The organism is Methylocella tundrae (genome assembly GCF_901905185.1).
Taxonomy (GTDB): Bacteria; Pseudomonadota; Alphaproteobacteria; order Rhizobiales; family Beijerinckiaceae; genus Methylocapsa; species Methylocapsa tundrae.
On record NZ_CABFMQ020000086.1, the window covers coordinates 1 to 49,558 of the forward strand.

Below are 49,558 nucleotides of genomic sequence, written 5' to 3' on the forward strand. Positions count from 1 at the left end.
CTCGAATGCTGCTGATTCGGGACCGGAAGGATCCGCAACAAGAAGGGCAATCACCAGCGCATTCCGCTGTTCGCCGCTGCTGGCTATGACGCATGGGAAATTATCGACGAGCAGCGCAATCGGCGCAAGCCGTCTGGATACCCGTTCCTACCCGGTCGAGCTGGCGCGAAAAAATACTTGAAGGGGCGTAAGTCGCGGATTTGGGCGCGCGTCACAGCGGCGAGCTTCATGCTCGACCGCGGCGCGGCCAATAGCGTCCTCCGGCAATTCAGGATAGCCAGACAGACTACACAGATAGGCTTTACAGTTTAACTGTCTATCTGATATGTAGTCCGACATGGAACTCGCGCCGGACAATCACCAAGCCATACGCGCCTCAGCCCTGGCGCAGGACCTCCGCGCCTTGCTGGGCAAGCTGAAACGCCGCTTGCGCGAGCAGGCGCATGTCGGCGACCTGACGCCATCCCAGGTGTCCGTGCTGCTACGCCTCGAAAAGGACGGCCCCGCGACGGCTTCGAGCCTTGCGCGGGCCGACGGAATGCGGCCGCAATCGATGGCCGCAGTCATCGCCGTTCTGGATGCTGCAGGCCTGGTGAGCGGCGCGCCGGACCCGACGGACAGACGGCAGACCCTCCTCTCGCTGACGGACGCCTGCCGGCGATGGGTTAAGGAGGGACGCGCGGCGCGACAGGATTGGCTGACCCGCACCATCCAGGCGCGGCTTTCGCCGCCGGAACAAGACGAACTCGCGGCTTCTGTCGAGCTGCTCAAGCGGCTCGTCGACGACTGAGGGCGTTTTGTGGGGCTCACGCCAGATCGAACCCGTCGTGACTTTCAAGAGGAGATTCCATGGCGCTCACCACGCTCGATCCAAAAACAGCCCTGATCATCGTCGACCTGCAGAAGGGCGTCATCGGCCTTCCCGCCATCCATCCCATTGGCGACGTCATCGCGCGGGCTCGCGCGCTGGCCGACGCCTTCCGCGAGCGCGGCCTGCCGGTCGTGCTCGTCAACGTCGCTGGCGGCGCGCCAGGCCGGACGGAACAGCCGCGTCAAACGGGATCCCGTCCGGAAGGGTGGACCGACTTCATCCCGGAGCTGAATCAACAACCCAGCGACATCGTGGTGACCAAGTGGACCTGGGGCGCCTTCGCGAGCACCGATCTCGAGGCCCAGTTGAAAGCACGGGGCGTCACCCAGGTGGTGATCGCGGGCGTGGCCACCGGAACCGGCGTCGAGGCGACGGCGCGACAAGCCTATGAGCAAGGATTCAACGTCACCCTCGCCACCGACGCCATGACCGACAGGCATCCCGAGACTCACGATTACAGCATCAAGAATGTCTTCCCAAGGCTTGGCGAAACCGGGACGAGCCGAGAGATCATCGATCTCCTGCCGCCAAGGAGCGCCTGAGATGCCGTGGCTTGCTCTCCTCTCCTATTTCCTTGGCGGCGTCTTCCTCGCGAACGCCATACCCCACTTGGTCAGCGGCATGATGGGCAGGCCGTTTCAGAGCCCCTTCGCCAAGCCGCCGGGGGAGGGTCTTTCCTCATCGACCGTCAACGTCCTCTGGGGCTTTTTCAACATCGTCATCGGCTATCTGCTCGTCTGTCGCGTCGGCGATTTTGGGTTGCGGAACACGGGCGACGTCGCCGCATTCGGCGCTGGCGCGCTCCTGATCGCGCTTTTTTCCGCCCGGCACTTTGGCCGCTTCCATGGCGGCAACCTGCCGGAGCATCCATGAAGGCTCCTGTTTGGGGCGTCTTCCGATCGCTGCGAGGTTTCAACTATCAAGTCTGGGCGGTCGGCGCGTTCGTCTCCAACGTCGGCACCTGGGTGCAGCGGACGGCCCAGGACTGGCTGGTGTTCACCCAGCTCACCCATCACGACGCTTCGGCCGTCGGGCTGGTCATGGCGCTGCAGTTCGGTCCACAGTTCCTCCTGTTGCCATGGACGGGCTTCGCCGCCGACCATTTCAATCAGCGTAAGCTCCTGATCGCCACGCAGGCGACGATGGGCGCTCTCGCTCTGATGCTGGGGCTTCTCACCGTCACAGGCGTCGTCCAGCTCTGGCATGTCTACATCTTCGCCTTTTTGTTCGGCAGCGCGGCGGCGTTCGATGCGCCGGTGCGTCAGACCTTCGTCGCGGAGTTGGTCGGCGATGAAGACCTGCATAATGCTGTGGCGCTCAACTCGACCTCGTTCAACGCCGCGCGGATGATCGGCCCGGCGCTCGCCGGCGTGATCATCGCCGCGATCGGCACGGGCTGGGCTTTCCTGATCAATGGCGCCTCTTTCGTTGCGGTGCTGATCTCCCTCGCGTTCCTGCGCCTCGCCGAACTTCGTCCGAACGCCAGGGCCCACCGCGCCAAGGGAAGTTTCACCGAGGGATTCCGCTACGTGTGGGGCCGCCCGGACCTCAAGGCAGTTTTAGTCATGCTGTTCCTGATCGGAACGTTCGGCCTGAACTTTCCGATCTTCATCTCGACCATGGCCGTCAGCGTTTTCCATGCCGACGCCCGCGGATATGGCCTGTTGTCGTCGATCATGGCCATCGGCACGGTGGCCGGCGCGCTATTGGGCGCCAACCGCAGCAAGCCGCGGTTCGGCTTGCTGCCGGCCGGCGCCGGCGTCTTCGGGCTCGGCTGCACGCTGGCCGCCATTGCGCCGAACTATTGGTTGTTCGCCGGCGCGCTCATCGTCATCGGCGTGGCCGCGCTGACCGTCACCAACACGACGAACAGCCTGATGCAGCTTTCGACAGAGCCCGCCATGCGCGGGCGGGTGATGGCGCTGCGCGTCGGCGTCGCGCTCGGGGGCACCCCGATCGGAGCGCCGATCGTCGGTTGGGTGGCCAACAATTACGGGCCGCGCTGGGCGCTCGGCGTCGGCGCGGCGTCTGGGTTTGCTGCGGCGATCGTGGCCGTTTTCGCCATGGCCCGCCCGAGACCACGGCCTTCGGTTTGATCTTGCCTGCCTCGGATTGTCCTCGCGAACGTCAGCTATCCGATACGTGCAGCTGTTCGAGATCGGCGATCAACCCGGGTCCAGTCGGTTCCCATCCGAGCTGTTTCCGCGTCTGCGCGCTGGACGTGGGCATGTCGAATGCCGCAAACATGCCGAGCCAGCCAAAAAAGGCCTGCGCCTCTTCCGGGGCGATGGATTTGACCGGCAGCTTCAGGCGCCGGCCAATGGCTTCGGCGATGTCGCGCATCGAGACGCCCTCTTCCGCGACCGCGTGATATTTTGCGTTCGGCTCAGCCTTTTCGATCGCCAGCCTGTAGAGACGCGCGACATCGAGAACATAGGCCGCCGGCCAGCGGTTGAGTCCGTCGCCGACATAGGCGCACACTCCCTTTTCGCGGTACACCTCGATCGCGGGGGTGATGAGACCTTGTTTGACCGGGTCGTGGACCTGGGGAAGACGCATGACCGAGGCGCGGACGCCCTTCAGCGATAGAGCCGTCTGTTCCGAAACACGGGGGAATGGAAAATCAGACGGTATCACGTCATCTTCGATCGCAACCTGACCGGGCCCGGCTAATCCCGCCAATCCCCCTGTAACGACGAGGGGCCTGTCGGAGCCAGCCAGAACGGAGCCCAAGGCTTCAATGGCGCGGCGATCGACTTCACAACTCTCTACAAAATTTGACCAGTCATGGATGAAGGCCAGGTGAATGACGGCCTCCGAAGCGGTTGCCCCCTGACGCAAGCTATCAAGGTCTTCAAGCGAGCCGCGAAGGACATCCGCGCCAATGGCGGCCAAGGATTTTGCCCCTTCGTCCGAACGGGCCATGCCAAGGACTTCATGTCCGGCGGCGATCAGTTCCTTGACGACGGGCAAGCCGATGAAACCGGTGGCGCCGGTGACAAACACACGCATGAGCAGGTCTCCAGATTTCGTTGGAGACAGATATCTGCCTGTGGTCTATTCTGGTAAAGTAGTGACCTTATCATAGTAAGATGACTAACAGGATGGACGAGCACGTCACGAACGAGAATCGGCTTGGGTCCTATCTGAAGGACCGCCGCGCCAAGCTCGATCCGGCCGCGTTCGGCTTTCCGCCGGAGCGTCGCCGCACGCCTGGGCTGCGCCGCGAGGAAGTGGCGCAGCGCGCCAACATCAGCCCGACCTGGTACACATGGCTGGAGCAGGGGCGCGGCGGCGCGGCGTCGGCCGACGTGCTCGACCGGATCGCCCGCGCCTTGATGCTGACGGAAGTCGAGCGCGAGCATCTCTTCCTGCTCGGCCTCGGCCGCCCGCCCGAGGCGCGCTACCAGAAGAACGAAGGCGTCACGCCACGACTGCAACGCGTGCTCGACGCGCTGGAGCCGAGCCCCGCCCTCATCCGAACCGCCACATGGGACGTCGTCGCCTGGAACCGGGCGGCGACCGTGATTCTGACCGACTATGGATCGCTGCCGCCGGAGCAGCGCAATGTCCTGCGCTTCATATTCCTCGATCCGCGCGTCCGCGCCGCGCAATATGACTGGGAAAGCGTGGCGCGGTTCGTGGTGGGCGCGTTCAGGGTGGACGCGGCGCGTGCGGGGGCGGCGGCGGAAGTGCAGCCTCTCGTCGACGAGCTCTGCCGGCTCAGTCCCGAGTTCAAAGCGATGTGGCGCGACAATGACGTCCACAGCCATGGCGAGGGAGTCAAGCACATACGGCATCCGGTTCTGGGCCCGATCGCTTTCGAATATTCAGCGTTCGCCGTCGACGGCAGACCGGATCTCGGCATGGTGGTCTATAATCCGGCGACGCCGGCGGACGCAGAGAAGATCAGTTCGTTGATCGGTTCGGCGCCTGCAGGCGAACAATCATGATCCTCGTTGTCGATGCGCCTGAATGCCGGGCCTCGCCACGACCCTCGATCCTGACGCCGCCGGGTTCAGGGCGGGACTCGCAGGGCTTATGGCGGATGCGCTTGCGCTCCCGGTTATCGCCGCGGCGATCTGTGCTGAGACGTCTCACGTCCGGGTCCGGACGCCCGCGATCAATATGTCGACCAGACGCTTGGCCGCCTGCTCGCCATCGGCCCCCAAGCCTATGTTGGCGACTCCGGCGATCGCGCGCAGCAGGTCGAGCGGATCAAGCTCCAGGCGAATGTCGCCGCTCGCGACCGCGCCATCGACCAGCTTCGCGATCGACTGCTTCACCTGTGCCGTGGACGCCGACTACAGATCGGACGTCCCGCCAACAATCGAATTGAGCAGTTCGTACATCCCGTGCTTGGCGGCGATGTAGTCCACGAACAGCAGCAGCCATTCACGTAGCGCCGTCACTGGAGGCTGCGTCTCCGCGAGGCGGCCGGCGGCGGCGACAAGCTGCTCGGTCTCGTTGCGATAGACCGCCGCGACCAGCGCATCGCGGGTGGGGAAATGGCGGTAGAGCGTCCCCGCCCCGACGCCGGCGATCCGGGCGATCTCATCAAGGCTGGCGCCGGATCCCTTTTCGGCGAAAGCGGCCTTCGCCGTTTCGAGCAAGCGAATGCGGTTGCGCTCCGCATCGGCTCGCGGCTTGCGGACGGCAGCGGCTTTGCCCTCATCGCTGGGTGCGAAGCTGAGGCGCGGTGTCCCGTCGGCATCAGCTTCGAGGCCGAGCCGATAGCCGGGGAGCGGTTGGCGGCTGACAATTCCGTGCATTTCGAAGGCGAAGCGCCGCAGAGAAGACAAGCCGCCGGATTTGAGACGCAGATGCGGGAGGTCGAAGCTCCAGCCCTTCTATTGACGGCCGCCTTGCGCGCCAGGCGATAGAGCCAGCGCTCCAATCCGCCCGTCAGATCGAAATAGGCGCGGTCGATGGTGAGCACGAAGGCGTCGTTCATGACGCCGACGTAGAACCTCCGGCAGGATCAATTCGATCCCACGTGGGCGGCCATTGGCGTCGAGCCGCTCCTTCCATTCGTTGATCCAGGAGAAGCGGCGCCGGCGACGCCCGGTCGGCTGGCGGATGGAGGTCGCGATCGTCGTGGCCTGCAGCCGGTCCAATGCGGCCTTCAGGCGATCATCGTCGCGAAGCGAGTCCCCACGCCCGATGAAGGCGAGGATTTCATAGGGCGTCGCCGTCATCAGGCGGGAGGTCATCAGGCCATGGCGCCTCGACGATCTGGGAAGCGGCCCAGATCAGCACGTCGGCGTCCCAGATGGTCGCCATGCCGTGTTCTTGCGTCGCCTCGACTCGGATTGTCACCTCGATCGTCCGGAAATCGATCGGCTGGATGCGTCGCGACTTGGACAGGCTGAAGAACGGCCAGAACAACAGGCCCTGCGCGTCGCGCGGCGCCATGCGGCCAGGCAAGGCGCGAAACAGGTCGAGCTACTGGCGCTCGGCAGGGTCGCGGTGTGCGGACATCGGCACGCGATCGCTCAGCGACGATTGTGAGCGGCGACCGGAGCCGGGCCGGCCGCATCTGCCCGGCCGGCGTTGCGCGCCTCGACATGCTCGGCCCCTGGATCGAGCAGACGGAGGGAGCCAAATTCTGGCTGCGTGATTTTGACAGGCGGGACCGGAACTTTTTTGCTATCGCGCTGATTGTATTAACACTAGAGGCGCGCCTGTCACTCAAGCCAAAGCTCGGCGGTCGTTACGGCGCACGTTTTGCTATGCGGTCTCGAATGGCGGGTCGGCTCATCGTGCGGGCTCGATCGGATCCACGTGAACCCGGGTCAGACGAATGGACAAGATATTTGGCGCTTTTTTTGCTGGTCTGATCAAATTCGGGACGCTCGATGTTGTCGCCGCGAACGGACGCCGCTTCACCGTCGGCGACGGTTCGGGCAAAAAGTTGGCGGTGCGGTTCAACGATCGCAACGCGCAAATCCTCTTCATGATCGATCCTGAATTGCGCTTCGGCGAACTCTTCATGGACGGCCGCGTCGAGGTGATCGAGGGCTCACTCTACGATGTGGTGGCGCTCGCCTCGGAAAATCTGATGCGCGCGGACCCTGGCCCTTCGCCCGGCGGGTTTGGCTGGGTCCGCCTTCTGCAGGAAGCGCGCGCGGCTCTGCGCCGGCTCGCCCGGGCGAACGACGCCCTGCGCGCGAGGCGAAACGTCGCGCATCATTACGATCTCGACGTTCGCGTCTACGAGCTCTTTCTGGACGGCGACATGCAGTATTCCTGCGCCTATTTCGAGAGCGACGGCGAAAGTCTCGAAGATGCGCAGCTTGCAAAAAAACGGCACATCGCGGCAAAGCTCGTCGCCGGCCCCGGCGCGAGCGTCCTCGACATCGGCAGCGGCTTCGGCGGGCTTGCCAATTACCTCGCGCGTTTTTGCGGCGCCAGCGTCACGGGCCTCACACTCTCCAAGGCGCAGTTCGAAGTGAGCCGGCGGCGCGCCGCGGCTCTCGGTCCCCTGGCGGCCGATTTCCGCATGCTGGATTATCGCGAGGTCGAGGGGCGCTTCGACCGCGTCGTTTCGGTCGGCATGTTCGAGCATGTGGGCATTGCCAATTACGACGCGTATTTCCGCAAGATCGCGCAGCTTCTCAATGAGGATGGCGTCGCCCTGGTGCACACGATCGGCCGCGCGCCGGGCCCCGCCGCGACCAATCCATGGATCGGCAAATATATTTTCCCAGGGGGGTATATCCCCTCGCTTTCCGAAATCCTGCCGGCGATCGAGCAAAGCTCTCTCGTCGTCACGGACCTTGAAGTTTTACGGCTCCATTATGCCGAAACACTCAAAGCCTGGCGGGAGCGCTTTCTGGCGCGGCGCGAACAGGCAAAAGCGATCTATGATGAACGCTTCTGCCGCATGTGGGAGCTTTACCTCGCGGGGTCGGAAGCCGCCTTCCGATATGAAGGCCTTGTCGTTTTTCAGGTCCAGCTCGCAAAGAGGCTCGACGCCGTGCCGCTAACGCGCGACTACATCACACGCGCGGAAGCGGATCTGCGCCGCCGCGAAGCTGCGTCCACCTTGTCGGAGGCCGGCGAATAGCGGCGCGCGCCTGGTGCAGGATGCATTCGACGGAATCGCATCCTGCACTTCGGCCTTTGTTTTGTTGCATGACGCGACCCGAGAACTCTGCAACTTTCCGGTGTCACGCCAAGGCGCGCGCCGCCCTTAAGCCTGACGTTCGGCTCAATAGCGGTCGTGATCGTGGTCGTGATCGTGGTCGTGGCCGCGATTATGACCAGCGGCGAACAGATCCGACATCACCGCCGCGTTCGAGTCGCAGGCATGATTCAGACAGGGAAGCCCGAAGCCCGCCTCAAGCGTTTTAAGCAAAGAGAAATGCGTATAGAAGCGCGAGCTCTTGACGCCTGCGGCCCCGTAGTTGGTGTCGACAATCAGGAGAACCTGGTTGGTGTTCGGCGCCGTGCTATAGTCGTTTTCATCCCACACGATCACGATCGCATTGTTGCCCCGCCTCCAGGCGGGCGACTGGTGGATGGCCGTGACGAGTGTTTGTAACGCAACGTCCCCGCGCTGGATCAGAGCCGGGTTCAGGCCGGACTGGAGGCCGACGTCGCTCGGGTCATAATTGCACAACGCGCCGGCGTTGCCTTGGCCATGCTGGTCGTTGCATTGATTGGGCGCGATGAACGAGAAGTTCGGCGAAGCGCCTGCGCCAAGGTCAGCAAACAGACCCCTTGCGCCGTCGAAGCCGGCCATGTTCTGCAGACTGTTGTTTGGATCATATCCCTCTTGAACATTCTTGAAGTAGGCGAAGGGATTGTGCTTCACCGCATAGAGAGCAACCATGTTGCTTGACGTCAGCGGAGGATTGAGCGTCGGCAGAATCTTGCTGAAATCCGTGTTGTTGGTGAAAACGCCGTCGCTCGTGTTGACCTGATCGGCGCCGCTCGCAGGCAGATTCTCCTGATAGCTTTTCCAGGTGAGCCGCCGCGCGACGAGCTGGTCGGCGATCGTCTTGCCGAATGTGTGGCTGGCCGCCGGGAATGAGAGATGTCCGTCGATGTTGATGTCGCCCGGCAGTCCCTGAGTCTCATTTGTCGTGTCGATGACGGGCGTAGCCGCATCGACTCCTTCGCCTGCAATCGGGCAAATTGTCGGCGATGGCGGATTGTCGGTCGCCGTCACGTGCGAGGCGAGGTTGGCCGTGCAAGTCGTGTTGTGCCAGTTTGGCGCATTATCGCTTTGCACGCCGAAGTTCGAGCCGCCGACGACCTCCAGGTAGTTCGTGAAGCTTGGATGACCAACAGCGAAATAATTGGTCGCATAATTCGCAGCGAGCGCCAGCTTGTTGGTGAAGGGCGCATTCGGATTATTCAGAATTTGGCTGTAGCCATGATTTTCCATCATGATCACATACACATGGTCCAGATGCGGAATGCCTGTCGGAGTGACCCCCTCGGCGGCGAACCCGCCGTTGGCAACGCATGACATCAACAGGGCGAGCCCCGCAGCGCGTCTTTTCATAGCCTTTATCCCCCGTGCTCTATTGGAAAGGCCAGCTTCGTACCGAACTTGCACGAACCTTTTGTGGCGCTCACGCCTGATTTTTCCACCGGCGGCCCTATTCGCCGTCCGTTTCAAGCCGATTCAGATTGGCAAAGCGAGACTGACGGCTCTGGTTGGCGCCATTTATTGCGCTGGCGATTCCGCGATGGACTCCCAGCTCTCGGGCAAGATTGCGCAGGGCGTCAAAAGCTCTGGAACATTGCTCTGACGTCAGGCTGGCGCGCGCCGCCGGACAATAAGATCTGCAAGGCGATCCGCGCCTTGCGAGCGTCGAGGCTCTGGGCGGGGATCAACCCGCGGGCGATCAGATCAATCTCTCCGCCCGCATAGCCATAAGAGGCGCGCAACGTCTCGCCGGCGCCCGTGCGGCTTGCGAAGACGACAGGGATACGTTCGGCGAGAAGCCCGAGATCCGCCGCCGCCGCCGCCGCGACATGCCCTGCTCCGGGCAGGCTCAGCACCAGCCCTTCGATCGCGCCGGCGCCAAGAGCTTTGAGGCTCTCGCGCTCGAAGCCCGGCCCAGCTTCGAGGATGGGCACGATCGGCGCGCCGGCGCCAAAGGTCAAAAGCGGCGGGGCTACGGCCGGCGAAAGCGCAAAGCGCACGCGATCTTCAGCGACGTAGCCGATCGGACCGAAAGGCAGCGACGAAAAGGCATGCGTGCGAAAACTATGGGTCTTGCGGATCAGCGGCCCCGCGTGAATCTCATCGTCGATCACAACGAGAACGCCTTTTTTCCGCGCCGACCCGGAAACCGCCACGCGCGCGGCGGCGAGTAAATTGGCGGCGCCATCCGCGCCTGGCTGATCAGGCCGGCGCATCGCCGCCGTCAGGACGATCGGAACATCGACCTGCACGAGAACAGAAAGCGCGAAGGCGGTCTCCTCCAGCGTATCCGTGCCATGCGTGATGAGCACGCCATCGGCCGATGTCGCGGCCTCCGCGGCGGCTTTGGCGATTTCCGCGAGATCCGGCAGCGTGAGGCTGGCGCTGGGCTTGGCTAAAACATCCCGCGCAAAAATGTCGGCGACGTCCTGAAGCTGCGGCAAGGCGGCGACGAGCGCCGCGGCCCCGAGGCGAAGCGCCGCGCCTTCGGGAGCGGCGCCCCCGCTCGCCGCCTGCGCGGTCATGGCGATCGTGCCGCCCGTCGACAAGATGATGAGGCGCGGACGCCGAGAAACATTCAATGAAAGCGCCTCCTTACGGGGCCTTATAATCGAGGCCGCCCGCGCCGGACAGCCGTCATTCATGACAATTCCACCAAGCCCGCCGCGCCGGAGCGAACATCCGCGCGGGTCTCCACGCGCGGATGTTCAGAACGAGAGCGGCCTTATCATCCCGATGGCGTCATGCCTCGCTTCAAAAGTCCGGCTGATTTTTCCTCGCTGCTGAAATTCGCCGGCCGTGTTGCGCCTCATGCTGGCCTTTTTCAAACGCTACAGCTCGTTTCGCCTATATCCACCCGCTCTGCGCCCGACCATGCGCGACATCGAAAATGAAGGCTTTAATCGGCAATTAACTAAAAATCGCCTCAATGTAACTCCAGCAATGCTGCGAAGCTCTGTGTCTGGACCTTCAGAGGACCGGTGAGGCGCTCCCTGCGCGGCTCTTGTGGTTGATCGCGCCTTCTGGCGCGCGGAGGACGTTGGTTGATTCAAAAGGCAAGTGCCATGATTTCATTGCGAGAGTGGGACGAATGACACAGGCGTTCGACAGACCACTTGATTTCATTCCATTGAATCGCGGTCGTTTATCCCGGAAGATTTTTTCCCACACGGTTCCAGGCGCGGCCATCCTCGCTTTGAGCGCCTTGGTAGGCGCCTTGATGCTATACACGCGTCCCGACCCAGCCCCCAACGCGGCTAAAGCGCCCGCGGCGTCGCCAGTGGCGGAGGCCGCCGCGGCGGCGCCCCCGGCAAACGTCGCCTCGGATGCCTATGGCGCGCTGTTCGACCCCGGTTTTTCCTCCGGCTCACCGCCGGTTTTGCTGTCGCAAAGTTTTCCACTTCAATCTGACCTCGGGTCCGTTGCGCCGGCGCAATCCGCCGCGCTCGCAGAGCCGGACGACGTCATGCCGACGCCGCCGCCAGCAGATCTCCAAATCGGCGAGAGCGCGCCTTTGCCGGCGCCGCGTCCCGCCGAACTGGGAGCGCCCGCGAGCCGTGGCCCGATCCGTATTCCAGGCATAGCAGGCCGCCAGTTAGCGCAGCAGAACAGACGGAACGCTTCCCCGAGCGCTTCTTCTGATAATCGCAATTTCTTCGAGAAGCTGTTTGGCATGCCGCAAACGCCCCGGACTGTCCTCGCCTACGCTGCGCCAGAGGATGACGTTGTGAGCGACGCGCCAAAAGTCACCACCGGCGCCTTGCCCCGCTACGATCGCTGGACGGCCATTTACGACGTCGCCGCTCATACCGTCTACATGCCCAATGGAACGAGGCTGGAGGCGCACTCGGGGCTGGGCGACAGGTTGGACAATCCACATTACGTCAACGAGCGCAATCGCGGGGCGACGCCTCCAAATGTCTACGAGCTCGCGCCACGGGAGCAGCTTTTCCACGGGGTGCAGGCGTTGCGCCTGAAACCCGTCGGCGGCGGCGACGTCTATGGACGGACAGGTCTCCTCGCGCACACTTACATGCTCGGCCCGAGGGGCGATTCCAACGGATGCGTGTCCTTCAGGAACTACAATGCATTCTTGCAGGCGTTTCAAAACGGCGAAGTCAGACGTCTCGTCGTCGTCGCTCGTCTAAACTAGGGCATTTTCAGCAAAGCGGACGGAGGTTCTGCATCCGAAAATGCTTTAACCGCTTGAATGAGAGCGGTTTGTCTCGCGTCGAGGAGGGTGAGAGCGCGGCGCGGAAACTTGCGCCGACCATCAACCCGGCTCGCCCCGCCAACTCAATAATGGCGGACGACGACTATCGCGCTGTCGCCGCTGCGACGGCTGGAATGGGCGCAAACCGGCCTTTGGAGCGCGCGAAAAGAAGCCCTTTCGCGCGCTCTCAAGCCGATCACGCTTCGGCGGAAGCAGCGGCGGCCTTTTCGGCGGCGGCGGCCGTCGCGGCGGCGCGTTCCTGCGCCTTCTTCTTCGGCTGCGCCTTGGTCGGATTCGTTCGCGCCTCGCGCGCGATCACGCCGAGACCATCGAGCAGGCGCGCGACGCGGTCTGTCGGCTGGGCGCCCTTGGCGATCCAGGCCTTCGCCTTCTCGGCGTCGAGCACGACGCGATCGGCGGAATCCTTCGCCTTCAGCGGATCAAAAATACCGAGACGCTCAATGAAACGGCCATCGCGCGGCATCCGCGAGTCGGCGACCACGACGCGATAGAAGGGGCGCTTCTTGGCGCCGCCGCGCGATAGACGAATTTTCAGGGACATATGAGGTGTTCTCCAATTTTGCCGATCGCTTCGGCGTCAGACATTCAGGATGAAATTCGCAGGCGTTACTTCTTTTTTCCGAACGGATTGAGCCCGCTCAGGAGACCTCCGCCGAGGCCGGGCAGCTTGCCCGGCTGCGCGCCAAGCCCCCCGCCCGCGCCGCCGCCAAGACCCGGCAGCTTTGGCGCGGCGGAGACGCCCGCCGGCGGCGGGGCCAGCGGCTTTGGCGCGGCGACCGGCTTTGGCGCCGGACCACCGGGCATCGGCCCCAATTGCTTCTGCAAGGCGGCGATCTGTTCGGGGCTCGGCTGCGGCATCCCGCCCATGCCGGCGCCAGGCATGCCGAACATCGAGGCCATTTTGCCGAGCGCGCCGCCGCCGCGCTTGGCGCCGCCAAGCGATTTCATCATATCGGCCATCTGGCGGTGCTGCTTCAAAAGCTTGTTGACGTCTTCGACCTTCACACCGGAGCCTGACGCGATGCGCTTCTTGCGCGAGGCTTTAAGGATATCGGGGTTGCGCCGCTCCTGCCGTGTCATCGACGAGATAATGGCGCGCTGGCGCTTTATGATGCGGTCGTCGAGGTTGGCGGCGGCGAGCTGATCCTTGATTTTGGCCATGCCGGGCAGCATGCCCATGATGCCGCCAAGGCCGCCGATCTTCTCGACCTGCGCCAGCTGCTCGGAGAGGTCCTCGAGATCGAACTTGCCCTTGCGCATGCGATCGGCGATGCGCTGGGCCTTTTCAGCGTCGATCGACTCGGCGGCTTTCTCGACGAGCGAAACGATGTCGCCCATGCCAAGGATGCGATTGGCGATGCGCGAGGGATGGAAGTCCTCCAGCGCGTCCATTTTTTCGCCAGCGCCGAGAAGCTTGATCGGCTTGCCGGTGACGGCGCGCATGGAGAGCGCAGCGCCACCGCGTCCATCGCCATCAACGCGCGTCAGCACGATGCCGGTGATGCCGACGCGACCGTCGAAGCTTTTGGCGAGATTGACCGCATCCTGGCCGGTGAGGCTGTCGGCGACGAGCAGGATCTCATGCGGCTTTGAAGCCGCCTTGATCTCGGCCATCTCCTGCATCAGGGCTTCGTCGATATGGGTGCGCCCGGCGGTGTCGAGCAGGACGACGTCAAAGCCTTGCAGGCGCGCCGCCTGCTCAGCCCTGACCGCGATCTGCACGGGGGTCTGGCCGGCGATGACCGGCAGCGTTTCGACGCCAATCTGGCGGCCGAGGACGGCGAGCTGCTCCTGCGCCGCCGGCCGCTTGACGTCGAGCGAGGCCATCAGCACCTTGCGCTTCATGCGCTCGCTGAGGCGCTTGGCTATCTTCGCCGTCGTCGTCGTCTTGCCGGCGCCCTGCAGGCCGATCACCATGATCGCGACTGGCGGGGCGGCGTCGAGATTGATCGGCTCGGCTTCCGCCCCCAGCGTCTCGATGAGGACGTCATTGACGATCTTGACGACCATCTGGCCGGGCGTCACCGATTTGATGACATTGGCGCCGACCGCGCGCGAACGCACCTTGTCGACGAAGGACCGCACGACGTCGAGCGCCACGTCGGCTTCGAGCAGGGCGCGGCGGACCTCGCGCAAGGCGACGTTGACGTCCTCCTCCGAGAGCGAGCCGCGACGGGTCAGGGCGTCGAATATGCCAGAGAGCTTTTCCGAAAGCCCTTCGAACATGCGTTTTGTCCCATCATGAGCGCCGCGCGAAACCATTTCCCGCGGCGGCCTGTCGATCAACGCCCGAAAATGAGCGATTTTCCGTCTATAATCACAAAACACCCAACGCGCATCGCGCCCGGGGGCGCCAAGCGCTGCCGGACGTTCACCGCTCGGCCCCAAGGCCAAGTCGGCTCGCGCATTCGAACCTTTTTTGAAGGCCGAAACCGCTTCTTTGCGCGTCAGGGCGCCAAAGTCAAGGAAATCAGAAAATAGCGCCGTTCCCGCCATTTGCCGGCGCGGCAGAACATGATAGATCGAAACCCGTAAAATCGAAAAGCATGGCTCTCGCGTCCCGGTAGCTCAGCAGGATAGAGCAACGGTTTCCTAAACCGTAGGTCAGGGGTTCGAATCCCTTCCGGGACGCCAAATGTTTTCAATAGCTTATTCGCCATACGATCGCACTCCACCCCCGCAAACCGTATCGACGCGGCGCGAGTGGTCATCAATGTTCGGCTCCCGCGCCGATAGCTGGCGCGGCGGACGCCATTATTGCCGGGCAATCGGCCTCTACAAAATGAAGGAGAGCCCAATGCGGAAATCAATAGTCGTGACGGCGGCGTTACTCTGCTCTGCGATGCTGACTCCAGGCGACGCATCGGCGCGTGGCGGCGGGCATGGAGGCGGACGCGGCGGCTGGCATGGCGGGGGTGGTCATGCGGGCGGCTGGCATGGCGGCGGTCACAATGGCGGCTGGCATGGGGGCGGCGGGCGCTACTACGGCGGCGGCAGGCGCTACTACGGCGGCGGCGGTTACTACAATGGCGGCAATGCGGCGGGTGCTGCAATTGCTGGCGGTATTTTAGGCCTGGCGACGGGAGCTATGATCGCCGGCTCGGCGGCAAATTCCGCTGCGGCGGCTTCGGCTCGCGTTGGCGATCCGAACTGGGTTTCTTATTGCGCTCGAAAATACAGGTCCTTTGATCCGTCGAGCGGGACCTATCTCGCCTATGACGGCAACCGCTACGTTTGTCAGTAAAAAAGGGGGGCGCGCCATTTGCGCGCGGCCCTCACCCTCACCGGCCCGCGCCTCGATAAGATCAACGGGCTCCGGCGGTCCCCAGCCATACCGGCGCGCACAGCACGACGCGCCATGTCAAGGAATTTCATCATGCCGCGCCGCAGGGCGCGGTATCGGGATGTCGGTTAACACCGCGCACAGCGCCAGCCGCCAGTCGATGCGGCGACCTACAATCTGATCGGACTTAGCATTCAAGACGGCGCCGGCGACCGGGTTGGCGGAATAAAAGATCTGTGCTCGAGTAGGGACGGCTCGTCGGCTATATTTTGTCGGTCGAACTCAACACGATCGGACGCGCGGCTCGCGCCGCTTGTTCTCTCCGTTCGATCGTTATGAAATCTGCTGGTCTAAATTGACGCCGGCTCACGAAGCTTCTCCCGTTCCGCGAGCTCTTCATCGGTCAGGCGCGCGTCGTAAATAGAGCGCGAGTCGATCGTTCGCGAGACGATCGTCGCGGTGATCGCCGCCACCAACAGCGGCGCAATGAACGTGCGATCATGGCCGGTTAGCTCGATCATCAAAACCACCGCCGAGATCGGGCCTTGAGTGGTGGCGGCGATCACCGCGCCCGCGCCGATCAGCGCGCAGAGCCCCGACGGCACGCCGGGAAACAACCATGTTGAGAGATGGCCCAGAACGGCGCCCAGAAGCGCGCCGAGCGTGAGTGAAGGCGTAAACAGGCCGCCGGGCGCGCCGCTGCCCAGACACATGGCGGTTGCAATCGGTTTCAACAACAGCAACGCCAGAAGCAGCGGCGGCGCCACTTCGCCATTGAAGGTAAGTTGCGCAAGGTCCTTGCCGTTGCCCAACAGCTGTGGGAACCAGATCGAAGCCGCTCCAAGCAGCGCCAACACGAAAGATGGGACGACCAGGCGCAACCAGCCCTTCGGCCTGGCGCGATCGGCCAGCGCGATCATCCGCACAAAACCGACCGACACGACCCCCGCGATCGGTCCCGCAATCAGCGCCCAGCAGATAATCGACGAGCCGCTGCGGTAGGCTGGAATGATATAGGTAGGCGCGTCGGGAAGGGCGACCCATGACACCATGGCGGCGACCACCGAGGCCGCCAGCGCCGGCAGCACGAGACGCAGGGCCAGGACGCCGCGGAGCACTTCAATGGCGAATAAAGCGCCGCCCAGGGGAACATCATAGGCGGCCGCCATTCCAGCGCCCGCGCCGCATGCGACGAGGAGCCTGCGCTGCTCATCAGAGAAGCCGCCCCGGTCCGCCAGGACATTTGCGATCGCCGCGCCAGCCTGCTTCGGTGCGCCCTCCCGTCCGAGCGACGCGCCGAGCCCGACAATCGCTTCCGACAGGACGGCGCTGCCCATGGTGCGCAAAACAGGGAGCCGGCCGGCGGAGAACCAGAGCGCCGTGGTGATTTCAATGCCGTTGCCGCCGGTCAATTTCACGAGAACCATCTGACCGACGCCGGTCAGAAGCCCGGCGCCCAGCAGAATCATAACGCGCCGCCAAGGGTCAGTCCTCGTCGCCGCGTCAAGAAGGTCCAGGTTTGGCGGCCACGCCAGATGCTGGACAGCCGATAGCAGCGTTATCAGCGCCGCCGCACTGAGTCCGGCGCCAATGCCGGTCAGGATGACGGCGGTCCAGAAGGTCGCCGCCCCGGGATGCCTCAAGGTGGCGGGTATGCGGCCATCCGTCCCGGCTGGGCTGTGTTCGGGAGGCCCTCCGCTATTTTGCCGCATTGTCTGAAATGTTACCGATGAAGTGACGGCGCTGGACCACGCAGTCCAAGGAAACCGCTTACGCGCTTACCGTCAAGACAGGCCAAGTCGACACTGGAATGTCGCGCCACGGCGTTCCACCCCGGCCAAGATCGGGCCGGGCGCTATTGGGTATCGACAAATGAAATTTGTGATTTGACACCCTTGGCGCTCGCCATAATGCTGCCACATTCGCTCAAGCGAGACCTATTTTTTTGGCCGCCTCAATGGAGAGTGACGCCATGAATCGACGGGCATTTGTGACATCCGGCCTGCTATCGGCCGGGTTTCTCGCCATCGCCGCGGGAGCGGCGCACGCGCTGACAGGGGTCGCGCCACCCGACCATGCGCGGCAGACGGGCGATCAAGACGTCGAGAAGGCGTGGTGGCGGCGCCATTGGGGCTGGCGTCGCCGCTGGAGATGGCGTCGGCGGTGGTGAAGGCTCGAATGTCGCCAGCTCTGAAATCGTCGCCACGACCCAGCGCGGAATGCGTTCAGGCAGAATCGCATTCCGCTCCGCAAGGCTTTGTTTTACCGCCTGATGTCGGCCTAAAAACGCTGGCTCTTCGGCGTCATGCCCTAGCGCCGACCGCCGCCATGGCCTCCCCCGCCGTGGAAGCCGCCGCCATGGCCGCCGCCGTGGAACCCGCCGCCGTGCCAGCCGCCACCGCCGCCGTGCCAGCCGCCACCGCCGCCGTGCCAGCCGCCGCCGCCGCCGTGCCAGCCGCCGCCATGCCAGCCGCCGCCGCGCCAGCCGCCGCCGCGCCAGCCATAGCCGCCGCCGCGCCAGCCATAACCGCCACCGCCCCAGCCGCCGGGAACGCCCCAGCCACGCCAGCCATAGCCGCCGCCCCAGCCATAGCCCGGCCTGAAGGCATAACCGCACCAGTACCAGCCCGGGCCTCTCCAGCCATTGGGGTACCAGCAATAGTTGCGGCCACCCCAAAAATACTGAACATGCTCAAGCGGCAAAGAGCCATCCCTTTGGGCGATAGCGCCAAGGCCGTTGAACGCCGGCGCCGCCACGGCGCTCCCGCTTGCCGCCGCGCCCGCGGCCAGCGCAACAGCGGCCGTCATGCTCATCAATCGACGCATTTGCCTCTCCTTGATGTTCCGTCCCCGACGCAGACCTGCTTGGATCTTCGAAAAACCCGGTCGCCCGGTGCGGGATCATGCGCGGAAACGAAGAAATATGAACCATGTTCAATCAATTTTTGAGCGATTCGTCGTGGCGGCCGATCAAAACCCTCGTTTTTGGAAGCGTGGCGCCTTAAGCGCCGCGCCTATTTCGCCGACGCGAACGCCTCATTTTTGAGGCGGACGGCGCCAAGTCGAGCGGAGCTTAGCCGCGACGACCACCGCCCGATCCGCCTCCACCCGGGCGCCCGCCGCCGTGCCCGCCGCCGGGCCGGACCATCTGGCCGCCACCTGGCCTTCCACCCGGTCTAACGGCATGGCCGCCGCCCGGCCTCACAACTGGCCGGTGGTGGATATGGCGAGGAGGCGCGCGCCAGCCGCGCCAGCCCGCGCCGCCACCCCAGCCAAAGCCGCGCCGCCAAGCGTAGCCGCACCAATACCAGCCGGGTCCTCTCCACCCGCCGGGATACCAGCAATAACGGCGTCCGCCCCAGACAAATTGAGCTTCGTCGAGCGGCAGGACGCTATCGCCGTAAGCGATCGCGCCGAGATTGGCGATCGGAGCCGCCGCCGCCTCGGCCACCCCGCTCGCGGCGACGCTCGCCATCAGCGCGACCGCGGTGACCATCGTCTTCCAAGGCTGCATTTGCTTTCCTTCAAGCTTCATTGTCCAAACAGCCCGCCCCCAGCGCTTTGCGCGCGTCTCTATATGCCGCATTGAAGATGAATGGAAAATGATCGGTTCGGCGGCGAAGCTTAAAAGCCAATGATTTTCCAACGCCCTCGCGTCAGATTTTGCCTTTTCCGGCAATTTTCCGCGCTCTCTTGCCCAGCGTTCGCAGCCGCAGCGCATTGAGCTTGATGAAGCCGGCCGCGTCGCGATGATCATAGGCGACGGCGCCTTCCTCGAAAGTCACAAGGTCCTGATCGTAAAGCGAATAGGGGCTCGAGCGGCCAACCACGGCGGCCGAACCCTTATAGAGTTTCACGCGCACGCGGCCCGCCACGAACTCCTGGCTTTTGTCGATCAGCGCCTGCAGCATCTCGCGCTCCGGCGAAAACCAGAAGCCGTTGTAGATCAATTCGGCGTATTTCGGCATCAGCTCGTCCTTGAGATGCGCCGCGCCGCGATCGAGCGTGATCGACTCGATGCCGCGATGGGCGAAATAAAGGATCGTGCCGCCCGGCGTTTCATACATGCCGCGCGATTTCATGCCGACGAAGCGATTCTCGACGAGATCGAGGCGGCCGATGCCATTGGCGCGGGCGAGTTCGTTCAAGCGGGTCAGAAGGGTCGCCGGCGACATCGGCTGACCATCGATGGCGACCGGGTCGCCTTTTTCAAAGTCGATCTCGATATAGGTCGGCTTGTCGGGCGCGTCTTCCGGATTGATCGTGCGCGAATAGACATAGTCCGGCACTTCCTGCGCCGGATCTTCCAGCACTTTTCCTTCCGAGGAGGCGTGCAGCAGATTGGCGTCGACGGAAAAGGGGGCGTCGCCGCGCTTGTCCTTGGCGATCGGGATCTGGTTCGCTTCGGCAAATGCGATGAGGGCGGTGCGCGACGTCAGATCCCACTCGCGCCAGGGCGCGATCACCTTGATGTCCGGCTCCAGCGCGTAATAGGACAATTCGAAGCGCACCTGATCGTTGCCTTTGCCGGTCGCGCCATGCGCCACCGCGTCGGCTCCGGTCTTTTGCGCGATCTCGATCTGCTTTTTCGCGATCAGAGGCCGCGCGATAGAGGTTCCGAGCAGATAAAGCCCCTCATATTGGGCGTTGGCGCGAAACATCGGAAAAACGTAGTCGCGCACGAATTCTTCGCGCAGATCCTCGATAAAAATGTTTTCCGGTTTTACGCCGAGCAAAATGGCCTTGTCCCGCGCGGGGGAAATCTCCTCGCCCTGGCCGAGATCGGCAGTGAAGGTCACGACTTCGCAGCCGTAGGTTGTCTCCAGCCACTTCAGAATGATCGACGTGTCGAGCCCTCCCGAATAGGCGAGGACGATTTTCTTAACGTCTGATCTTTGCTGCGGCATTTTGGAACTCTCAGGTGGCGCTTGCAAGGCGGGAACGATGCCGCGCGACTATAGTTGCGGAGCCTTTTGGCGCAAGGGCGGGAAGCCGAACGATGGCTCGGACGAGCCGCCCGCACGGGCCGACGGAACCGCGAGACGTATTATGGATGGCCCGTTCGGCGGGCGCCGGCGTGATCTGCGCGAACGCTTCGGCGATGATCAGGCCGTGAAGCCGCGACAGCATTGCTTATGGCCCGGCGCCTAATGCAAGGTTTGACTCGTCAGCGCCATTTCCGGTGAATTTTCACCGTCGGCAAAAAAGGTCCAATACTTAAGCTGCGCCATAATTCGCTGCAGTTCCCGGAGAGCGACCAAATCTAAATATTGGTCAGAATCGTGGCTAATCTGGCCCGCTTCATAAAGATGCTGAAGCTCAGTAAGTTTCGCGACAATCTTTTCACGGAGAGTCCGGCCGGAAGACATAATGAAGCTCCGTACTATCAAAACAAGTGACGCCCAAAAGAATGACTTAATGTCGAATATTGTCATTCATGATTCAGCGCAATATTGCAAGTACAACCTATCGTTGTTCTTATGAAATGATATGAATGAAGAACGAATTAAGCTTGTCACCTGAATGCGAGAGATTTACATGGCCCGTTTGGGTAAAAGGTTCTGCACGCCCCGCGCTCTACCGCGTCGCCGTTGTGACGGGCGAATGCGATCTCGATAGAGCCGTCTTGGAAAACACTAAAGTGATTGCGCATTCCGCTCAGCAGCGGCCGTCGCGGCGTCGCCTTTTCAGGCAGAACCCCCGCGCGCCCTTGCGTATCGGACGGCGGGGGCAGTTCAGCAAAGAACTACCGGAAGCACGATCGTTGGGCCTTGAAGGAGATCGGGGCGGCTTCAAGGGGGTGGCGAAACGGTCCGGTTCCTGCGGGAAAGGCCCGCCCTGTGTCCGGACCGGGGGAGATCCGTCCACGATCAATTTACGATCGCGCGGCCGCGGAAGTTTCAACCAGGCCTATCCGCGCGTCGAAGCGCCCTCGGGCGCTTCGGACGCAGCCTGATCGTTTAGTTCGCGCCCTTGATCCGGCTCAAGCTCAGGGCGCTTCCCATTCGCTATGGTGTTTGACGCGCGTTTTTATCGAAGCCGCAGCCTCCTGGCGGTTTACAAGGGGCGCTCGCGCCGAGACTTTATTGTTCCAGCAAATGGTGATTATATGCAAAAGCTTTGGCGTAACGTGAGCAGCAAAATGTCTCAATCCTTTCCGTTTGCTCGACGCCAGCTTGGCGCGGCGCTCGCTTGTGTCGCGTTGATCGCCCTGCCGCTCGGCGCCCGCGCCGACGACGCCGCCAAGGGCAAGATCATCGCCAAGCGCTGGTGCGCCTCCTGTCATGTGGTCTCGAGCGATCAGACGAAAGGCAATTCGGACGCGCCGAGCTTCTCGTCGATCGCCGACGACAAGCTGACGCCAAAAACCCTCAAGGCTTTTCTGAGCTACCCGCATCCCAAAATGCCGGACATGAATTTGTCGCGCAACGAAATCGGCGACCTCGTCGCCTATATCCGCACGCTCGCTCGCTGAGCGACAGCGCGCGGTTGCGCCTTGGCGGGGGGACGGCCATAAGCCGGTTTACTGTGCGGCCCTGCCCGGCCGCTTGCGAACAAATAGCAACCCGGCCAGGGTCAGGAGAGTAAATCCCGCGCCGGCCAGGAATGTGCCTTCGGGGCCAAATACATCCCATAGCGCGCCGGCGACGAGGCTAGCGACCAGCAACGCCAGCCCTGTGACCAGATTGAACATGCCGAAAGCGGTTCCGCGCAATTCGGGGGCGGCGGTGTCGGCGACCAAAGTCGCGAGCAGGCCCTGCGTAAAGCCCATGTGCAGTCCCCACAAAAACGCGCCGATCCCAACGCCGGCGACGCCGGACGAGAAGGCGAGCGTGACGTCAGCCGCCAGCAGGAAGATAAGGCCGATGGTCAACACTGCATATCGATCGACGCGGTCCGACAGCACTCCGGCGGGATAGGCGGAGGCCGCATAGGCGACGCTCATCACGACCATGACCGCCGGAACGAGCATAAGCGGCAGGCCGGTCGACTGGGCGCGCAGCACCAGGAACGCCTCGCTGAAACGGGCGAAGGTGAAGACGGTCGCAACGGCGACGACCCGCCAATAATCCGTCCCGAGCCGGGCGAGTTCGGCCCTTCTCAGCGGCATGCGGACGCGGCGTAGATTCGCTGGACGATTAGGCTCGCGCACGGCGACGAGGAGCAGGCCAAATGATATAAATGCCGGAATGACGGCGATCCAGAAAACCGCTTTGAAATGATCCGCGGTCAGCCACATCAGAACCATTGCGCCGATGGGGCCCAAAAACCCGCCGATCGTGTCGAGCGACTGGCGCAGGCCAAAACTCGCGCCGCGTAAATGCGCTGGACTGATGTCCGCGACCAGAGCGTCGCGCGGGGCTCCGCGAATGCCTTTGCCCACTCGATCAATGAACCGCGCCGCGATGAGCCACTGCACCGTAGCGGCCAGCGGAAAAATCGGCTTTGTGAAAGCCGCCAGACCATAGCCGACGCCAGCGAGGAGTTTGCGCCGGCCGAGCCAGTCGCTGAGGGCGCCGGAGAATATCTTGGTGATCGACGCCGTCGCTTCGGCGACGCCTTCAATGAAGCCGACGGTCAGGACCGAAGTTCCAAGCACCGTGACCATATAGACGGGCAGCAACGCGTGGATCATCTCGGAGGAGATGTCCATGAACAGGCTGACGAAGCCGAGCGCCCAAATCCCGGCGGGAAGCGCGCGCCATCCTCTCTGCGGCCCTGAAGCGTCAACGGTCATCGTTTGGTTGCCGGTTGTTTGTGCATCTCTAGTCCCGGCCGCTTCCGCCAGCGCGCGGCCCCCGGCGGCGGATCCCGCCGCGATCTCCTTATAGCGGCCCGCGGATGGTTTCCACCAGCGGGTGAGCGATGGCCGGCGGCGACGGCAATCGCACGACAGCGCGCAGACCGCCGAGCGAACTCTCTTCCAGGCGAAGCGTCCGCCGCAGGCTTCAAGCACGTCTCCAGCGATTGCAAGGCCAAGACCGCTCCCCGTCTCCCAGAGGAGACGCTCCCCCTGCGGCGTCTTGTTTTCGCGGCCAGCTTCGAACACCGGATGACGACAACGGCCGGAGCGTCGTTTTCCGCTGAGGAGAACCGGTCCTGGCGCTGGCCGCTGCGCGCCTTCAGTCCGGCGGCTTCGGGACGCCGAGAGCGGAATGCGTTCAAGCGGAATCGCATTCCGCTCTTTAAGCCCTTGTTTTAACGCATGATGTGGGCCCGAAAAGTCTGCAGCTTTTCGGCATCATGCTCTAGCCGCGCGCTGCGACGTTTCCCTTGCCGGCCGCGCCGGATTTGCCGCGCCCCTGCGCTTGAACCTCAGTGTCCCAATTGGCGACGACGTTCTGATAGATGTCCTCCTCCTGCGCATTGTGCAGCCGCACGAGGGAGTCGATCGAGTCGATGATGCGCTGCGCGTCCCGCACGATGTACCGGTCGGATTCGTCCGCATGGAGTCCATCCGCCAGCCGTCCCAAAAGCCTTGCCTGATGGAGGATCTCGCGATGGGCGCGGCTCATCGCGGACAGGCCGTGCTTGTTGGAGAAGACGCTTGCGAGCTGCGGATAGACAGAGCCTTCGTCGTCGCGCTCGTGGGGAACGATGTCGTCGTCGACAATGCGATTGGCCTCGATAATCAGGTTGACAGCCGCCTCGCCCGCGGCGTCGTCAAGGGCGTCCGCGATCTGGCGCAGGCGATCGAGGCGCATTTTGAGGTCTTCGTGGTCCTGCCGCAGAGCCCGCGCGGCGGCGGCCGGCATCGCGGCGCGCTCGGGTCCGCGCCCCTCGCCGAGCGCCCGCAGCGCGTTGAGGATCACTGCGACGTCGATGGCCTCCTGCGTCAACGCCCCGGCGACCGGGGTGAGCCAGCCGATCGCCGCCGCCGCCATGGCCAATCCGGAAAGCCCCATTCCGACGATGATGCTTTGCACGGCGATGGCGCGGGTGCGCCGCGCGATGGAGACCGCGTCGGAAACGCGGTCCAGCCGGTCGATCAGGATGACGACATCCGCCGCCTCCGACGACGCGCTCGCGCCGCGCGCGCCCATGGCGATGCCGACGTCCGCCGCCGCCAGCGCCGGAGCGTCATTGATGCCGTCGCCGACCATCACGGTCGGGTTCAGCCGCTGCTCGGTCGCGACAGCCTCGACCTTGTCGGCCGGCGCCCGATCAGCGAGGACCGCGTCGAGGTCGAGCGCCGCGCCGATCGTCTCCGCGGAGTCCGCGCGGTCGCCCGTCACCATGACGATCCTCGATACGCCGGCGGCGCGCAAGGCCAGGACCGCGCGCGGCGTCTCGGGCCGAAGCTCATCCGCAAGCAGCAAAGCGGCGGCGATGCGCCCGTCCACGGAAACGAACACGCTGAGGGCGGAGCGCCAGGACGCCCGCCGCAGCGCGCGAACCGCCCAAGCCTCGGGGCGGCTTCCGCCAGAGACGAGCTGATGCGAGCCGACGCAAATCTTTCGCCCGTCGACCACGCCCTCGAGTCCCGATCCCATCGTCTCGCGGACCTCGGCCGGGATTTGCAGGGAAAGACCTTTATCCAGAGCGGCGGATACGATGGCGCCCGCCACGATATGATGCGACGCCTGCTCGAGAGAAGCGGCCAGCCGGAGCGCCTCATCGGAATCCGCGCCCGGCGCGGCCTCGATCGAGACCAGCCGCGCGCCGCCGACCGTCAAGGTGCCGGTTTTGTCGAACATCACCGTATGCGCGCGCGCCAGCGCCTCCAGCGGTCCGCCCCCCTTGATGAGAATGCCGCGGCGCGCAGCGCGCGAGGTTCCGGCGATAAAGGCGACGGGCGCGGCGAGGATCAGGGGACACGGCGTCGCCGCGACGAGCACGGCGAGGCCGCGAATGGGATCGTGCGAAAAGCCCCAGGCGGCGCCGGCCAGCGCGAGCGCAACTGGCAGCAGAAGCAAAGCGTAGCGATCCGCCATCCGGATGAAGGGCGCCTTGGCTGTTTGCGCCGCGGTGACGAGACCGATGATCGCGGCGTATGTGCTTTCGCCCGCAGTCGCCGAAGCCTTCATCTCGAAGGTTTCGCCAGCGTTGACCGTGCCGCTGCGCGCTGCTTCGCCGGCACGGCGTGAGACCGGCATCGGCTCGCCGGTAAGGGCCGACTCGTCAAGCGACGCGCCGGAACTGGTGATCAAGCCATCGACGGGGACAATCTCGCCGGCGCGCACGAGGAGCGTGTCGCCGATCGACACCTCGTCGATCGGCGTGTCCTCGAAAGAATCCTCCACCCTGCGATGCGCAATGCGAGGCGCGCGGTCGACCAGCGACTTAAGCTCCCGCTCGGCGCGCCCAACGGCGAAATCCTCGAGCGCCCCTCCGCCCGCATACATGACCGCGACGACCGCCGCGGCCAATGGCTCGCCGAGGGCGAGCGCCGCCGTCATCGACACGAAGGCGACGGCGTCTACGCCCGCTCGACCGGAAATCAGGTCCCGAATGATTGAGACAGCGAGGCTCGCGGCCACGGGAATCGCGCCCGCCGCCCAGATCCAGCGCGCAAGGTCCGCGCGGCCAGAGAAGGCGGCGCCGAGCCCACCGGCGAGCCCCAACAATGCGATCGCTATGAGGGCGCGTCGGGCCAGCCGTTCATTGAACATTTCAGTGGTTCTTTGGAGCTCTCAAGCCTCGACCCGGGCCTGACGACATAGGTTTACGCTGACGGCTGTCGTTGATCTCGCTCAATTGCGCCCGGTTCGCGTTGAATTCTCCGGTCGGCGACCGCCCCGGTCAGAAAACCATGCCGCCTGCTCCTCCCACCTTGGCCGGCTTCGCGCACCGTTCAAGGTCTGTTGGGCTGCCCGGCGCGGGGCGGCCCGGCAGGATGCCCCGCCATTGGCAGGCCTCCGGTATCGCCGACGCCGTCCGTTGCAGCAGGTTCCCGCTGATCCTCGCGACGCCTAACCGGCCAACGCCTCCCGCTCCTTCAGGAGACTGGCCAGCCGGGATTCCTGCTCAGCGATGCGGTCGGCTGTGAATGTCTCGTCCTCCGCTCCGGAAAAGCCCGCGGCCTGTTCGATGAGTTCGCGGAGATTCTCCCGGATCGCGGCGATGCGTTCGTCGAGTTCGACGAGGGTTGCGGCGTCAGACATTGTGCCTCCTATGATGCTCCGCTTAACGCGACCGAAACGCGGAGGACCAGCATACATCGCCGCGCGCAGCGTCAAAAGCTCGTTTCGCGCCGGTCTCATCCGTGCATGGAAGCCCATACCGCACCGCCAGAGCTTCTCCCTTTTATCTAGCGCTGCTCACGCGCGGGGCTCGCGCTGTTACACGAGCTTGCAAAACTCGACCATGCGATCCACGGCGCCGGTCGTGGATAAGCCCGCAGGAGCGGAACAATCGGCTACCAACGCCTGCCCCAATTCCATGTCCGCCCGCCGCGGCCACGAATGAGCCCGACGATCAGCAGCAATAGCAGAGCGCCGACGGTGGCGCTTAGAATCGCAGCAATAATACCGGAGCCGAGATGAATGTTGAGCTGAGGTAGCAGCCAACTGCCGATGAAGGCGCCCACGATTCCAATGATGAGATCGCCGACGATTCCGAACCCCGCGCCGTGCATGATCTGGCCAGCAAGCCATCCAGCGACGAGGCCGACCACCAATATGATCAGGAGACTTTCACCCGACATGTACATCTTCGTGTGCCTCTATATCCATTCGAGAGCTGAACAAAGAATGGGCGCTCGGGATCAAAAGGATCTGGGCCGGCTACAGGCGCCCCATTTAAGCGTATGGCAAATCAGTGACGGCGCCGGCGCGCATAGTCCATCTCGTTCGCCCACACATCTTCATTAACATACTGCACGAGCCGCTGGCGCTGACGGTCATCGAGCGAGTCATACAGCGGCTTGGCCGCCTCCGAGATTTGGCGCAGGTTAGCTGACTGCGCCGCGAGCGCGTCGGCCTCGCTCTGCATCGCGGTGATGTCATCTTGCTTCGGATTGTTACGGGCGTCGCGCTCCGCCCGGGCGGCGACATCGGCGCGCTCATCTGTAGCGGGAGGGACTGCGGCGGTGGGTGTTTCGCTGGAGGAGCGGCCGGCCTTAAGATTAGGCTCGCCTGCTAAGTTCTGCGCGCGCTTGGCGGCAATGTCATGTAGCGCGGATTCAACGGCAGGCCAATTTTTGGCCTGATCAGCCGTCAGCCGAAGGTCAGCTTTAAGATCAGCGATGCGCGCGTCGGCCCGGTCGACGCTTTGATTGATTGAGAGTTCGGGCCGTTCAGTCCGATGATCCCGATAGCTCCGGCCGTAAGCGGTATATGCCGAAGGAACGACAATGGCGGCAGCCATTCCTATAACTGCAAGCCTCGATCCGATTCGCTTCTGCATGATCTTCTCTCCTGTCTGGTTTCCGATGTTGAAACAAATAGAGTTCGCTCATGCGACAACATTCTCGGCCTTGCGGTCCGAGTGTCCGAATGTGGTGATGTTCAGAAATTGCGCCCGAAGGCCAAGCCCGCGGCGAACCGCTATGTCGTTTCGTACCGAGTCGTCAACGCGCGACGGGGTCGACGGTTCATAATTAAATCCCCGCTCTTCCAAAAAAATAAATGCGGTCCTGTGCGCTTCATTTCAAATGAAAAGTTCTATCCAAGATCCCCGCTAGTGTAGCTGCTCGGTCCGCGCCTATAACACTTGCGGATTGCTGCGAATTCGCTGACGAGCACGGCGGCGGCGCGCCGTGATCGATGGAAACCCTTGCCGCGCCGAACTGCCGCCGCCGACAGGACAACGCAAAGGCTGAACGCCTCATGCGAAACGAAAAGCGCCTCGACCTCGCCGCGGCGCGATTTCACCGCCGCCGGCGTGGAGCGCATCGCGGAGAACGACAGCGCTCCCAGGGCGCGGCTGAGGAAAAGTTATTAATTTGCCGGGCAAGCAGCGGCGCTTTTCCTCGGCTCTGGTTCATGACACTATGCTTTATGCAGAAGCGCGCCGCCCGTACCTATACCGTTATCGTTCGGCCATGCTCAATTGATAAAGGCACATATCGTTGGGTCATCTCGTCGTCGGACGGCGAACACGAGGAGTTCTCGCCATGCTCCTATTTTATCAAAGCAGGGGCAAAGACTGCCGGCGATTATAGGGTGCGGGCGCTGACCGCCGCGGACGCCGCCCCGCTCCCTAGCTGAGCCGCTCCTTGAGCTCGTTATCTTCGCGGCTGCCGCCTCGCCCTAAATCTGCGCCGTATAAAAACGGTGAGCAACGAGATTAAAAATCCACCGTAGATCGGCCAGCAGAACCGTCGTCACTGAAGCGGGGTTGCCGTCGATCCGCGTACAACAAGCGCCTGCCTTCGCTCAACGATCAGATGCGGGGATTGAGATCATCGCTGAGAATGGCGGGCGCAGGCGTTAGATTGCGGAAGGGCGAATGATCGCGAGCGAGCAGGCATCGGGCATGGATAGTGAAGAAAAAATGGGACTTGAGGCGCAGAATGCTAACCTCCGCAGCCTCTTGGCGCAGGCCGGCATCGATGCGGCGGAGCACAAAGTCGCCGACCGGCTGCAACGCATCCTTTTGGAAGAACTGCATCACCGGGTGAAGAATACGCTCGCAATCGTTCAGGCGATTACGAACCAAAGCCTGCGATCCGCGGAAAGCCTTGAACAAGGCAGGGAGGCGATCGAAGCGCGGCTTGCGGCCTTGGGACGCGTGCATGACCTGCTCTTGCGAGCCAGTTGGGATAGCGTAAAGCTGGCGGACCTGCTTAAGATGGCGACTGCGCCCTTCGATACCCTCGGCGCCGGTCAGTTCTTTATTCAGAGCACGAACATAGAAGTCGCCTCCGGCGCCGCGCTTCCTCTCGCCATGACCCTCAACGAACTCTGTACGAACGCGGTCAAATACGGCGCCTTGTCAACGCCTGAAGGGCGGGTCGAGATCACAGCGACGGTTGATGAACGCGCCAAGCAATTTCAACTTGCTTGGGAAGAGAAGGGCGGTCCGACCGTTCACGCGCCGACGCGTCGTGGTTTCGGGACGCGTCTGATCGAACGGGGTTTTGTGGGGCAGCTTCAAGGAGAGGCGCGGTTGACGTTTGCGCCAAGTGGGGTCGTCTGCAAACTGGATGTTCCACTCGCGGCCCTTCAGCCCATAATTTCAAACTGAAAACGATGAAGGACCGGCGGCAAGCTTCGGGAAAGCAATGCCGTGAGCCTTGTCCAGAACGAACGGACCAAGCTAACCGCGGCGTGGCTTAACGCCGTCTCAGGCGGCGCCGTGGCGGCCGGCATAGTCCAAAGAACAGATAGGTTCGCAATTCGAGGCTTTCGCGCGGCGGCGCATCGGGGCGGTCCCGGCTTCTTCTGCTGCGAGGCGCGGTCTGAGTTTAGGATTCAACGATCGCGACGCCATGCGAAAGGGTCGGTGGAACCACGCACTGACGGACGCCGTGGCCCGCGGTCACGCTCAAACTGCTGGCGGATTTGACGCGAGTTCCATAGGCGCCAATCGTCCTTCATCCGGCATGAACAACCTCGGGTTCGCAAACGCCGGAGGAGCGAATGAAATGCCGGGCGGCCGAAACGGCGCTACTTTTTTGCCGCGGCGGCAAGGACATTGCTTAAGACGTCGAGCGTTCGTTCGATGTGTTCGGACGCCAGTCGACACGCCAGTTTGGAATCGCGGGCGAGCGCCGCTTTCATAAGACCTTCATGCTCGGCGTGAACGTCGCGCCGCACAGGCCTGCTCGTCAGCGCAATGCGCCTGTAACGTTCAGACTGCTGGAACAGAATGCCGTGGAAATGGTGCAGCCAACGCGAGGGGCAGGCGGCTATCAAGGCGCGATGAAAATTTCGATTGCGATACTCGAAATCATCGCTTTGCGTTTCAGGCGTCGCCCCGAGCCTTTCTTCGACTTTTGAGAGGTGATGATAGGCGGCGACGATATCGGCCTCCCAGGAATCATCGCCTAACTCGATCGCCTGACGTAGGGCTTCGGCTTCGACAAAGACGCGATTGCGCGTCAGATCGGCAAGATCTTCAAGCGAGATCGAGGCGACGCGGAAGCCGCGCTGTTCCTCCGAAATAACCAGCGCTTCGCCGACAAGACGAATCAGCGCCTCCCGCAGCGTGCCGGCTCCGACATTGTAGCGCTCCTTGAGCAACTCGACCATCAGCTTGGTCCCGGGCGCCAGATCGCCACTCAGAATGTCCTGGCGCACGGCGCCATACGCCGCTTCGACCAGACTGCGCGCCGAGACAGCCCCGTTCGCGCGGCCAGATAACGCGTTCATTTCATAGCCCGTCGTCATCTTCAGCACCTGAGAGCAAATGAACAAGCCGCCGCAGCAACAGCTTATTTTACTGGAATTATTCGTAATAATACCAAATTTCGTAATTCATAGCAATAACTGACGCCGCCTCAAATTATCGCATTACGGCCTCGGCGCCGATTTTAGCAGACATTAGGTTTTTACTTATATTGAAGATAATTATCCTGAAGAACAAAAATGGGATCTAACGCAATCGAAAGATTGAACAAAGCTGCGCTTAAGCCTGTTGTCTGAGAGCCCTTTCGAGTAATCCTCCCGACATCGGCGCCCGTCAGCGCCTCAGAAAGTCGATGACCAGCCGATTAAAGCGGTCTGTATGCTCAATCTGCGTCCAGTGTCCGCAGCGGCCGAACATATGCAGCTCGGCATTCGGAACAAGCTCGAACAGACGGCGGCTGGCGGCAGGCGGGATGACGCGATCTTCACGGCCATGTATGATCAATGTCGGCTGGACAAGCGCGGCGATATCCGCCTCGCTGGATGCGAGATCGTCGACCCCACGCTGACGGGGGGCGGGAAACATCGACGAGAAAGACTCCTGAAAGCCGGGACGGATGCTGGCCTGGTAACGCAGCTCCGCCAGTTCGTCGCTGACCAGTTCACGATTGAAGGCGAAAATGTCGAGCAAGCCGCGCATCGCCTCAAGCGACGGCTCATAACCCCAAACGGCGTCAAGACCAGGCGTAATCGGAAAATGCACGCCGACGCTTCCCATCAGCACCAAACGCCCCACCCGCTGCGGATGAGCTATGGCGAAGGCGAGCGCCAAGCCGCCGCCGAACGAATTGCCTACGATATCGACCTGCTCGAGGCCGAGGGAATCCAGGAAGTCGGCAAGGTGTCGAAGCCACAGCTTTTTGCCGTAGGCGACGCTTTTCGGCCGCTCCGTGAAGCCGAAGCCAACCATGTCGGGCGCGATGACCCTGAAATGCTTCGAAAGCGGACCTATGTTAAGCCGCCAATTAGCCCAGGCCGAGACGCCCGGCCCCGAGCCATGAATCATGAGCAGCGGCGCGCCCTGGCCCTGGTCATGATAGTTGGTCGAGATCTCGCCGGCGGCGATCGACTGGGCGATCTCGGGATTGACGGCGATATTCATGTCCATTCTCCTCAAACGTCTTAAGCGGGGATCTAATCCCGATGAAAGACAACATCAAACCCGACGTCCGCCGCGCCGTCGCCGACCCGGAGAATCGCGGCTCCCATTTAGAACTTGGCGGCCACAAACGGTTTGGCCGGCTGATCGACCCACAACGGAAATGCAAGCTGCGTGTAGACGCGCCAGCCGCCAGCGAAATTGCGCGTGTAGACGGAATCAGTGACTATGACCTTGACGCTCGCGGGACCGAAGTCGTAGCCAACCAGGCCACCGAGCGCGACATCCTCTCCGTAAGCGCAATATCCCGCCGGTTTGGAGCCGCAATTGCTATCCGCAGCGATTTGGTTGACGCCATAGGCGACCGCGCCCAATTCCCATTTGTCGAATTTCTTTGCGAGCGTTAGATCCGTATGAAGATAGGCGCCGTCGGTCACGCCGGTATATGTATTCACGGTATTCACGCCAAAGCGAAACGAGGACGTTATATTCCATCCATCGGCAAGATAGCTGAATGAAACGCGAGGCTCGATCGTAACGATGGGCTGGCCCCAATTCGCCAATCCGGTAGCGCCCGAGATTCGTCCGGTTGGAGGAATCACATCAAGGCCAAGGGCGCCGAAAAAACCTGGCGCCAGCTCCCATGACAGGTTGAAGGGGTTCAGGATGATATTGTGCAGGCCGGCCGGGTTGGAAATGATCGCGCCGCCGGGCTCATAGAAGGAGCTCGTAATCATTGGTTGAATGACAGTCATTGACCATGTGGCGCCAAGGATCGTCCAAGGCGTCGACCAGGTCAGGACCGGGACATATTGGCCGAGATCGATTTTGGCGCCGACTTCGCCCAGAGAAGCGCCCGCAGGTCCCGCGGTGCCATGTCCGGTAAAGACGTCGGTGCCATAGTTTCCAAGGTTGGTGAGATAAACGCCGGGCGGCGGGTTCGCCCCCATCGGCAGGCCCAAGGTGATCCCCGGAAAGGTCCCGACCAGATAGCCTGCTTCCCATGCGGCCGCGCGCTCAACAAGGACTCCACACGTGAGCGCGCTGGCGACAACGCCGGCAATAACGCGCATTGCTCTTTTAGACATCCGTTTCCCCCCTGTAGACATCCGTTCCCCCCTGAACGTTTCTTCGAATGTTGATTAGCGAATTCGGCAATGGCTGCTGCAGGCGAAGAGGACCTTCATGGCCAACCACACGACGTCATAACTTCTGGAAAAACCGGGCATTGGTCTTCTCAAGCACGATCGGAGACGGCGCCAAGGCGCTTGATTGGCGACGGCCGGAAAAGGGAGCCGTCCACATCCGCGACGTCGCCCCGAAGAAGCGGCCATGGGCATCAAGGAACAGAAAGCCGTCGCCGGGTTTTAGCCGCTCGTGGACATAATCGGACTCATCCGGCGCGCCGCGCTCGAACTCAGGGAAGAGGGTTGACACTGTTGCAGGAGCGCAAGCGTAAGCCCTCGGCGCTTGCGCATCGTCGAGCGCATTGCGCCTTCCGAAGGCTGCCGGACGCCCATCTCTCCCCTCCCCCGCTGCGACGTGGGACGCGCTTCAGGGCCATCCCATTCTTATGGCCTTTTATCGGCTGGCCCTGTCGGAGGAGTCAATAGAAATATCGAGATTATTGTAAACTATGCAAACTTTCGTATTTATCGGCAATCGGCCATTTATCAGAAATTAAAGAATGCGGGCGGTTTTTGCTCCATTGTCCCGCACTCCTTCGTGTCGTCATCCATCATTGGCCAAGTGCGCGCCCTCGCGCGCCGACCAACACGAGATGGTTCTGGAAAAGGCAATTGGAGAGTCGCGCCATTTTAAAGAAGGGCGCCGGCGCCAAGAAATCCGATTTTATCGTAAATCTCGAAATTATCATTGACAGCTTTCGGACGGCGCTGGATAAAGAACGCGTCGAGCCGTAGAGCATCTGAAGCTCCGACGATTTCGGACTGAATCAATCCAGAATCATGAAACGTTATTGATTCCAATAAGTTAAAGCATGACGCCGGTCCAAAAAATCTGCGGCTTTTCGGCATCGCTCTAAAGAATCCGGGAGGATGAAATGGGCCAATTTGCGCCCGGACCAGCTTCGGGCAGACGCCTGACGGACAGACGGACCGATCTGGACGGAATTTCCGCCCGGCGAGAAGGCGTCAAGCGGATACGCGAGACCAGAAAGGCGATTGAGGCGGCTTACGGCGGCGGCCGTTGAAGACCGGGTGCTTCATCATCACTGTTGAAGGCGCGGGATCGACGTCCTGCCTGGCGAGCGAACGTGTTCTTGTCGCGCTCGAAAAGGGCCAGGGTTCGGGCAGACTTCGGGGCCTTCCCTGCAAACTGCCTGTTGGATGTCGCCGCGGCGGCTGTGGCGTCTGTCGCGCCAGAGTGCTCGAAGGCGAATACCGAAGCGAGCCTATGAGCCGCGCCCACATCTCGGAAGTGGACGAAGCCGACAGGCTCATTTTGTCCTGCTCCGTCTATCCGCTCAGCAATCTTCTGCTGCGCCTCGAAACACAGACTGTCATCAAAGAGAAAAGGCCAAATGGCCGGTACACCAAGGAGGAATGAGCATGGCTCAGACAGGCGTATTGCGACCCGGATTCATTCAGTTGCGCGTGCTCGACATGGCCGCTGCGGTTGAACACTACACCAATCGTATCGGACTGCATCAGGTGACCGAGGGTCCCGACGGCCGCGTCTATCTGAAGTCGGCCGATGAATTTGATCACCACAGTTTCGTCCTGCGCCGCGCCTCCGAAGCCGGCGTCGACCTGATGGCGTTCAAGGTTCTCAATGACAGCGACCTCGATATGTTCGAAAGGCGCATCGTCGAATACGGCTTTCCGGTCGATCATGTCCCCGCCGGCGAGCAGCCCGGCGTCGGCCGACGCATCGGCTGGACGATCGCCTCCGGCCACCGCATCGAACTCTTTTCCCATGCCGACCAATCCGACCCGAAGCCCGCGATCGAAAATCCTGGGGTCTGGCTGGAATGTCCGCACGGCATGCGCGCGCGCCGCTTCGACCACGCCCTGTTTTATGGTCCCCACGTCGACAAGAATCTCGACTTCTTCACCAAAGCGCTCGACTTCCGCTTGGCGGAGCAGGTCGAGACGCCCGACGGCGTGTTCGCCATCTGGCTGAGTTGCGGCATGAAGGCCCACGACATCGCCTTCGTGAAATACCCCGAGCCGAACAAGCTGCATCACGCCGCTTTCGAACTCGAGAACTGGAACGACATCGGCCACGCGGCAGACATCCTCACCCACTACGATATGTCCCTCGACCTCGGTCCGACCCGCCACGGCATCACGCGCGGACAGACGATCTACTTCTTCGATCCGTCCGGCAATCGCAACGAGGTCTTTTGCGGCGGCTATACCTATTATCCGGACCATCCGACCCGCACCTGGGACGAGGCTCACATTGGCAAGGCGATTTTCTACTACGAGCGCGTCTTGAACGAAGCTTTCCTTTCGGTCGTGACCTGACGAGGCGGCAAGACAAACCATGACGATCTCCCATATGATGGCCACCGTCACCTCGGCGGCGGCCAGCCAGGCTGTCGCCGCCGCCGTCGCTCATGCGGCGAAACGCGGGGCCGCCGTGGTGGCGGCCGTAGTCGATGTGAGCGGCGACCTTGTGGCTTGTCTCAGGGCGGACGGCGCCTTTTCCGCGTCCGTTGAGATCGCCCGCGACAAAGCCTGGACCGCCGCCGTCTTCAAGACCTCCACCGATGATCTCGCCGCCGCGCTTTCCCATCGGGAGGTGCTGCGCGAGGGGATCGCATTGCGTCCGGGGGTCGTCCTGTTCGGCGGCGGCCTGCCAATTGTCGAAAATGGCCAAATCGTCGGCGCCATCGGCGTTTCCGGCGGCTCGGAAGACGACGATCGCGCCGCGGCGGCGGCAGGACTTGCAGTCCTCGGCCCGACTCCCGCGTGAAACCTTAGAATTCCGCCGCCAGCGGCCGTGCAAGGAGATTGCCCATGACCATTCACCAGCTTTACGAGCGCCGCCCTCTCAGCCAGTCGAGCGCGCGGCGAGACGCCGCCCATTTCATCGACGGCGCGTTCACCCAGGGGACCACAGGCAAGAGCTGGGAAAACTTCCACCCTGTCGACGGCAGCCTGATCGGCCGCGTGCCCGAGGGCGGCCGCGCCGAGGTTGACGCCGCGGTGACGGCCGCCCATGCCGCCCTGCGCGGGGATTGGGGCCGGATGAGCGTGGTGGAGCGCACCGACCTGCTCGGCGCCGTCGCCGATGAGATCAACCGGCGCTTCGATGAATTCCTTGAAGCTGAATGCCTCGACACCGGCAAGCCGATGAGTTTGGCGTCGCATATCGACATTCCGCGCGGGGCGGCGAACTTCAAGATGTTCACCGACGTCGCCAAGACGGTCGCAACCGAATGCTTCCCCATGACGACGCCCGACGGCGCTGGCGCCCTCAACTATGCGCTGCGGCGTCCTCGGGGCGTGATTGCGGTCATATCGCCGTGGAACCTGCCGCTTCTGTTGATGACCTGGAAGGTCGGCCCGGCGCTGGCGCTCGGCAACGCCGTGGTGGTGAAGCCGTCCGAAGAGACCCCGCTCACGGCGACCCTCCTAGGCGAGGCGATGAACAAGGTCGGCGTGCCAAGGGGAGTCTACAATGTCGTGCACGGGCTCGGCCCGAATTCGGCCGGGGAGCTCCTGACCCAGCACCCTCGCGTCAACGGCGTCACCTTCACCGGCGAGACCCGCACCGGCGAGGCGATCATGCGCCAGGCCGCCCACGGCATCCGGCCGGTATCCTTCGAACTCGGAGGAAAGAATCCCGCGCTGATCTTCGCCGACGCCGATCTCGACAAAGCGGTCGAAGGCACCATGCGCTCGGCTTTCTCGAATTGCGGCCAGGTCTGTCTCGGCACCGAGCGCGTCTATGTCGAGCGGCTCATTTTCGACGAATTCGTCGCGCGCCTGAAGCAGGGCGCAGAATCTCTCCGCCCCGGTCGGCCCGAGGATCCCTCGACCGGGATCGGCCCGCTGGTCAGCAAGGAGCATCAGGCGAAGGTTCTGTCCTATTACGCCAGGGCCATCGAGGAAGGCGCCACGGTGATCACCGGCGGCGGAGTGCCCAAGGTGCCGGCCGATCTCGCCGGCGGCTCATGGATCGAGCCGACCATATGGACTGGCGCTCCAGACAACGCCGCGATCGTCAACGAGGAGATCTTCGGCCCCTGCTGCCACATCCGCCCCTTCGACACTGAGGAGGAGGCGATAGAGCTCGCGAATTCGACGCCCTACGGCCTCGCCGCCGCCGTGTGGACGGAAAATCTGTCGCGCGCCCATCGGGTCGCATCCAGAATGGATGTCGGGATCTGCTGGGTGAACTCCTGGTTCCTGCGTGATCTGCGCACCGCTTTCGGAGGCGCGAAGCAGTCGGGCATCGGCCGCGAGGGCGGCGTCCACTCGCTCGAGTTCTACACCGAGCTCACCAACATCTGCGTCAAACTCTGAAAGGCGAATGGAAGACATGACCACGTCAAATGAGTCGTTCCGCGAAGCCGCCGATCGGCTCCATGCGGCGGCCAGATCGGGCGTTCCCTGCGCTCCGATCCGGGATCTTTTCGCCGCCCACGATCTCGAAACCGCTTATGCGGCCCAGGAAATCAACACGAAGCGCGCGATCGAGACGGGCCGTCGTCTTGTCGGCCGCAAGATCGGGCTGACATCGCTTGCGGTGCAACGCCAGCTCGGCGTCAACCAGCCCGACTATGGCATGCTCTTTTCCGACATGGCGCGGGGCGACGCGGAAGACATCGCTCTCGCGGACGTCCTGCAACCCAAGGTCGAAGGCGAGATCGCCTATGTTCTCGGCCGCGATCTCACGCAGGAACAGCTGACTGTCAGCGATCTCTTCCGGGCGATCGAATATGCGGTTCCGGCCATCGAGATCGTCGGCTCGCGAATCCAGAACTGGGACATCCGCATCACGGACACCATCGCCGACAACGCCTCCTCCGGCCTTTACGTGCTGGGTTCGCGCCCTGTGAAGCTCGACGCCTTCGATCCGCGTCTGTGCGGCATGGTGATGGAGAAGGCCGGCGAACCCGTCTCGGTCGGCGCTGGCGCGGCCTGCATGGGCTCGCCGCTCAACGCCGCTTTGTGGCTCGCCAAGGTCATGGCGCGCGTCGGCTATCCGCTGAAAGCCGGCGACACCATTCTTTCCGGCGCGCTGGGACCCATGGCCGCCGTCGCGCCGGGAGACGTCTTCAACGTACGCATCGAGGGCCTCGGCTCCGTTTGCGCGGCCTTCGCCAAGGAGTGACACATGGCCAAAGTGAAATGCGCGATCATCGGATCGGGCAATATCGGCACGGATCTGATGATCAAGATCATGCGCACCTCCAAAAGCCTCGAGATGGGCGCGATGGTCGGCATAGATCCGAACTCTGACGGGCTGGCGAGAGCTGCTCGTTTGAAGGTTCCCGTCACCCACGAGGGCATAGACGGGTTGCGGAAGATGCCCGAATACAAGGACATTCAAGTCGTCTTCGACGCCACTTCGGCCGGCGCCCATGTCCACAACAACGCGCTTCTCCAGACCGACGGCAAGAAGGTCATCGACCTGACGCCGGCGGCGATTGGCCCCTTCACCATTCCGGCGATCAATGGCGACGCCAATATCGATGAGCCTAATATCAACATGGTCACCTGCGGCGGCCAGGCGACGATCCCTATGGTGCGCGCCGTGCGCCGCGCCACCGACCGCGTCATTTGGGGCGAGATCGTCGCCTCGATCTCGTCGAAATCCGCCGGTCCCGGCACCCGCGCCAACATCGACGAATTCACCGAGACGACCTCGAAAGCGATCGAGATCCTCGGCGGCGCCGAACATGGCAAGGCGATCATCATTCTCAACCCCGCCGAGCCGCCGCTGATCATGCGCGACACCGTGTTCACTCTGTCGCAGGGCGGCAGCAGGGAAGCCATCGAGCAGTCGATCCTCGACATGGTCGCCGCCGTGCAGAAATATGTGCCCGGCTACCGCCTGAAGCAGAAGGTGCAGTTCGAGAATATCGGCGACAACGCGCCGGTGCGCATTCCCGGCGTCGGCCTGTGCTCCGGCCTGAAAACCACGATCATGCTCGAGGTGGAAGGCGCGGCGCATTACCTGCCGGCCTATGCCGGCAATCTCGACATCATGACCTCCGCGGCTCTGGTCTCTGCCGACCATTGGGCGGCCAAGCAATTGCAGAAGGAAGCCGCGTGATGGCCCGCATCAATCCGAACAAGCTTTACGTCCAGGATGTCACGCTGCGCGACGGCATGCATTCAGTGCGTCACCAGTACAGCCTTGACGCGGTGCGCGCCATCGCCCGGGCGCTCGACCGCGCCCATGTCGACGCCATCGAGATCAGCCACGGCGACGGCATCACCGGCTCGACCTTCAACTACGGCTTCGGCGCGCATGACGATGCCGAATGGATCGCAGCGGCCGCCGGCGAATGCGCCTTCTCGCGCATCACCGTGCTGCTGCTGCCGGGCATCGGCACCGTGCATGATCTCAAACATGCCTATGAGGCCGGCGCGCGCAGCGTGCGCGTCGCCACCCATTGCACGGAAGCGGACGTTTCGCGCCAGCATATCGAGGCGGGCCGCAAGCTTGGCATGGATACGGTCGGCTTTTTGATGATGGCGCACATGGCGCCGGTGGAGAAGCTGGTCGAGCAGGCGCTGCTGATGGAAAGCTATGGCGCCGAATGCGTCTATGTGACGGATTCGGCTGGCGCGCTGCTGCCGAACCAGTACGCCGAGCGCGTAAAAGCGGTGCGCGGCGCGCTGAAGCCCGAGACGGAAATCGGCGTGCACACCCACCACAATCTGACGCTTGGCGTCGCCAACGCCGTGGCGGGAATCGAGGCAGGCGCCGTACGTGTCGACGCCTCGCTCGCCGGCATGGGCGCGGGCGCCGGCAACGCGCCGCTCGAAGCTTTGATCGCGGTGCTCGACCGCATGGGAATCGAGACCGGCTGCGACCTGCACATGTTGATGGACGCGGCGGACGATCTCGTGCGGCCCCTGCAGGATCGTCCCGTGCGCGTCGATCGCGAGAGCCTTTCGCTCGGCTACGCCGGCGTCTATTCGAGCTTCCTGCGCCATGCGGAAAACGCCTCGAAGCTCTATGGCGTCGATACGCGCGACATCCTCACCGAGCTCGGCAACCGCCGCATGGTCGGCGGCCAGGAAGACATGATCATCGACGTCGCGCTGGACATTCTCAAGAATCGCGGAGAAAGCCGCATGACCAGCCTCGCGGAACTCGCGACCATTGTCGACGAGGCGGCGTCCACCGCCATCGCCATCCCGCAACTGACCGAAAGCCTGCCCAGCCTCTCGGTCGAAGACGCCTATGCGATCCAGGCGCTGTCTCTCGCCCGGCGACGGGCGCGCGGCGAACGGCGCGCGGGATACAAGATGGGGTTGACGTCCCGCGCGAAAATGCAACAGGTCGGCGTCTCGGAGATTATCTGGGGCCGGCTCACCGACGCCATGCGGCTGATCGAGGGCGGAGACCTCGTCCGGTCTCGTTATGTCCATCCACGCGTCGAGCCGGAGATCGCCTATATCATCGGCAAGCCGCTTGAAGGCGACGTCTCGGCGGCCGAAGCGCTCGCGGCCGTAGAGGCGGTGGCTCCGGCGATGGAGATTATCGACAGCCGTTATCGCGACTTCAAATTCGCTCTGCCGGACGTCGTCGCCGACAATTCGTCTTCTTCCGGCTTCTATGTGGGATCGTGGGCGAAGGCGTCGACGGACGTAGCCAACCTCGGCATTGTGATGGAGGTCGACGGCCGCCCTGTGCAGATCGGCTCATCCGCCGCGATACTCGGCAATCCGATCCGCTCTCTTGTCTCCGCCGCGCGTCTTGTCGCACGCGCCGGCGAGCGATTGGAGCCGGGCGACATCGTCATGGCGGGCGGCGCCACCGCCGCCTATGCGTTGACGCCTGGCCAATATGTGCGCACGACATTCCAGAGTCTCGGCGCCGTCGATTTCTCCGTCGTCGCTTGAGGAATGCTTCATGCCAATCGTCGAGATCACCCTGATCGAAGGACGCACCTACGAGGACAAGTCACGACTGGTCGCGGCAGTGACCGAGGCGATCGTCTCCTCGATCAAGGCGCCGCGCGAGACCGTGCGCATCATCATCCGCGAAGTGCCCGCCCATCATTTCGCCGCCGGCGGCGTCCTCAAGGGAGCGCCGCCGAAACCGTCCTGACGGCGGCCGACCGCCGGAATGTCCGCCGAGGCGTCGGGCGGCTACGTTTCTCGCCGCCTTTGAGATTTACCGGAGGCGGCGGTCAGGTGTAGACGCCGAGAAAGTCGCCGACAATATCGCCTGAATGATAGAAAATTCCGCGCCACAGGTGTTCCTCGTTCCAGGTGATCGTCGGCATGTCCTTTTGGGTGAGGTAGCCAAGCCCTGCGAAGGTCTCGTTGCGATTGCCGGAGGGATCGAAGAAGTAAGTCGTCGCGCCTCGCGTGATTCCGTGACGCTGCGGAGTCACGTCGACCTTAACGCGGCGCTTGGCGAGGATGTCAGCAGTCTTAAGGATGTCGGACCAATCTTCCAGAAAGAAAGAGATGTGATGCAGGCCGCCGCGCGGCCCCGCGCCGAAAGCAATGTCGTGCGGCGTGGTCGTGCAGAACATCCAGGCTGCGGCTTGCACGTCGCCCTCAGGACCCGCCAGCACCTGTTCCGACAGCCCGAAATCAAGAACGTCCCGGAAAAAAGCGACATTCTCGGCGACCTTGTTCATGCCGCGGGCCGGATCGACCTCGCACATGAGCATCACATGATCGAGCCAATGAACGCCGGCCCCCTTCAATCCATCCGGCCAAGGCTCCGGATTAAGCGCGCCCACCGCCTTACCGACGAAGTCCTTCTCGGCATATAGGAAGAACTCATGTTCGCTGGGTAGCAGGAACCGAAGCGCGCGGCCGCAGAACGGCAGAGCGCCCGGCTTCAGCTCCATCACTTTGATCCCGCGGGCCTCGATGCGCGAACGATAGGCGTCAAGCTCGGCATCCTTTTCGACCTTGAAAGCGACGTGCTCAAGGCCCGCCCGGTCGGACGGCGACAGAACAACCGAATATTTATCCCACTCATCCCATCCCTTCAGATAGACCGAGCCGTCGGAATCGCGATGCGTCTCAAGCAGGCCGAGCGTGTTGGTGTAATGATCGATCGCGTCGTCGATCGACAGAACGCGCAGCTTCACATGGCCTAATCTCATGACCGCCATATTCATTTCTCCCTGTCGTCGGGACTTTGGACCCGATCATCGTCTATTGGCGGCAGCAGGCGGAAGCGGCGCATCAGCCGCGCCGGCAGCTTGCCGACCGGCTCGACGGCGAGGTCGGAGCGCGGCCAGGTGCGGCACGCCAGCGTCAATCCCGAAGCTTCTTCCTCGATGCTGACGTGCGCCCGGCTCATGCAACCGACTACATAATCGCCTTGCAGCACGCGAATGCGGCAGACCCCGCAACCACCGCCGTGACAGCCCGAACCGATCCGGTCGTGGTGGATGGGCGCGAGCGCCCGCAACACCGTCTCGTCAGTCCCACAGCGAAACGGCTGGTCGACGTTGAGGACTCGGATGAGGAGCGGGGCCATTTGTCAGATCTTCCTGAAAAGCGGCGAGCGCGCCTTTTCCGCGTCCGCCGGCGTCAGGAACTTTTCGGTAAAGATGTGTTGTTCGAACAGGCGGCCTCGCATCAACGTCGTGATGCAGGCGTCGATCATCGGCGCCGGACCACACAGATAGGCCTGATTGCCATCGAAACGCCCGTTGTATACCCGATGGATCACTTCATGCACGAAGCCGGTTTCGCCCTTCCATCCATCGGTCTCACCTGAAACCGCGGGAATGTAACGGAAATTCCCGTGGCGTTCGGCAAGCTCGCGAAACAGCGCGCTATGGTAAAGGCCGTCCGCGCTCCGCGCTCCGTGGACAAGCGTGATCGGCTGAGTTTCGCCGCGTTCAAGCAGATCCAGAATCATGCTCTGGGGGCTCGAAAGGCCGGAGCCCCCCGCAAGAAACAATCTCGGCAGGGCGACCGAATGGCGCACGTAGAAACGGCCGTAGGGACCGGCGAAGTCAAGCGGCATACCCGGCGCCGCATTTTGGCGTAGCCACGTCGTCGCCTTGCCTCCAGGCACAATACGGATATGCAGCTCTATGCAGTTGGGTTGCGAGGGCGGGCTCGCGATCGAGAAAGAGCGCGGGCCTTCAACTCCGGGCGCCGATACGGCGAGATATTGCCCGGCCTGGAACGCAACTCCCTCTCCCGGCACGTTGAGCCAGAGGCCGAGAACATCCTCGGCCAGCATTTTCGCGCGTTCGATCACGCCCTTGAAATCGCGGATCGGGATCCGGCGCGCGTCGGGATCGTTGTCGATCTCGGCTTCTATGATGGTGTCGGCGTCGAGCGTGGCGGTGCAGGCGAGCGCTTTTCCTTCATCGCGCTCAAAGTCCATGAGCGCGAAGGAAGACGCTTCGTTATGCGTCACCTGACCCTCGAGGACCTCCACTTTGCACGTTCCGCACAGTCCGTGCCCGCAGGCGTGCGGAAGCCAGACGCCCGCGCGCAAGCAGGCGTCGAGCATGGTCTGGCCGTCCTCGACAGCGATTGTCTCCCCGAGCGGTTCGATTGTGAGCTGATAGGTCATGGCGACGATCCGCTCAGAAGTTCGCTTTGGCCAAGCCCTCGAGGCCAGGCGTGCGGAACCGCAACAGCGATTTGTGGCCAACCCCGAGATCGGCCAGCGTCAGCGCCAGATCAGGAGTGAACGGGACGCCGTCGCAGTCCCACTCCACGGCGTTCCAGTTGATCGCGGCGAAGTCAGGATGCTTGCTGTAAAGCATTGGCAGAACCTCGCCGATAACCGCAGAGAACGGCGTCGCGGCGGATAGAGGCGCTGTGATCGGCGACGCAAACATCAGATGCCTTTCCCACAAGAAATGCACGAGTTGAAGCCCGTGGAAATTTTCGACCCGATCACGCGGGGGGAACGCGTAAGGTCCTATCGCTACAGTGGTCATGCGACGTTTCCTCGATTTTTTGTAAGTGTTGTTCAGGGGTTGGCGACGCGCTTGCGTTCAGCCCGCCATTCTTCCCAGAGCTTCTCATCAGGCGATCCGATATAGTCCAGATTATCGGCGCCCTGGTTCATATGATACCAGTCGAGCACCTCGGGCACGGTCGCGCCGCCGCAATTGCCCTGAAAGATCTGGCTCACGGGCAACCAGGCCTGAACATATTTTTCGGGCTCATCTTCAAAGATGTCGTGGCATCCGTCAGAGCAAAAATGGTATCTTTCGCCGTTGTGTGTCGTCGTCCGCGTGGCTATCCGCGTCGGATCGCCCGGTTCGGTGAAAAACGTCGGAATCTGGCAGACCTGGCAGAGTTGCGGCAGCCCATTATTGTAGAAGCGCTCGCCCGCTTTCGCCGCCTTGGCCCAATGTTCGTAGCGCGGCCGGTAAAGCTGATCGAAACTCTGGGGATATTTTTCCGCGAACCAGGCCATCTCGTCTTCGCTCGGCGTCCAGGTGTGAAACGCCGCGGCGTGAGAATATTGGTAGAAAGTGCTCCAGGCCTGATGGCTGTAATGATCCTTCTCAGCCTTCGCGACCTCATGATATTTTGGCAGACGGATGCCGTAGCGGGACAAATCCTGAAACAGCGCGCCCCCGCCCTGCTCGAAATACATTTCCCACGCCTCCTTCCATGACATGATCTTTTTCGGAAGCATGTAGTCCATCATCATCGCGACAATGGAGAGCAGGCGGTATCCGCGCCAGAACCACTTGTCGATCCATTTCTGAACGATCGGCACATTGGCCTCGTCCTGCTGCAGCATGAATTTGATGATCTCCAGCCCAAGCGTCATATGCCGGCTTTCATCAGACTGCGCCGAGAAGCCGAAGGTCACCGTCGCCATGTCGCCGTTATAGGCGGCGCCCGACATGAACGGCACGAACAACAGGCTGGTCAGAACATATTCGAAGCTGAACGAGACCGCGGTGATATACTCGAACGGTCCCGCAGTCATCGCGTCTTCGAAAAACGACTTCGGCACCGAAAGATACCAAACGCGATCGTACATATGCATTGGATCGTGGAGACCATCAAAAAACTTATTGAAATGGCTGATCGTGTGAATCTGCGTCTGCACATGCCGGAGTTCGTCGATCGCCTGAAGCTGGCAGGCCACGCGCGGACCAACTCCCTCGAAATGCCTGCCGAGATGCGCGAAACCGCGATGCGCGGCGTATTCGAGCGGCGACACGGCGGTGATGAAGATTTTCAACGCGTTGATATATCGCGCATCGGAAATATTCATCTGTCCATTGTTCTGCGCGAAACTGTCGATGACGGCGTAGAGCTTGCGCTCCTTCTCGGCCTGATACTTCCAATAGGCGTCCATCGTCAGGCGGAAGGGATCTTCGAATGCGTCCCAGTCGTGGATCTTGATTCCCTCATAGTCGGTGAAGGGAAAGATCTTCTTCTTGTCCTGATAGCTCGGCTGCCAGTCGAGGCCGCGCGTCAGAATGGCGTAGCGTTCCTTGAGATTGAGCTTGCGAGGGCGTTCATTGGGGTTGACGACGTTCATCAGATTTCTCCTAAAAGTGCCGAGTCCTCATTGATTCAGGAATTCCACATGAGCAGCAGTCGGTCGTCGTCCTCGTCGACGTTTCCCGAAATGCTGATCATTGTGAGGTTCAGCTCATGGAGATCGAATTCGCGCCCGAGTTGCTGCTCTATCGTGGACCGATTCATCACCAAGCGGTCGGGACAGTCGATTTTCGTCATCGCCGGATAGCTGCTGACCTTCGCCTTCGGATTGTCCGCAACGATGGCGGCGATGATCCCTCGCCCGTCGTCCGTATTCTGCAAGCTGATCGAGACTTCGCTGCTCATGCCGCCATCTCCGTGGAAAGTCGGACGCCCAACCGATCCGCCCTGTTCTCGAGCGCCGCTTGCACAGAGGACAACGCTTCTTCGGCGGCTGGCCCAAGCACCTTTTGCGCGAGCGGCGCGAGAGCGGCGCGGGAGCGCTCAATCCATTCCTCATGCCATCCGGCGATCAACTGCCGGTTGGCGGCTGACTCGCTGGCGGCGCGTTTCAGCACAGCGTCGACCCATTTGGCGGTCTCATCCTGCCAGTCCACCATGAATTCAACGAGCATCGAGAGGGCGCCGGCGCCGTGTTGCAGGCCAGCAGCGTCGAATTGACCGTAGACCAGCGGATAGAGCAATCCGTCAAGGCTCAGGAACTGGGCGACGAACTGCTCGAACCAATCCTCGATGACGAGCGTGTCTTCGACGAGCCGGCGCATCGGCTGCCATTCGGGCGCCGTAATCCAACGCTCCCTGGCCTCGTCCAACGCGCCGGCGCCCCCCATGGCGAGGCCGATGCGGCTGATGATCTGCGCAATCCCTAGGCGATCCGTCACGGCGAACATTGCGGGCTGGGTGATTGCGACGCCGTAGCCCTTGTCAACCATATTGCAGGCGTTCATGTTCGCGCCCCACTCAACATGACGGAGCGGCAGCAGATAGAAGCGGATCACCTCCCGCCACTCTGGATCATACGAGTAAAGCAGCCCGCGTTTTTCCGCGAAGGCGAAGTTCTTCTCGACCGCCTCCATCATTCTGGCCCGCTGGATGGTGTAAGTGCCGTAATAGAGCTGCCGGGGATCTTTCAGCTGGTACCAATCGGCCATGCTGATTTTCGTCCGGCTCTTGTCGAACAGTTCGTGCGCCGGATCCCAGGTCGGCCGATAGTGGAAGTTCACTTCGGATTGGAGGTCGTACAACGCCTCCTCGTAACGGGACCCCGGCTTGTCGGCGCCAAGCCGGCGAGCCACATTGGAGAAAGTCTGTCGCCGTTGCCGGACGGTACTGGTTCTGATCTCAAGCGCCATTGCGTCGTCCTCCTCTTAATTTTTGCTTGTGGTTGTGCTCGCGGTCTTCGACTGGCCCGCGCTCCGCTCCCGCAGCCGAGCGAACGCCTGTTCGACATCGTCGGCCGCACTTATGTTGGCGCCTTGCGCGCGACAGAACTCATCAAATGCGCTGGGCGGCATGACGAGCTCGATAGTCAGCATTGGATCAGCGATGGTGAACTCAAACTCGATGAATCCACACCTCACGCCAACGACGCGGATGTAGCGACGGGCTAGATCCAGCGTCGCACCATCATCCTCGCGCTCATATTTCGAGATGCTGTCGGCGCGCATTGGCGCGCCGTGTTCGGCAGCAGCCGACCATCGGTGGTCCGCCATTTCAATCCTCCCTGTCGCACAACATTGATGCGAGCGGGGCGATGATGCGGCGGCGAGCCTTCCGGTTCAATCAACAAGGAAAAAAAATGAATATCACTGGCAGTTGTTTTTGATTGTATCGTGAAAACAGCGCCTTAAGGCGCAGAACGGACATCTCGACGGCGATCCGGCAGCCTGATTTGGAGCGCGCGTCTAAGCATTTGATGACGCTGCATCGCAGCAGCTTTCATCATCTGATGAAGAGGCGCGCGTAGGACAATGAACAGCCGCAACTTTGAGCTAAGGATTTGTAATTCTCCAGCGGCGCCCTCATAGTAGCGGGTAGAAAAATAACATGCTGCGGGAGTGAATCGATGAAGGCAATGCCGGGCTTGAGGGCGCTCGCCATCATCGGGGGCGAGCGGTGACGGACAGCTCAACCACGGTCGGCGTCGACATCGGCCATCTATCCGCGCGTCTTCGCTTCAATCCAGAAGAGGGCTGCATCTGGCTCGAGGGCCAGCGCATGCTGATGTTGCACTTGACGGCCTTCGCGAGTCTCCGGCGAGAGCTCATCGACACTTTCGGTATAGAAGTCGCTCGGGGCCTGATCACGCGGATGGGCCATGCGTCGGGAGCGGCCGACGCGGCGCTCGCGCGCCGGACGAAGCCCGACATGGGGATTCGCGAGTCGTTCATGATCGGACCAGGACTCCACGCGCTTGAAGGGATGGTCGCGGTGGAGCCGGTTCTGCTCGATGTTGATCCTGAAACGGGCGTTTATGCGGGAGAATGGATCTGGCGAAATTCGGCCGAGGTCGACGCTCATCTCCATGCCTATGGCATCAGCGCTGAACCGGTCTGTTGGGCGCTGCTTGGCTATGCTTCGGCCTTCACCAGCGCCTATATGGGACTTCCTGTGCTCTATCGGGAGGTGGAATGCCGCGCGACCGGCGCCGCCCATTGCCGTATTATCGGCAAGCCGGCCGATCAATGGGACGATGCGGTTCGCGACGATCTGCACCAGGGCTTTGACCTCGCGGACACCCAGGCCGAGGCCGGCTCGTCCTGGGCCTCCGTCTGTGGAGAGCCTGACCATCCCGGCGGCTGGCCGCACGATCGCATGGTCGGCGCATCCGCGGGGTTTGTGGCGATGATGCATATGGTGGACAAGGTGGCGCGAACCGACGCCGTAGTGATGCTCATCGGCGAACCCGGCGCCGGCAAGAAAAGCTGCGCGCGGCTTTTGCACAAGCTGAGCGCGAGATGCTCGAAACCATTTGTCGCCTTCAACTGCGCCGCGCTTTCGGGCGACCAACTCGATGTCGATCTTTTTGGCGTCGAGAAAAGCACCTCGGCCAGCGGGCCGCAGGTTTCGCGCAGCGGCCGCATCGAACGCGCGAACGGGGGAACTCTTTTCCTCGAAGACGTCCATCGGCTGGATTTGCGGGCGCAAACAAAGCTTCTTCGGGTTTTGCAGACCGGCGAGGTTGAACGGGTTGGCGGCGCCCAACCCCGGCCGGTCCACATTCGCGTCATTGCATCATCGAATGCGCGGCTGATCGACGCCATGCGCGATGGATCGTTCCGCGAAGATCTTTACTATCGTCTGACGACGTTTCCCATCGTGATCCCTCCGCTGCGTGAGCGTCGGACCGATTTGCCTCTGCTGATCCGTCATTTTCTGGACGTCTTCTCCCGTCGTTACGGCAAAAAGATAACAGGCGTGTCGGAGATGGCTGTCGGCTATCTTCTGACCCATGATTTTCCCGGCAATGTGACCGAGTTGGAAAGCATGATCGAACGCGCCATCATCATGGCGCCGAATCGGGGACCGTTGGACGTAGCCTATCTGACCTCGCCAATCGACGAGCGCAATCCTCGCATTTACGGGCTCTCAAATCACGGATTGCTCATTCCGAAACGCGACGATGGCGGCGCGCGGCACGATACGGGCGCTTTGGACCGTCTGCTGGACAGCAAATTCGAACTCGAGTCGTTCGAAAATGAACTAATCGCGCGCGCTGTGGAGCGAGCGGCCGGAAATCTGAGCAAGGCCGCCAAAGCGCTGGGCCTTACAAGGCCGCAACTCGCTTATCGCTATAGAAAAGTGCAGGAAGGCGCTCCCGGAGCTCAATCGGGCGATTTGCGGACCGATTGAAGATCACGAATAACTAGCACTACTTTGGCAGAATTTTGAGGGGTTGTGCATTTTTGGGATTCCCGAGACGCGCATTGCGTGATTCATGGGTGGTCGGCGTCACGGAGGGCCGACCATGGACGAGATTTGGAAGTCCGAT

47 protein-coding genes, 1 tRNA gene and 3 pseudogenes are annotated in these 49,558 nt (G+C 62.3%); 23 read left to right on the forward strand and 28 right to left on the reverse strand.

Annotated features, from left to right (window positions below):
• The 5 genes from MPC4_RS20940 to MPC4_RS12170 all read left to right on the forward strand — a co-directional run.
• On the forward strand, positions 1 to 181 hold a 181-nt coding region (locus MPC4_RS20940), incomplete at its 5' end, for a hypothetical protein (RefSeq protein WP_210253639.1).
• 156 nt (positions 182 to 337) lie between these two features.
• Positions 338 to 790, forward strand: a complete 453-nt coding sequence (locus MPC4_RS12155; RefSeq protein ID WP_174512746.1) for a MarR family winged helix-turn-helix transcriptional regulator — start codon at positions 338 to 340, stop codon at positions 788 to 790.
• A gap of 59 nt (positions 791 to 849) precedes the next feature.
• Positions 850 to 1,413, forward strand: a complete 564-nt coding sequence (locus MPC4_RS12160; RefSeq protein WP_174512747.1) for an isochorismatase family protein — start codon at positions 850 to 852, stop codon at positions 1,411 to 1,413.
• A gap of 1 nt (position 1,414) precedes the next feature.
• A complete protein-coding gene (locus tag MPC4_RS12165; RefSeq protein WP_174512748.1) occupies positions 1,415 to 1,744 on the forward strand; it encodes a hypothetical protein in 330 nt (109 codons plus the stop codon).
• Positions 1,741 to 2,967 (forward strand): MFS transporter, encoded by a 1,227-nt coding sequence (locus MPC4_RS12170; protein WP_174512749.1) that lies wholly within the window; start codon positions 1,741 to 1,743, stop codon positions 2,965 to 2,967. The genes MPC4_RS12165 and MPC4_RS12170 overlap by 4 nt, the downstream gene beginning before the upstream one ends.
• A gap of 31 nt (positions 2,968 to 2,998) precedes the next feature.
• Here MPC4_RS12170 and MPC4_RS12175 read toward each other — a convergent pair whose 3' ends face one another.
• The gene (locus MPC4_RS12175; RefSeq protein WP_174512750.1) at positions 2,999 to 3,883 is read right to left on the reverse strand and encodes an SDR family oxidoreductase; all 885 of its coding nucleotides are present in this window, start codon (positions 3,881 to 3,883) and stop codon (positions 2,999 to 3,001) included.
• Between the two features lie 92 nt (positions 3,884 to 3,975).
• Between MPC4_RS12175 and MPC4_RS12180 the strand changes: the two genes are divergently transcribed.
• A complete protein-coding gene (locus tag MPC4_RS12180; RefSeq protein WP_174512751.1) occupies positions 3,976 to 4,824 on the forward strand; it encodes a helix-turn-helix transcriptional regulator in 849 nt (282 codons plus the stop codon).
• Positions 4,825 to 4,968: 144 nt separating this feature from the next.
• Here MPC4_RS12180 and MPC4_RS21265 read toward each other — a convergent pair.
• Positions 4,969 to 5,529 (reverse strand): annotated as a pseudogene (locus MPC4_RS21265) (TetR/AcrR family transcriptional regulator); the annotation flags it as partial.
• 18 nt (positions 5,530 to 5,547) lie between these two features.
• Positions 5,548 to 6,286, reverse strand: a pseudogene (locus tag MPC4_RS21270) (replication initiator protein A); the annotation flags it as partial.
• Positions 6,287 to 6,674: 388 nt separating this feature from the next.
• On the opposite strand from MPC4_RS21270, the gene MPC4_RS12195 reads away from it, so the two are divergent.
• Entirely contained in the window at positions 6,675 to 7,940 is a 1,266-nt protein-coding gene (locus MPC4_RS12195) for an SAM-dependent methyltransferase (RefSeq protein ID WP_174512753.1), read from the forward strand.
• 144 nt (positions 7,941 to 8,084) lie between these two features.
• Here the strand turns inward: MPC4_RS12195 and MPC4_RS12200 are convergent, their stop codons facing one another.
• Together MPC4_RS12200 and MPC4_RS12205 are read right to left on the reverse strand one after the other, a co-directional pair.
• Positions 8,085 to 9,386: an alkaline phosphatase family protein gene (locus MPC4_RS12200; protein ID WP_210253640.1), complete on the reverse strand. Its 1,302-nt coding sequence runs from the start codon at positions 9,384 to 9,386 to the stop codon at positions 8,085 to 8,087.
• A gap of 224 nt (positions 9,387 to 9,610) precedes the next feature.
• Positions 9,611 to 10,615 (reverse strand): asparaginase, encoded by a 1,005-nt coding sequence (locus MPC4_RS12205; protein ID WP_244628984.1) that lies wholly within the window; start codon positions 10,613 to 10,615, stop codon positions 9,611 to 9,613.
• 638 nt (positions 10,616 to 11,253) lie between these two features.
• Here MPC4_RS12205 and MPC4_RS12210 point away from each other — a divergent pair.
• The gene (locus tag MPC4_RS12210; protein ID WP_244628985.1) at positions 11,254 to 12,186 is read left to right on the forward strand and encodes a DUF2778 domain-containing protein; all 933 of its coding nucleotides are present in this window, start codon (positions 11,254 to 11,256) and stop codon (positions 12,184 to 12,186) included.
• A 256-nt stretch (positions 12,187 to 12,442) separates the two neighbouring features.
• On the opposite strand, the gene rpsP is transcribed toward MPC4_RS12210, so the two are convergent.
• Positions 12,443 to 12,808, reverse strand: coding sequence for a 30S ribosomal protein S16 (gene rpsP, locus MPC4_RS12215; protein ID WP_134491701.1), 366 nt, complete (start codon positions 12,806 to 12,808; stop codon positions 12,443 to 12,445).
• 65 nt (positions 12,809 to 12,873) lie between these two features.
• A complete protein-coding gene (gene ffh / locus MPC4_RS12220; protein WP_174512756.1) occupies positions 12,874 to 14,493 on the reverse strand; it encodes a signal recognition particle protein in 1,620 nt (539 codons plus the stop codon).
• Positions 14,494 to 14,824: 331 nt separating this feature from the next.
• Between ffh and MPC4_RS12225 the strand changes: the two genes are divergently transcribed.
• Positions 14,825 to 14,901 (forward strand) — tRNA-Arg (locus MPC4_RS12225).
• A gap of 163 nt (positions 14,902 to 15,064) precedes the next feature.
• Positions 15,065 to 15,511: a BA14K family protein gene (locus MPC4_RS12230; RefSeq protein WP_174512757.1), complete on the forward strand. Its 447-nt coding sequence runs from the start codon at positions 15,065 to 15,067 to the stop codon at positions 15,509 to 15,511.
• A gap of 389 nt (positions 15,512 to 15,900) precedes the next feature.
• On the opposite strand, the gene MPC4_RS12235 is transcribed toward MPC4_RS12230, so the two are convergent.
• Positions 15,901 to 17,262: a chloride channel protein gene (locus tag MPC4_RS12235; protein WP_174512758.1), complete on the reverse strand. Its 1,362-nt coding sequence runs from the start codon at positions 17,260 to 17,262 to the stop codon at positions 15,901 to 15,903.
• 260 nt (positions 17,263 to 17,522) lie between these two features.
• Here MPC4_RS12235 and MPC4_RS12240 point away from each other — a divergent pair, with 260 nt between their 5' ends.
• Positions 17,523 to 17,720, forward strand: a complete 198-nt coding sequence (locus MPC4_RS12240; protein ID WP_134491693.1) for a hypothetical protein — start codon at positions 17,523 to 17,525, stop codon at positions 17,718 to 17,720.
• Positions 17,721 to 17,860: 140 nt separating this feature from the next.
• Here MPC4_RS12240 and MPC4_RS12245 read toward each other — a convergent pair whose 3' ends face one another.
• The 4 genes from MPC4_RS12245 to MPC4_RS12260 all read right to left on the reverse strand — a co-directional run bounded on the left by MPC4_RS12245 (position 17,861) and on the right by MPC4_RS12260 (position 20,919).
• Positions 17,861 to 18,376 carry a hypothetical protein gene (locus tag MPC4_RS12245; protein WP_174512759.1) on the reverse strand — a complete coding sequence of 172 codons (516 nt, stop codon included), beginning with the start codon at positions 18,374 to 18,376 and terminating at the stop codon, positions 17,861 to 17,863.
• A gap of 247 nt (positions 18,377 to 18,623) precedes the next feature.
• Positions 18,624 to 19,064 carry a hypothetical protein gene (locus MPC4_RS12250; protein WP_244628986.1) on the reverse strand — a complete coding sequence of 147 codons (441 nt, stop codon included), beginning with the start codon at positions 19,062 to 19,064 and terminating at the stop codon, positions 18,624 to 18,626.
• 142 nt (positions 19,065 to 19,206) lie between these two features.
• A complete protein-coding gene (locus MPC4_RS12255) occupies positions 19,207 to 20,457 on the reverse strand; it encodes an argininosuccinate synthase (RefSeq protein WP_174512760.1) in 1,251 nt (416 codons plus the stop codon).
• Between the two features lie 240 nt (positions 20,458 to 20,697).
• Entirely contained in the window at positions 20,698 to 20,919 is a 222-nt protein-coding gene (locus MPC4_RS12260) for a hypothetical protein (protein ID WP_134491689.1), read from the reverse strand.
• Positions 20,920 to 21,692: 773 nt separating this feature from the next.
• On the opposite strand from MPC4_RS12260, the gene MPC4_RS12265 reads away from it, so the two are divergent.
• Positions 21,693 to 22,025 (forward strand): c-type cytochrome, encoded by a 333-nt coding sequence (locus MPC4_RS12265; RefSeq protein WP_174512761.1) that lies wholly within the window; start codon positions 21,693 to 21,695, stop codon positions 22,023 to 22,025.
• Positions 22,026 to 22,073: 48 nt separating this feature from the next.
• Here MPC4_RS12265 and MPC4_RS12270 read toward each other — a convergent pair whose 3' ends face one another.
• The 5 genes from MPC4_RS12270 to MPC4_RS12290 form a co-directional block, all read right to left on the reverse strand.
• On the reverse strand, positions 22,074 to 23,288 hold the full coding sequence (locus MPC4_RS12270; protein WP_174512762.1) for an MFS transporter: 1,215 nt from the start codon (positions 23,286 to 23,288) through the stop codon (positions 22,074 to 22,076).
• Positions 23,289 to 23,799: 511 nt separating this feature from the next.
• On the reverse strand, positions 23,800 to 26,163 hold the full coding sequence (locus MPC4_RS12275; protein ID WP_174512763.1) for a heavy metal translocating P-type ATPase: 2,364 nt from the start codon (positions 26,161 to 26,163) through the stop codon (positions 23,800 to 23,802).
• Between the two features lie 300 nt (positions 26,164 to 26,463).
• Entirely contained in the window at positions 26,464 to 26,655 is a 192-nt protein-coding gene (locus MPC4_RS12280) for a hypothetical protein (protein ID WP_174512764.1), read from the reverse strand.
• Positions 26,656 to 26,909: 254 nt separating this feature from the next.
• Positions 26,910 to 27,203: a GlsB/YeaQ/YmgE family stress response membrane protein gene (locus MPC4_RS12285; RefSeq protein WP_174512765.1), complete on the reverse strand. Its 294-nt coding sequence runs from the start codon at positions 27,201 to 27,203 to the stop codon at positions 26,910 to 26,912.
• A 104-nt stretch (positions 27,204 to 27,307) separates the two neighbouring features.
• The gene (locus MPC4_RS12290) at positions 27,308 to 27,898 is read right to left on the reverse strand and encodes a hypothetical protein (protein WP_244628987.1); all 591 of its coding nucleotides are present in this window, start codon (positions 27,896 to 27,898) and stop codon (positions 27,308 to 27,310) included.
• Between the two features lie 1,044 nt (positions 27,899 to 28,942).
• Here MPC4_RS12290 and MPC4_RS12295 point away from each other — a divergent pair.
• Positions 28,943 to 29,680 carry a sensor histidine kinase gene (locus tag MPC4_RS12295; RefSeq protein ID WP_244628988.1) on the forward strand — a complete coding sequence of 246 codons (738 nt, stop codon included), beginning with the start codon at positions 28,943 to 28,945 and terminating at the stop codon, positions 29,678 to 29,680.
• 422 nt (positions 29,681 to 30,102) lie between these two features.
• Here MPC4_RS12295 and MPC4_RS12300 read toward each other — a convergent pair whose 3' ends face one another.
• The 3 genes from MPC4_RS12300 to MPC4_RS12310 all read right to left on the reverse strand — a co-directional run bounded on the left by MPC4_RS12300 (position 30,103) and on the right by MPC4_RS12310 (position 33,015).
• The gene (locus MPC4_RS12300) at positions 30,103 to 30,807 is read right to left on the reverse strand and encodes a GntR family transcriptional regulator (protein WP_174512766.1); all 705 of its coding nucleotides are present in this window, start codon (positions 30,805 to 30,807) and stop codon (positions 30,103 to 30,105) included.
• 310 nt (positions 30,808 to 31,117) lie between these two features.
• Positions 31,118 to 31,945: an alpha/beta fold hydrolase gene (locus tag MPC4_RS12305; protein WP_174512767.1), complete on the reverse strand. Its 828-nt coding sequence runs from the start codon at positions 31,943 to 31,945 to the stop codon at positions 31,118 to 31,120.
• A 107-nt stretch (positions 31,946 to 32,052) separates the two neighbouring features.
• Positions 32,053 to 33,015: a SphA family protein gene (locus tag MPC4_RS12310; protein WP_174512768.1), complete on the reverse strand. Its 963-nt coding sequence runs from the start codon at positions 33,013 to 33,015 to the stop codon at positions 32,053 to 32,055.
• 1,135 nt (positions 33,016 to 34,150) lie between these two features.
• Here MPC4_RS12310 and MPC4_RS21500 point away from each other — a divergent pair.
• From MPC4_RS21500 to MPC4_RS12355, 9 genes and pseudogenes are all read left to right on the forward strand, one after another.
• Positions 34,151 to 34,510 carry a 2Fe-2S iron-sulfur cluster-binding protein gene (locus MPC4_RS21500; RefSeq protein ID WP_174512769.1) on the forward strand — a complete coding sequence of 120 codons (360 nt, stop codon included), beginning with the start codon at positions 34,151 to 34,153 and terminating at the stop codon, positions 34,508 to 34,510.
• A 2-nt stretch (positions 34,511 to 34,512) separates the two neighbouring features.
• Complete coding sequence (locus tag MPC4_RS12320; RefSeq protein WP_134491665.1) at positions 34,513 to 35,433, forward strand: catechol 2,3-dioxygenase; 921 nt, start codon at positions 34,513 to 34,515, stop codon at positions 35,431 to 35,433.
• A 19-nt stretch (positions 35,434 to 35,452) separates the two neighbouring features.
• Positions 35,453 to 35,884 (forward strand): GlcG/HbpS family heme-binding protein, encoded by a 432-nt coding sequence (locus tag MPC4_RS12325; RefSeq protein WP_134491663.1) that lies wholly within the window; start codon positions 35,453 to 35,455, stop codon positions 35,882 to 35,884.
• Positions 35,885 to 35,928: 44 nt separating this feature from the next.
• Positions 35,929 to 37,440 (forward strand): 2-hydroxymuconic semialdehyde dehydrogenase, encoded by a 1,512-nt coding sequence (locus MPC4_RS12330; RefSeq protein ID WP_174512770.1) that lies wholly within the window; start codon positions 35,929 to 35,931, stop codon positions 37,438 to 37,440.
• Positions 37,441 to 37,456: 16 nt separating this feature from the next.
• A complete protein-coding gene (locus MPC4_RS12335; protein ID WP_280514797.1) occupies positions 37,457 to 38,251 on the forward strand; it encodes a 2-keto-4-pentenoate hydratase in 795 nt (264 codons plus the stop codon).
• A 3-nt stretch (positions 38,252 to 38,254) separates the two neighbouring features.
• Entirely contained in the window at positions 38,255 to 39,196 is a 942-nt protein-coding gene (locus tag MPC4_RS12340) for an acetaldehyde dehydrogenase (acetylating) (protein ID WP_174512772.1), read from the forward strand.
• Positions 39,196 to 40,215 (forward strand): annotated as a pseudogene (dmpG, locus tag MPC4_RS12345) (4-hydroxy-2-oxovalerate aldolase); the annotation flags it as partial. The gene MPC4_RS12340 and the pseudogene dmpG, both read left to right, overlap by 1 nt.
• A gap of 261 nt (positions 40,216 to 40,476) precedes the next feature.
• A complete protein-coding gene (locus MPC4_RS12350; RefSeq protein ID WP_244628989.1) occupies positions 40,477 to 40,998 on the forward strand; it encodes a 2-keto-4-pentenoate hydratase in 522 nt (173 codons plus the stop codon).
• Positions 40,999 to 41,008: 10 nt separating this feature from the next.
• The gene (locus MPC4_RS12355; protein ID WP_174512773.1) at positions 41,009 to 41,206 is read left to right on the forward strand and encodes a 2-hydroxymuconate tautomerase; all 198 of its coding nucleotides are present in this window, start codon (positions 41,009 to 41,011) and stop codon (positions 41,204 to 41,206) included.
• Between the two features lie 82 nt (positions 41,207 to 41,288).
• On the opposite strand, the gene MPC4_RS12360 is transcribed toward MPC4_RS12355, so the two are convergent.
• The 8 genes from MPC4_RS12360 to MPC4_RS12395 are packed head-to-tail and all read right to left on the reverse strand — an operon-like array spanning position 41,289 to position 47,234.
• Entirely contained in the window at positions 41,289 to 42,233 is a 945-nt protein-coding gene (locus tag MPC4_RS12360; RefSeq protein WP_174512774.1) for a catechol 2,3-dioxygenase, read from the reverse strand.
• 2 nt (positions 42,234 to 42,235) lie between these two features.
• A complete protein-coding gene (locus MPC4_RS12365) occupies positions 42,236 to 42,604 on the reverse strand; it encodes a 2Fe-2S iron-sulfur cluster-binding protein (protein ID WP_174512775.1) in 369 nt (122 codons plus the stop codon).
• Between the two features lie 3 nt (positions 42,605 to 42,607).
• The gene (locus tag MPC4_RS12370; RefSeq protein WP_174512776.1) at positions 42,608 to 43,660 is read right to left on the reverse strand and encodes an NADH:ubiquinone reductase (Na(+)-transporting) subunit F; all 1,053 of its coding nucleotides are present in this window, start codon (positions 43,658 to 43,660) and stop codon (positions 42,608 to 42,610) included.
• A 13-nt stretch (positions 43,661 to 43,673) separates the two neighbouring features.
• Positions 43,674 to 44,033 (reverse strand): phenol hydroxylase subunit P4, encoded by a 360-nt coding sequence (locus tag MPC4_RS12375; protein ID WP_174512777.1) that lies wholly within the window; start codon positions 44,031 to 44,033, stop codon positions 43,674 to 43,676.
• Between the two features lie 32 nt (positions 44,034 to 44,065).
• Positions 44,066 to 45,604, reverse strand: a complete 1,539-nt coding sequence (locus tag MPC4_RS12380) for an aromatic/alkene/methane monooxygenase hydroxylase/oxygenase subunit alpha (protein ID WP_174512778.1) — start codon at positions 45,602 to 45,604, stop codon at positions 44,066 to 44,068.
• A gap of 35 nt (positions 45,605 to 45,639) precedes the next feature.
• Positions 45,640 to 45,912, reverse strand: coding sequence for an MmoB/DmpM family protein (locus MPC4_RS12385; protein WP_134491646.1), 273 nt, complete (start codon positions 45,910 to 45,912; stop codon positions 45,640 to 45,642).
• On the reverse strand, positions 45,909 to 46,919 hold the full coding sequence (locus tag MPC4_RS12390) for an aromatic/alkene monooxygenase hydroxylase subunit beta (RefSeq protein WP_174512779.1): 1,011 nt from the start codon (positions 46,917 to 46,919) through the stop codon (positions 45,909 to 45,911). The genes MPC4_RS12385 and MPC4_RS12390 overlap by 4 nt, the downstream gene beginning before the upstream one ends.
• A 15-nt stretch (positions 46,920 to 46,934) precedes the next feature.
• A complete protein-coding gene (locus MPC4_RS12395) occupies positions 46,935 to 47,234 on the reverse strand; it encodes a phenol hydroxylase subunit (protein WP_174512780.1) in 300 nt (99 codons plus the stop codon).
• A gap of 448 nt (positions 47,235 to 47,682) precedes the next feature.
• Here MPC4_RS12395 and MPC4_RS12400 point away from each other — a divergent pair, with 448 nt between their 5' ends.
• Positions 47,683 to 49,419, forward strand: a complete 1,737-nt coding sequence (locus tag MPC4_RS12400) for a sigma-54-dependent Fis family transcriptional regulator (RefSeq protein WP_174512781.1) — start codon at positions 47,683 to 47,685, stop codon at positions 49,417 to 49,419.
• Positions 49,420 to 49,558: the final 139 nt, after the last annotated feature.

Excerpts from the sequence above, each read along its gene's own strand:
- MPC4_RS12155 (WP_174512746.1), top strand. The coding sequence starts at position 338 with ATGGAACTCGCGCCGGACAATCACCAAGCCATACGCGCCTCAGCCCTG.
- MPC4_RS12160 (WP_174512747.1), top strand. The coding sequence starts at position 850 with ATGGCGCTCACCACGCTCGATCCAAAAACAGCCCTGATCATCGTCGAC.
- MPC4_RS12165 (WP_174512748.1), top strand. The coding sequence starts at position 1,415 with ATGCCGTGGCTTGCTCTCCTCTCCTATTTCCTTGGCGGCGTCTTCCTC.
- MPC4_RS12170 (WP_174512749.1), top strand. The coding sequence starts at position 1,741 with ATGAAGGCTCCTGTTTGGGGCGTCTTCCGATCGCTGCGAGGTTTCAAC.
- MPC4_RS12175 (WP_174512750.1), bottom strand. The coding sequence starts at position 3,883 with ATGCGTGTGTTTGTCACCGGCGCCACCGGTTTCATCGGCTTGCCCGTC.
- MPC4_RS12180 (WP_174512751.1), top strand. The coding sequence starts at position 3,976 with ATGGACGAGCACGTCACGAACGAGAATCGGCTTGGGTCCTATCTGAAG.
- MPC4_RS12195 (WP_174512753.1), top strand. The coding sequence starts at position 6,675 with ATGGACAAGATATTTGGCGCTTTTTTTGCTGGTCTGATCAAATTCGGG.
- MPC4_RS12200 (WP_210253640.1), bottom strand. The coding sequence starts at position 9,386 with ATGAAAAGACGCGCTGCGGGGCTCGCCCTGTTGATGTCATGCGTTGCC.
- MPC4_RS12210 (WP_244628985.1), top strand. The coding sequence starts at position 11,254 with ATGCTATACACGCGTCCCGACCCAGCCCCCAACGCGGCTAAAGCGCCC.
- rpsP (WP_134491701.1), bottom strand. The coding sequence starts at position 12,808 with ATGTCCCTGAAAATTCGTCTATCGCGCGGCGGCGCCAAGAAGCGCCCC.
- ffh (WP_174512756.1), bottom strand. The coding sequence starts at position 14,493 with ATGTTCGAAGGGCTTTCGGAAAAGCTCTCTGGCATATTCGACGCCCTG.
- MPC4_RS12230 (WP_174512757.1), top strand. The coding sequence starts at position 15,065 with ATGCGGAAATCAATAGTCGTGACGGCGGCGTTACTCTGCTCTGCGATG.
- MPC4_RS12235 (WP_174512758.1), bottom strand. The coding sequence starts at position 17,262 with ATGCGGCAAAATAGCGGAGGGCCTCCCGAACACAGCCCAGCCGGGACG.
- MPC4_RS12240 (WP_134491693.1), top strand. The coding sequence starts at position 17,523 with ATGAATCGACGGGCATTTGTGACATCCGGCCTGCTATCGGCCGGGTTT.
- MPC4_RS12245 (WP_174512759.1), bottom strand. The coding sequence starts at position 18,376 with ATGCGTCGATTGATGAGCATGACGGCCGCTGTTGCGCTGGCCGCGGGC.
- MPC4_RS12250 (WP_244628986.1), bottom strand. The coding sequence starts at position 19,064 with ATGCAGCCTTGGAAGACGATGGTCACCGCGGTCGCGCTGATGGCGAGC.
- MPC4_RS12255 (WP_174512760.1), bottom strand. The coding sequence starts at position 20,457 with ATGCCGCAGCAAAGATCAGACGTTAAGAAAATCGTCCTCGCCTATTCG.
- MPC4_RS12260 (WP_134491689.1), bottom strand. The coding sequence starts at position 20,919 with ATGTCTTCCGGCCGGACTCTCCGTGAAAAGATTGTCGCGAAACTTACT.
- MPC4_RS12265 (WP_174512761.1), top strand. The coding sequence starts at position 21,693 with ATGTCTCAATCCTTTCCGTTTGCTCGACGCCAGCTTGGCGCGGCGCTC.
- MPC4_RS12270 (WP_174512762.1), bottom strand. The coding sequence starts at position 23,288 with ATGACCGTTGACGCTTCAGGGCCGCAGAGAGGATGGCGCGCGCTTCCC.
- MPC4_RS12275 (WP_174512763.1), bottom strand. The coding sequence starts at position 26,163 with ATGTTCAATGAACGGCTGGCCCGACGCGCCCTCATAGCGATCGCATTG.
- MPC4_RS12280 (WP_174512764.1), bottom strand. The coding sequence starts at position 26,655 with ATGTCTGACGCCGCAACCCTCGTCGAACTCGACGAACGCATCGCCGCG.
- MPC4_RS12285 (WP_174512765.1), bottom strand. The coding sequence starts at position 27,203 with ATGTACATGTCGGGTGAAAGTCTCCTGATCATATTGGTGGTCGGCCTC.
- MPC4_RS12290 (WP_244628987.1), bottom strand. The coding sequence starts at position 27,898 with ATGCAGAAGCGAATCGGATCGAGGCTTGCAGTTATAGGAATGGCTGCC.
- MPC4_RS12295 (WP_244628988.1), top strand. The coding sequence starts at position 28,943 with ATGATCGCGAGCGAGCAGGCATCGGGCATGGATAGTGAAGAAAAAATG.
- MPC4_RS12300 (WP_174512766.1), bottom strand. The coding sequence starts at position 30,807 with ATGAACGCGTTATCTGGCCGCGCGAACGGGGCTGTCTCGGCGCGCAGT.
- MPC4_RS12305 (WP_174512767.1), bottom strand. The coding sequence starts at position 31,945 with ATGAATATCGCCGTCAATCCCGAGATCGCCCAGTCGATCGCCGCCGGC.
- MPC4_RS12310 (WP_174512768.1), bottom strand. The coding sequence starts at position 33,015 with ATGCGCGTTATTGCCGGCGTTGTCGCCAGCGCGCTCACGTGTGGAGTC.
- MPC4_RS12320 (WP_134491665.1), top strand. The coding sequence starts at position 34,513 with ATGGCTCAGACAGGCGTATTGCGACCCGGATTCATTCAGTTGCGCGTG.
- MPC4_RS12325 (WP_134491663.1), top strand. The coding sequence starts at position 35,453 with ATGACGATCTCCCATATGATGGCCACCGTCACCTCGGCGGCGGCCAGC.
- MPC4_RS12330 (WP_174512770.1), top strand. The coding sequence starts at position 35,929 with ATGACCATTCACCAGCTTTACGAGCGCCGCCCTCTCAGCCAGTCGAGC.
- MPC4_RS12335 (WP_280514797.1), top strand. The coding sequence starts at position 37,457 with ATGACCACGTCAAATGAGTCGTTCCGCGAAGCCGCCGATCGGCTCCAT.
- MPC4_RS12340 (WP_174512772.1), top strand. The coding sequence starts at position 38,255 with ATGGCCAAAGTGAAATGCGCGATCATCGGATCGGGCAATATCGGCACG.
- MPC4_RS12350 (WP_244628989.1), top strand. The coding sequence starts at position 40,477 with ATGCGGCTGATCGAGGGCGGAGACCTCGTCCGGTCTCGTTATGTCCAT.
- MPC4_RS12355 (WP_174512773.1), top strand. The coding sequence starts at position 41,009 with ATGCCAATCGTCGAGATCACCCTGATCGAAGGACGCACCTACGAGGAC.
- MPC4_RS12360 (WP_174512774.1), bottom strand. The coding sequence starts at position 42,233 with ATGGCGGTCATGAGATTAGGCCATGTGAAGCTGCGCGTTCTGTCGATC.
- MPC4_RS12365 (WP_174512775.1), bottom strand. The coding sequence starts at position 42,604 with ATGGCCCCGCTCCTCATCCGAGTCCTCAACGTCGACCAGCCGTTTCGC.
- MPC4_RS12370 (WP_174512776.1), bottom strand. The coding sequence starts at position 43,660 with ATGACCTATCAGCTCACAATCGAACCGCTCGGGGAGACAATCGCTGTC.
- MPC4_RS12375 (WP_174512777.1), bottom strand. The coding sequence starts at position 44,033 with ATGACCACTGTAGCGATAGGACCTTACGCGTTCCCCCCGCGTGATCGG.
- MPC4_RS12380 (WP_174512778.1), bottom strand. The coding sequence starts at position 45,604 with ATGAACGTCGTCAACCCCAATGAACGCCCTCGCAAGCTCAATCTCAAG.
- MPC4_RS12385 (WP_134491646.1), bottom strand. The coding sequence starts at position 45,912 with ATGAGCAGCGAAGTCTCGATCAGCTTGCAGAATACGGACGACGGGCGA.
- MPC4_RS12390 (WP_174512779.1), bottom strand. The coding sequence starts at position 46,919 with ATGGCGCTTGAGATCAGAACCAGTACCGTCCGGCAACGGCGACAGACT.
- MPC4_RS12395 (WP_174512780.1), bottom strand. The coding sequence starts at position 47,234 with ATGCGCGCCGACAGCATCTCGAAATATGAGCGCGAGGATGATGGTGCG.